Annotated in this window: 64 protein-coding genes, 2 tRNA genes and 1 pseudogene (1 of these 67 running past the window's edge); 40 read left to right on the plus strand and 27 right to left on the minus strand. The window is 65.5% G+C overall.

Translation table 11 applies throughout. From position 1 onward, the window contains the following. On the plus strand, positions 1-127 hold a 127-nt coding region (locus tag AC5P5R_RS11120; RefSeq protein ID WP_146257439.1), incomplete at its 5' end, for an integrase core domain-containing protein. Positions 128-210: 83 nt separating this feature from the next. Here AC5P5R_RS11120 and AC5P5R_RS11125 read toward each other — a convergent pair. The 7 genes from AC5P5R_RS11125 to amaB all read right to left on the minus strand — a co-directional run bounded on the left by AC5P5R_RS11125 (position 211) and on the right by amaB (position 6,915). After that, a complete protein-coding gene (locus AC5P5R_RS11125) occupies positions 211-1,098 on the minus strand; it encodes a DMT family transporter (RefSeq protein ID WP_032966688.1) in 888 nt (295 codons plus the stop codon). A gap of 32 nt (positions 1,099-1,130) precedes the next feature. Beyond that, positions 1,131-2,192: a UDP-N-acetylmuramate dehydrogenase gene (murB, locus tag AC5P5R_RS11130; RefSeq protein ID WP_100438495.1), complete on the minus strand. Its 1,062-nt coding sequence runs from the start codon at positions 2,190-2,192 to the stop codon at positions 1,131-1,133. 8 nt (positions 2,193-2,200) lie between these two features. After that, a complete protein-coding gene (locus AC5P5R_RS11135) occupies positions 2,201-3,256 on the minus strand; it encodes a quinone-dependent dihydroorotate dehydrogenase (RefSeq protein ID WP_005409365.1) in 1,056 nt (351 codons plus the stop codon). 8 nt (positions 3,257-3,264) lie between these two features. After that, entirely contained in the window at positions 3,265-4,035 is a 771-nt protein-coding gene (locus AC5P5R_RS11140; protein WP_005413143.1) for a class I SAM-dependent methyltransferase, read from the minus strand. A gap of 4 nt (positions 4,036-4,039) precedes the next feature. Beyond that, positions 4,040-4,324 (minus strand): DUF4190 domain-containing protein, encoded by a 285-nt coding sequence (locus AC5P5R_RS11145; RefSeq protein ID WP_005413144.1) that lies wholly within the window; start codon positions 4,322-4,324, stop codon positions 4,040-4,042. 219 nt (positions 4,325-4,543) lie between these two features. Beyond that, entirely contained in the window at positions 4,544-5,383 is an 840-nt protein-coding gene (locus AC5P5R_RS11150) for an SDR family NAD(P)-dependent oxidoreductase (RefSeq protein WP_012480006.1), read from the minus strand. Further along, the gene (gene amaB / locus AC5P5R_RS11155; RefSeq protein ID WP_012480007.1) at positions 5,383-6,915 is read right to left on the minus strand and encodes an L-piperidine-6-carboxylate dehydrogenase; all 1,533 of its coding nucleotides are present in this window, start codon (positions 6,913-6,915) and stop codon (positions 5,383-5,385) included. Before amaB ends, AC5P5R_RS11150 begins: the two co-directional genes overlap by 1 nt. 183 nt (positions 6,916-7,098) lie before the next feature. Between amaB and AC5P5R_RS11160 the strand changes: the two genes are divergently transcribed. Beyond that, positions 7,099-7,175: transfer RNA gene (locus AC5P5R_RS11160), tRNA-Arg, on the plus strand. Positions 7,176-7,268: 93 nt separating this feature from the next. On the opposite strand, the gene AC5P5R_RS11165 is transcribed toward AC5P5R_RS11160, so the two are convergent. The 4 genes from AC5P5R_RS11165 to AC5P5R_RS11180 form a co-directional block, all read right to left on the minus strand. After that, positions 7,269-8,258 (minus strand): tyrosine-type recombinase/integrase, encoded by a 990-nt coding sequence (locus AC5P5R_RS11165; protein WP_099497627.1) that lies wholly within the window; start codon positions 8,256-8,258, stop codon positions 7,269-7,271. 249 nt (positions 8,259-8,507) lie between these two features. Then, on the minus strand, positions 8,508-8,819 hold the full coding sequence (locus tag AC5P5R_RS11170; protein ID WP_005409371.1) for a hypothetical protein: 312 nt from the start codon (positions 8,817-8,819) through the stop codon (positions 8,508-8,510). Beyond that, positions 8,816-9,043 (minus strand): hypothetical protein, encoded by a 228-nt coding sequence (locus tag AC5P5R_RS11175; protein ID WP_005409372.1) that lies wholly within the window; start codon positions 9,041-9,043, stop codon positions 8,816-8,818. Before AC5P5R_RS11175 ends, AC5P5R_RS11170 begins: the two co-directional genes overlap by 4 nt. Before the next feature lie 9 nt (positions 9,044-9,052). Further along, a complete protein-coding gene (locus AC5P5R_RS11180) occupies positions 9,053-9,355 on the minus strand; it encodes a hypothetical protein (protein WP_049449894.1) in 303 nt (100 codons plus the stop codon). A 64-nt stretch (positions 9,356-9,419) separates the two neighbouring features. Here AC5P5R_RS11180 and AC5P5R_RS11185 point away from each other — a divergent pair, with 64 nt between their 5' ends. Further along, complete coding sequence (locus AC5P5R_RS11185) at positions 9,420-10,040, plus strand: hypothetical protein (RefSeq protein ID WP_133050649.1); 621 nt, start codon at positions 9,420-9,422, stop codon at positions 10,038-10,040. On the opposite strand, the gene AC5P5R_RS11190 is transcribed toward AC5P5R_RS11185, so the two are convergent. Beyond that, on the minus strand, positions 10,016-10,282 hold the full coding sequence (locus tag AC5P5R_RS11190) for a hypothetical protein (protein ID WP_005409375.1): 267 nt from the start codon (positions 10,280-10,282) through the stop codon (positions 10,016-10,018). The genes AC5P5R_RS11185 and AC5P5R_RS11190 overlap by 25 nt on opposite strands. Before the next feature lie 32 nt (positions 10,283-10,314). On the opposite strand from AC5P5R_RS11190, the gene AC5P5R_RS11195 reads away from it, so the two are divergent. Then, positions 10,315-10,989: a hypothetical protein gene (locus tag AC5P5R_RS11195; protein ID WP_005409376.1), complete on the plus strand. Its 675-nt coding sequence runs from the start codon at positions 10,315-10,317 to the stop codon at positions 10,987-10,989. A 41-nt stretch (positions 10,990-11,030) separates the two neighbouring features. Here the strand turns inward: AC5P5R_RS11195 and AC5P5R_RS11200 are convergent, their stop codons facing one another. Genes AC5P5R_RS11200 through AC5P5R_RS11215 form a run of 4 tightly spaced genes read right to left on the minus strand, consistent with a single transcriptional unit; the run spans position 11,031 to position 12,293 of the window. Continuing rightward, the gene (locus tag AC5P5R_RS11200) at positions 11,031-11,288 is read right to left on the minus strand and encodes a hypothetical protein (RefSeq protein ID WP_005409377.1); all 258 of its coding nucleotides are present in this window, start codon (positions 11,286-11,288) and stop codon (positions 11,031-11,033) included. After that, a complete protein-coding gene (locus tag AC5P5R_RS11205) occupies positions 11,285-11,506 on the minus strand; it encodes a hypothetical protein (protein ID WP_005409378.1) in 222 nt (73 codons plus the stop codon). Before AC5P5R_RS11205 ends, AC5P5R_RS11200 begins: the two co-directional genes overlap by 4 nt. Beyond that, entirely contained in the window at positions 11,503-11,793 is a 291-nt protein-coding gene (locus AC5P5R_RS11210; RefSeq protein ID WP_005409379.1) for a hypothetical protein, read from the minus strand. Before AC5P5R_RS11210 ends, AC5P5R_RS11205 begins: the two co-directional genes overlap by 4 nt. After that, a complete protein-coding gene (locus AC5P5R_RS11215; RefSeq protein WP_145983838.1) occupies positions 11,793-12,293 on the minus strand; it encodes a hypothetical protein in 501 nt (166 codons plus the stop codon). The genes AC5P5R_RS11210 and AC5P5R_RS11215 overlap by 1 nt, the downstream gene beginning before the upstream one ends. On the opposite strand from AC5P5R_RS11215, the gene AC5P5R_RS11220 reads away from it, so the two are divergent. The 10 genes from AC5P5R_RS11220 to AC5P5R_RS11265 all read left to right on the plus strand — a co-directional run bounded on the left by AC5P5R_RS11220 (position 12,286) and on the right by AC5P5R_RS11265 (position 17,582). After that, a complete protein-coding gene (locus tag AC5P5R_RS11220; protein WP_049449892.1) occupies positions 12,286-12,711 on the plus strand; it encodes a hypothetical protein in 426 nt (141 codons plus the stop codon). The genes AC5P5R_RS11215 and AC5P5R_RS11220 overlap by 8 nt on opposite strands. After that, positions 12,708-13,115 (plus strand): phage tail terminator-like protein, encoded by a 408-nt coding sequence (locus AC5P5R_RS11225; RefSeq protein ID WP_099497630.1) that lies wholly within the window; start codon positions 12,708-12,710, stop codon positions 13,113-13,115. Before AC5P5R_RS11220 ends, AC5P5R_RS11225 begins: the two co-directional genes overlap by 4 nt. Positions 13,116-13,157: 42 nt before the next feature. Further along, positions 13,158-13,523, plus strand: coding sequence for a hypothetical protein (locus tag AC5P5R_RS11230; protein WP_005409384.1), 366 nt, complete (start codon positions 13,158-13,160; stop codon positions 13,521-13,523). Between the two features lie 53 nt (positions 13,524-13,576). Then, positions 13,577-13,789, plus strand: a complete 213-nt coding sequence (locus tag AC5P5R_RS11235) for a hypothetical protein (protein WP_032965820.1) — start codon at positions 13,577-13,579, stop codon at positions 13,787-13,789. A 60-nt stretch (positions 13,790-13,849) separates the two neighbouring features. After that, complete coding sequence (locus tag AC5P5R_RS11240; RefSeq protein ID WP_005409386.1) at positions 13,850-14,197, plus strand: hypothetical protein; 348 nt, start codon at positions 13,850-13,852, stop codon at positions 14,195-14,197. A 95-nt stretch (positions 14,198-14,292) separates the two neighbouring features. Further along, a complete protein-coding gene (locus AC5P5R_RS11245) occupies positions 14,293-14,763 on the plus strand; it encodes a hypothetical protein (protein ID WP_164281660.1) in 471 nt (156 codons plus the stop codon). A gap of 67 nt (positions 14,764-14,830) precedes the next feature. Then, on the plus strand, positions 14,831-15,163 hold the full coding sequence (locus AC5P5R_RS11250) for a hypothetical protein (protein ID WP_005409388.1): 333 nt from the start codon (positions 14,831-14,833) through the stop codon (positions 15,161-15,163). A gap of 94 nt (positions 15,164-15,257) precedes the next feature. Continuing rightward, complete coding sequence (locus AC5P5R_RS11255; RefSeq protein WP_224119413.1) at positions 15,258-16,874, plus strand: phage tail tip fiber protein; 1,617 nt, start codon at positions 15,258-15,260, stop codon at positions 16,872-16,874. Positions 16,875-16,912: 38 nt separating this feature from the next. Continuing rightward, positions 16,913-17,200 (plus strand): hypothetical protein, encoded by a 288-nt coding sequence (locus AC5P5R_RS11260; protein WP_099497670.1) that lies wholly within the window; start codon positions 16,913-16,915, stop codon positions 17,198-17,200. A 226-nt stretch (positions 17,201-17,426) separates the two neighbouring features. Next, the gene (locus tag AC5P5R_RS11265) at positions 17,427-17,582 is read left to right on the plus strand and encodes a hypothetical protein (protein ID WP_158230117.1); all 156 of its coding nucleotides are present in this window, start codon (positions 17,427-17,429) and stop codon (positions 17,580-17,582) included. 777 nt (positions 17,583-18,359) lie between these two features. Here the strand turns inward: AC5P5R_RS11265 and AC5P5R_RS11270 are convergent. After that, positions 18,360-18,884, minus strand: a complete 525-nt coding sequence (locus AC5P5R_RS11270; RefSeq protein ID WP_005409392.1) for a DUF1993 domain-containing protein — start codon at positions 18,882-18,884, stop codon at positions 18,360-18,362. A 295-nt stretch (positions 18,885-19,179) separates the two neighbouring features. Further along, positions 19,180-20,532, minus strand: a complete 1,353-nt coding sequence (locus tag AC5P5R_RS11275; protein ID WP_005409393.1) for an aspartyl protease family protein — start codon at positions 20,530-20,532, stop codon at positions 19,180-19,182. A gap of 234 nt (positions 20,533-20,766) precedes the next feature. Here AC5P5R_RS11275 and AC5P5R_RS11280 point away from each other — a divergent pair, with 234 nt between their 5' ends. The 3 genes from AC5P5R_RS11280 to AC5P5R_RS11290 all read left to right on the plus strand — a co-directional run bounded on the left by AC5P5R_RS11280 (position 20,767) and on the right by AC5P5R_RS11290 (position 21,972). Continuing rightward, positions 20,767-21,129, plus strand: a complete 363-nt coding sequence (locus AC5P5R_RS11280; RefSeq protein WP_005409394.1) for a hypothetical protein — start codon at positions 20,767-20,769, stop codon at positions 21,127-21,129. Next, positions 21,126-21,383: a hypothetical protein gene (locus AC5P5R_RS11285; protein ID WP_005409395.1), complete on the plus strand. Its 258-nt coding sequence runs from the start codon at positions 21,126-21,128 to the stop codon at positions 21,381-21,383. Before AC5P5R_RS11280 ends, AC5P5R_RS11285 begins: the two co-directional genes overlap by 4 nt. 397 nt (positions 21,384-21,780) lie before the next feature. Further along, positions 21,781-21,972, plus strand: coding sequence for a hypothetical protein (locus AC5P5R_RS11290; protein WP_005409397.1), 192 nt, complete (start codon positions 21,781-21,783; stop codon positions 21,970-21,972). Between the two features lie 317 nt (positions 21,973-22,289). Here the strand turns inward: AC5P5R_RS11290 and AC5P5R_RS11295 are convergent, their stop codons facing one another. After that, positions 22,290-22,745, minus strand: coding sequence for a hypothetical protein (locus AC5P5R_RS11295; protein WP_005409398.1), 456 nt, complete (start codon positions 22,743-22,745; stop codon positions 22,290-22,292). A gap of 232 nt (positions 22,746-22,977) precedes the next feature. Between AC5P5R_RS11295 and AC5P5R_RS11300 the strand changes: the two genes are divergently transcribed. The 3 genes from AC5P5R_RS11300 (at position 22,978) to AC5P5R_RS11310 (ending at position 24,427) form a co-directional block, all read left to right on the plus strand. Continuing rightward, positions 22,978-23,053: transfer RNA gene (locus AC5P5R_RS11300), tRNA-Arg, on the plus strand. Positions 23,054-23,306: 253 nt separating this feature from the next. Then, positions 23,307-23,789: a hypothetical protein gene (locus AC5P5R_RS11305; protein WP_005409399.1), complete on the plus strand. Its 483-nt coding sequence runs from the start codon at positions 23,307-23,309 to the stop codon at positions 23,787-23,789. 173 nt (positions 23,790-23,962) lie between these two features. Then, on the plus strand, positions 23,963-24,427 hold the full coding sequence (locus AC5P5R_RS11310; protein WP_099497631.1) for a GNAT family N-acetyltransferase: 465 nt from the start codon (positions 23,963-23,965) through the stop codon (positions 24,425-24,427). A 7-nt stretch (positions 24,428-24,434) separates the two neighbouring features. On the opposite strand, the gene AC5P5R_RS11315 is transcribed toward AC5P5R_RS11310, so the two are convergent. Beyond that, positions 24,435-24,995, minus strand: a complete 561-nt coding sequence (locus AC5P5R_RS11315; RefSeq protein WP_005409401.1) for a GNAT family N-acetyltransferase — start codon at positions 24,993-24,995, stop codon at positions 24,435-24,437. A 146-nt stretch (positions 24,996-25,141) separates the two neighbouring features. On the opposite strand from AC5P5R_RS11315, the gene AC5P5R_RS11320 reads away from it, so the two are divergent. Next, entirely contained in the window at positions 25,142-26,035 is an 894-nt protein-coding gene (locus AC5P5R_RS11320; protein WP_005409402.1) for an AraC family transcriptional regulator, read from the plus strand. Here AC5P5R_RS11320 and AC5P5R_RS11325 read toward each other — a convergent pair. Further along, the gene (locus tag AC5P5R_RS11325; RefSeq protein ID WP_005409403.1) at positions 25,983-26,813 is read right to left on the minus strand and encodes a universal stress protein; all 831 of its coding nucleotides are present in this window, start codon (positions 26,811-26,813) and stop codon (positions 25,983-25,985) included. The genes AC5P5R_RS11320 and AC5P5R_RS11325 overlap by 53 nt on opposite strands. Before the next feature lie 172 nt (positions 26,814-26,985). Here AC5P5R_RS11325 and AC5P5R_RS11330 point away from each other — a divergent pair, with 172 nt between their 5' ends. Next, positions 26,986-27,552 (plus strand): TetR/AcrR family transcriptional regulator, encoded by a 567-nt coding sequence (locus AC5P5R_RS11330; protein ID WP_005409404.1) that lies wholly within the window; start codon positions 26,986-26,988, stop codon positions 27,550-27,552. A gap of 31 nt (positions 27,553-27,583) precedes the next feature. On the opposite strand, the gene AC5P5R_RS11335 is transcribed toward AC5P5R_RS11330, so the two are convergent. Then, entirely contained in the window at positions 27,584-27,943 is a 360-nt protein-coding gene (locus AC5P5R_RS11335) for a response regulator (RefSeq protein ID WP_012480014.1), read from the minus strand. Further along, entirely contained in the window at positions 27,933-29,096 is a 1,164-nt protein-coding gene (locus AC5P5R_RS11340) for a two-component system sensor histidine kinase NtrB (protein ID WP_394253808.1), read from the minus strand. The genes AC5P5R_RS11335 and AC5P5R_RS11340 overlap by 11 nt, the downstream gene beginning before the upstream one ends. A gap of 151 nt (positions 29,097-29,247) precedes the next feature. On the opposite strand from AC5P5R_RS11340, the gene AC5P5R_RS11345 reads away from it, so the two are divergent. The 4 genes from AC5P5R_RS11345 to AC5P5R_RS11360 are packed head-to-tail and all read left to right on the plus strand — an operon-like array spanning position 29,248 to position 34,875. Next, entirely contained in the window at positions 29,248-32,349 is a 3,102-nt protein-coding gene (locus AC5P5R_RS11345; RefSeq protein ID WP_012480016.1) for a hybrid sensor histidine kinase/response regulator, read from the plus strand. Beyond that, positions 32,346-33,170, plus strand: a complete 825-nt coding sequence (locus AC5P5R_RS11350; protein ID WP_005409408.1) for a CheR family methyltransferase — start codon at positions 32,346-32,348, stop codon at positions 33,168-33,170. The genes AC5P5R_RS11345 and AC5P5R_RS11350 overlap by 4 nt, the downstream gene beginning before the upstream one ends. Continuing rightward, positions 33,170-33,745: a chemotaxis protein CheB gene (locus AC5P5R_RS11355; RefSeq protein ID WP_005409409.1), complete on the plus strand. Its 576-nt coding sequence runs from the start codon at positions 33,170-33,172 to the stop codon at positions 33,743-33,745. Before AC5P5R_RS11350 ends, AC5P5R_RS11355 begins: the two co-directional genes overlap by 1 nt. Beyond that, on the plus strand, positions 33,742-34,875 hold the full coding sequence (locus AC5P5R_RS11360) for a hybrid sensor histidine kinase/response regulator (RefSeq protein WP_043035068.1): 1,134 nt from the start codon (positions 33,742-33,744) through the stop codon (positions 34,873-34,875). Before AC5P5R_RS11355 ends, AC5P5R_RS11360 begins: the two co-directional genes overlap by 4 nt. Before the next feature lie 204 nt (positions 34,876-35,079). Here AC5P5R_RS11360 and AC5P5R_RS11365 read toward each other — a convergent pair whose 3' ends face one another. Beyond that, positions 35,080-35,400, minus strand: a complete 321-nt coding sequence (locus AC5P5R_RS11365; RefSeq protein ID WP_043035069.1) for an ArsR/SmtB family transcription factor — start codon at positions 35,398-35,400, stop codon at positions 35,080-35,082. Between the two features lie 86 nt (positions 35,401-35,486). On the opposite strand from AC5P5R_RS11365, the gene AC5P5R_RS11370 reads away from it, so the two are divergent. The 3 genes from AC5P5R_RS11370 (at position 35,487) to AC5P5R_RS11380 (ending at position 37,456) form a co-directional block, all read left to right on the plus strand. Next, positions 35,487-35,924 (plus strand): YeeE/YedE family protein, encoded by a 438-nt coding sequence (locus AC5P5R_RS11370; protein ID WP_043035070.1) that lies wholly within the window; start codon positions 35,487-35,489, stop codon positions 35,922-35,924. After that, positions 35,921-36,334: a DUF6691 family protein gene (locus AC5P5R_RS11375; RefSeq protein ID WP_005409414.1), complete on the plus strand. Its 414-nt coding sequence runs from the start codon at positions 35,921-35,923 to the stop codon at positions 36,332-36,334. The genes AC5P5R_RS11370 and AC5P5R_RS11375 overlap by 4 nt, the downstream gene beginning before the upstream one ends. A gap of 69 nt (positions 36,335-36,403) precedes the next feature. Next, a complete protein-coding gene (locus tag AC5P5R_RS11380) occupies positions 36,404-37,456 on the plus strand; it encodes a linear amide C-N hydrolase (protein ID WP_012480021.1) in 1,053 nt (350 codons plus the stop codon). Here AC5P5R_RS11380 and AC5P5R_RS11385 read toward each other — a convergent pair. Beyond that, positions 37,453-38,232: a DUF6491 family protein gene (locus AC5P5R_RS11385; protein ID WP_043035071.1), complete on the minus strand. Its 780-nt coding sequence runs from the start codon at positions 38,230-38,232 to the stop codon at positions 37,453-37,455. The two genes, AC5P5R_RS11380 and AC5P5R_RS11385, sit on opposite strands and share 4 nt — an antisense overlap. An 81-nt stretch (positions 38,233-38,313) precedes the next feature. Here AC5P5R_RS11385 and AC5P5R_RS11390 point away from each other — a divergent pair, with 81 nt between their 5' ends. Further along, positions 38,314-39,012 carry a helix-turn-helix transcriptional regulator gene (locus AC5P5R_RS11390; protein ID WP_005409417.1) on the plus strand — a complete coding sequence of 233 codons (699 nt, stop codon included), beginning with the start codon at positions 38,314-38,316 and terminating at the stop codon, positions 39,010-39,012. A 119-nt stretch (positions 39,013-39,131) separates the two neighbouring features. Then, a complete protein-coding gene (locus tag AC5P5R_RS11395; RefSeq protein ID WP_043035072.1) occupies positions 39,132-40,082 on the plus strand; it encodes a DMT family transporter in 951 nt (316 codons plus the stop codon). Between the two features lie 9 nt (positions 40,083-40,091). Here the strand turns inward: AC5P5R_RS11395 and AC5P5R_RS11400 are convergent, their stop codons facing one another. Continuing rightward, on the minus strand, positions 40,092-40,412 hold the full coding sequence (locus tag AC5P5R_RS11400) for a hypothetical protein (RefSeq protein ID WP_162292024.1): 321 nt from the start codon (positions 40,410-40,412) through the stop codon (positions 40,092-40,094). Positions 40,413-40,439: 27 nt separating this feature from the next. Between AC5P5R_RS11400 and thrA the strand changes: the two genes are divergently transcribed. Genes thrA through thrC form a run of 3 tightly spaced genes read left to right on the plus strand, consistent with a single transcriptional unit; the run spans position 40,440 to position 45,171 of the window. Then, on the plus strand, positions 40,440-42,944 hold the full coding sequence (gene thrA, locus AC5P5R_RS11405) for a bifunctional aspartate kinase/homoserine dehydrogenase I (RefSeq protein WP_043035073.1): 2,505 nt from the start codon (positions 40,440-40,442) through the stop codon (positions 42,942-42,944). Then, positions 42,941-43,855, plus strand: coding sequence for a homoserine kinase (locus AC5P5R_RS11410; protein ID WP_076738983.1), 915 nt, complete (start codon positions 42,941-42,943; stop codon positions 43,853-43,855). The genes thrA and AC5P5R_RS11410 overlap by 4 nt, the downstream gene beginning before the upstream one ends. 29 nt (positions 43,856-43,884) lie before the next feature. Next, positions 43,885-45,171 carry a threonine synthase gene (gene thrC, locus AC5P5R_RS11415; protein ID WP_049461202.1) on the plus strand — a complete coding sequence of 429 codons (1,287 nt, stop codon included), beginning with the start codon at positions 43,885-43,887 and terminating at the stop codon, positions 45,169-45,171. A gap of 15 nt (positions 45,172-45,186) precedes the next feature. Here the strand turns inward: thrC and AC5P5R_RS11420 are convergent. Further along, a pseudogene (locus tag AC5P5R_RS11420) lies at positions 45,187-45,927 on the minus strand (Crp/Fnr family transcriptional regulator); the annotation flags it as partial. A gap of 126 nt (positions 45,928-46,053) precedes the next feature. On the opposite strand from AC5P5R_RS11420, the gene hisS reads away from it, so the two are divergent. The 6 genes from hisS to hisC form a co-directional block, all read left to right on the plus strand. Beyond that, positions 46,054-47,451, plus strand: coding sequence for a histidine--tRNA ligase (hisS, locus tag AC5P5R_RS11425; RefSeq protein ID WP_100438477.1), 1,398 nt, complete (start codon positions 46,054-46,056; stop codon positions 47,449-47,451). Further along, positions 47,451-47,744 (plus strand): hypothetical protein, encoded by a 294-nt coding sequence (locus AC5P5R_RS11430; protein ID WP_087803392.1) that lies wholly within the window; start codon positions 47,451-47,453, stop codon positions 47,742-47,744. The genes hisS and AC5P5R_RS11430 overlap by 1 nt, the downstream gene beginning before the upstream one ends. Positions 47,745-48,231: 487 nt before the next feature. After that, entirely contained in the window at positions 48,232-48,540 is a 309-nt protein-coding gene (locus AC5P5R_RS11435; RefSeq protein WP_087803390.1) for a YerC/YecD family TrpR-related protein, read from the plus strand. A gap of 34 nt (positions 48,541-48,574) precedes the next feature. Further along, entirely contained in the window at positions 48,575-49,486 is a 912-nt protein-coding gene (gene hisG, locus AC5P5R_RS11440) for an ATP phosphoribosyltransferase (protein ID WP_019338500.1), read from the plus strand. Next, positions 49,483-50,778: a histidinol dehydrogenase gene (hisD, locus tag AC5P5R_RS11445; protein ID WP_099527180.1), complete on the plus strand. Its 1,296-nt coding sequence runs from the start codon at positions 49,483-49,485 to the stop codon at positions 50,776-50,778. The genes hisG and hisD overlap by 4 nt, the downstream gene beginning before the upstream one ends. After that, positions 50,775-51,560 carry the 5' portion of a histidinol-phosphate transaminase gene (gene hisC / locus AC5P5R_RS11450; protein WP_005409427.1) on the plus strand. It continues 309 nt past the right edge of the window, so 786 of the gene's 1,095 nt are visible here — the first part of the coding sequence; its start codon is at positions 50,775-50,777; the stop codon falls past the right edge of the window. The genes hisD and hisC overlap by 4 nt, the downstream gene beginning before the upstream one ends.

Genomic DNA, 51,560 nt, shown 5'->3' on the forward strand with positions numbered 1-51,560 from the left:
CCAGCGCAATTCCGTGCTGACCCAATGGCTGCACCACTACAACTGGCACCGCCCTCACATGGGGATCGGTGGCCAGCCACCTATTTCCAGAGTCCTGCTGAACAACGTGGTGGGTTTACACAACTAACAGTCGACTCTACCCATGGCCTGTCCATGCACGACCCTGGGCTTGCCTGTGCAGGCCCCATGGCTTGTCCATGCAGATGGTTTTCATTCGGCGGGCTTGGCCGCTGCCGAGGCCGCCGCGCTTGCGGCGCGGCGCGACAACACCGCTTCGCGGTGGGCGATGTAGGCGTTGGCGGCGAGGATGATGCCGGCACCGATGAGCGTCCAGCGATCCACGCTTTCGTTGAACAGCAGCCAGCCGAGCAGCGTTACCAGCGGCAGCTGCAGGAAGCTGATCGGGGTCAGCGCCGAGACTTCACCGAGGCGCAACGCCCGCGTCCACAGCAGCTGACCGACGGTGCCCAGCACGCCGGTGGCCAGCAGCCACAGCCACGCCATGCCGGAGGGCCAGACCCAGACGAACAGTGCCGGGACCAGCGACAGCGGCACCCAGAACACGTAGGTGTAGAGCACCACGGTGTCAGCGCTGTCGACACGGGTCAGCTGCTTGATCTGGATCGCCACCAATGAGCTGAGCACGGCGGCTGCCACCGCTACCAGGCTGCCCGCGGTGAAGCCGGCGGTACCGGGGCGCACGATCACCAGCACACCGATGAATCCAACCACCACCGCGGCCCAGCGCCGTATACGCACGGTCTCGCCCAGCCACAGCACGGCGGCGATGGTGACGAACAACGGCGTGGAGTACGAGAGGGAAACCGCCTGCGCCAGTGGCAGATGGCCCAGTGCCCAGAACGCGCACAGCATCGAACCCAAGCCAATCGCACTGCGCACGAAATAACGCGGCAGCTGCTGCGTTTTCAGTGGTGCATGGCCGGGGCGCAGCAGCATCGGCAGCAACGCGAGCAGGCCAAAGGCATTGCGAAAGAACGCCACTTCCTGGGTTGGTACGTACCGGGTGGCGTAGCGGATGGCGACGGCCATCAGGCCGAATGCCATCGTGCTGCCGAGCATCAGCAGCGCCGCCCGCATCGGGGTGGCGCTGGGGGAGAGGGCGGGGGTGTTCACCACTGTGCGCCGAGCAGGCGGGGCTCCGGTTCGATCGGCACGCCGAACTTCTCCAGCACTGAAGCGGAGATGCGTCGCGCCAGCGCCAGCAGTTCAGCACCGCTGGCATTGCCATGGTTGACCAGTACCAGCGCGTGGCTGGGGGCCACGCCGGCATCGCCTTCGCGGAAGCCCTTCCAGCCGCAGGACTCGATCATCCATGCCGCCGAGACCTTGCGCTTGTCGTCCTGCTCGGCCGGGAACACGGGCAGGTCGGGGAAGTGCTGCAGCAGCACGTCGACCTGTTCCAGCGGCAGCACCGGGTTCTTGAAGAAACTGCCGGCGTTGCCCAGCACATCCGGGTCGGGCAGCTTGCGGCGGCGGATCGCGATCACCGCGTTGGCCACGTCCACTGCGCTCGGCAGCTCCACGCCCTGTGCCTGCAGTTCCTCGCGGATGCCGGCATAGTCCATGCGCAGGTCGTGCAGCAGCGGCAACTTCAGTTCGATGGCGGTGATCAGGTAGCGGTCGATCTGCTGCTTGAACACGCTGTCGCGGTAGGTGAAGCGACACTGCTCGTTGTCCAGCCGTACCCAGGTTTGTTCCTGGCAGTCCCAGGCCTCGACCGCCTGGATGAACTCGCCGACCTGCGCACCGTAGGCGCCGATGTTCTGGATCGGCGCGGCACCGGCGGTGCCGGGAATCAGGGCCAGGTTCTCCAGCCCGGACAAGCCTTCCTGCAGCGACCACATCACCAGGCCATGCCAGGCGACGCCGGCCCCGGCGCGGATCACTGCGTGGTCAGCGCGGTGTTCCAGGAAACTGATGTCACGGTTGCCGAACACCAGCACGGTGCCCGGCAGGTCTTCGGCGATCAGTACGTTGCTGCCGGCACCCAGTACCAACAGGGGACCGCTGGCCACTTCGGGCAATGCCAGCACTTCCGGCAGCAGTGCGGCATCGTGCAGTTCCAGCAGCTGCGCGGCGCTGGCCTGCACGTGGAAGGTGTTCAGCGCCTGCAGTGGCGCATTGCGGGTGAGCGTCCAGCGCAGCGGGGCGTTGCCGTCGACGGTATCCATGGGCGCGCTCACAGTGGGGCCACCGCGCCGCGGCTCGGCGCTTCGCGGCGGCGACGGATCGCCTCCACGCATTCAGAGACCAACGCCGGGCCACGGAAGATCAAGCCGCTGTAGCACTGCACCAGCGCCGCGCCCGCGGCCATCTTGGCCACCGCATCGGCACCGGACAGGATGCCTCCGACACCCACCAGCGGTACCGATTCGGGCAGGCGCGAGCGCAGGCGGCGCAGCACCAGGGTGGACTGCTCCAGCACCGGCGCACCGGACAGGCCGCCGGCCTCGTTGGCCAGCGGATCGCCGGCCACCTTGCTGTGGTCGATGGTGGTGTTGGTGGCGATCACGCCGTCCACCTGCAGTTCGCCCAGCACGCGCGCGGCGGCATCGATGTCGCGGTCACTCAGGTCCGGTGCCACCTTGACCAGCATCGGCACGCGGCGGCCGTGGCGCGCCGCGAGGTCTTCCTGGCGGTCACGCAACTGGCTGACCAGCTGGCGCAGCGCGGTCTCTTCCTGCAATTCACGCAGGCCGGCGGTGTTGGGCGAGGAGATGTTGACGGTGATGTAGTCCGCCAGCGGATACACCTTGTCCAGGCAGGCGATGTAATCGTCCACCGCCTGTTCGTTCGGGGTGTCCTTGTTCTTGCCGATGTTGATGCCGAGCAGGCCGCGGCGGTTGCGCGCGCGCTCGACATTGCGCACCAGCGCGTCCACGCCCGCATTGTTGAAGCCCATGCGGTTGATGATCGCGTTGTGTTCCGGCAGGCGGAACAGGCGCGGCTGCGGGTTGCCGGCCTGCGGGCGCGGGGTGATGGTGCCGATCTCGACGAAGCCGAAGCCGAGCGCGAACAGCGCATCGATGTGCTCGCCATTCTTGTCCAGGCCGGCGGCCAGGCCGACCGGATTGGGGAAGGTCAGCCCGAACACCGTGCTGGGCATCGGCGCGATGCGTGCGGCCAGCAGCGGCGTGGTGCCGGTGCGGTAGGCCAGGTCCAGTGCGGACAGGCCGAGGCCGTGGGCGCGCTCGGCGTCGAGCGAGAACAGGAAGGGGCGGGCAAGCGAATACATGCGTCGGTTCAGTCCAGCGTGCCGAGGAAGGCTCGGGTTCGATATTCAAAAGCGACCTGGCCGTCGACCGCGTGGGCGGCGAACAGGTCCTGCAGAGCGTCGATCATCGGCGCGTGGCGAGGATGACCGGATTGGGGTGCGTAGGAGGAGGACAGCAGGCGCCCGCGCAGGGCGTCGAAGTCCAGGTGCTGTACGTTCGGCAACTCCACCATGCCGCGCAGGCCGCGGCCGAACCAGGCCTGCATGGTGGCATCGTCCTGGTAGCGCTCGGCCACGGCGGTGTAGTCGGTGCCGTAGTCCAGCAGCAGCTGTTCATAGCCGACCAGGAATGGACTGGCATCGAGCAGGCGCGAATTCCAGTAGATCAGTGCCAGGCCACCGGGGCAGAGGATGCGCTGCCACTCGGCGCGCACCGCCACGGTGTCGAACCAGTGGAACGCCTGCGCGACGCTGACCAGATCAATGCTGGCATCGTCCAGGCCGGTGGCCTCGGCGCGGCCATCGACGGCGGAAAAGCCCGGATACTGCGGCGCCAGCCACTCTTCGGCGGCGGCGCGCATGGCGGCGTTCGGCTCGACCGCCACCAGCGGATGACCGCTGGCCAGAAACTGACGGCTGGAAATGCCGGTGCCAGCACCGATGTCGGCGACACGGGCCTGGTGACTGACATCCATCGGGCCGTGCAGCCATTCCAGCAGCGCGGGCGGGTAATCGGGCCGGTAGCGGACGTAGTCGGCGACGCGGCTGCTGAAGCGTTCAGTGCTGTCGGAGGTGGTCATGGCGTCAGTTCGACACCGCGGCCAGCCACGCCAGGCCACCGAAGAACAGGATGAAGACCAGGATGGCGGCAAGTACCGCGCCGACCATCACCCAGCCCAGCACCAGGCCGGTAACGGCCAGGCCATCACCTTCCAGTTCGTGCGGGCGGCGGCGGATCTCGGCGCGGGCCATGTGGCCGGTGATGATGGCCACGATGCTGGCCACGAAGGGCAGGACGGTCCAGCTGGCGATGCCCATGACCAGGCTGACCACGGCCAGGGCGCTTGTCTGTCGGGGTGCCACGCTCATCGGGGTCCTCCTTGGCAGTGTGCACATGATAGTGCCTCTGCCCGGGCAATCCCATGCCCGGCGGATGCGATGGCAGGCGTGGACCCTGGTGGGCGAACGAGGTGCAAGCCCTGGTAGGCGTCGACCTCGGTCGACGAAAGGCATTTCAGCAGGGTAGGCGTCGACCTTGGTCGGCGAAAGGCATGCCAACCAAGGTTGGCAGCGACCGGAGTGCCGGTATCAGCCCATCAACACCTGGCCGCCATCCACGTTGAGCACGCTGCCTGTGACCCAGCGCGCCAGCGGCGAGCACAGGAACAGGGCGGCGTCGGCAATTTCGCGCGGATGGCCGAAGCGGCCGAACGGGATCTTCGCCAGGGTGCCGTGGTACAGCGCCGGATCTTCGGTGCGGCGGCGATCCCACAGGCCGTCATCGAACTCGATCGAGCCCGGCGCGATCGCATTGACCCGGATCCGGTCCCTGGCCAGCGCCAATGCCTGCGACGTGGTGTAGTGCGACAGCGCGGCCTTTGCGGCGGCGTAGGGCGCGCCACCGGGGCGCGGCTGCTGTGCGGCGATCGAGGACAGGTTGAGGATGCAGGCATCGCTGGATGCGCGCAGCCACGGCAGTGCCAGGCGCGAGGCCCGTACCGCCGCCATCAGGTCGATCTGCAGGCTGGCGGCCCAGCCATCCTCGTCGTCGGCCATGCCGTAGCCGGTAGCGTTGTTGATCAGTACATCGATGCCGCCGAGTGCATCGGCAGCGGCCTGCAGCCAGGCCTGGATCTGGCCGGCGTCGGCCAGATCGGCGGAGACGGTATGCAGCGGGGTGCCCTGTGCCTGCGCATCGGCACGCAGGGCATCCAGGCCGGCCTGGCCACGTGCGCAGACCGAGACCTGCGCACCGGCGCCGGCAAATGCCAGCGCCATTTCACGACCGATGCCCTTGCTGCCGCCGGCGATCAGCACGCGGCGACCGGTGAAGTCGAGGGTCGGAGCCCCATTGGGGATCCGGCCCTGGGCAGGGGTCAGATCCCCGGAGGGGCTCTGACCCGCAGCCATGGCAGAAACGTCTGCCATCACAGATCGAACTTGATGCCCTGGGCCAGCGGCAGCGAGTCCGAATAGTTGATGGTGTTGGTCTGGCGGCGCATGTAGACCTTCCACGCATCCGAACCGGACTCGCGGCCACCGCCGGTGTCCTTCTCGCCACCGAAGGCGCCGCCGATCTCCGCACCGGACGTGCCGATGTTGATGTTGGCGATGCCGCAGTCGCTGCCAGCGGCCGACAGGAACTTCTCGGCAGTCTTCAGGTTCTGGGTGAAGATCGAGGACGACAGGCCCTGCGGCACGCCATTCTGCATGTCGATGGCTTCATCGAGGGTGTCGTACGGCATCACGTACAGGATCGGCGCGAAGGTCTCGTGCTGGACCACGGCATCGCTGTTCTTCAGGCCGGAGACAATCGCCGGCAGCACGAAGTTGCCGGCGCGGTCGATGCGGGTGCCGCCGGTTTCGATGGTGCCGCCGGCAGCCTTGGCCTGGGCGATGGCATCGAGGAACTGCTGCACGGCGCCGTCGCTGTTCAGTGGGCCCATCAGGTTGGCCGCATCGGTCGGGTCGCCGATCTTGCCTTCGACCTGCTTGTAGGCCTTGACCAGGGTGGCCAGCACGTCGGCGTAGATCGAGCGGTGCACGATCAGGCGGCGGGTGGTGGTGCAGCGCTGGCCGGCGGTGCCGACGGCGCCGAACACGATGCCCGGCACGGCCAGCTTCAGGTCGGCGGTTTCGTCCAGGATGATGGCGTTGTTGCCACCCAGTTCCAGCAGGCAGCGGCCGAGGCGACGCGCGACCTTCTCGTTGACGGTGCGGCCGACCTGGGTCGAGCCGGTGAAGCTGATCAGCGGCACGCGACGGTCATCGACCATCTTTTCCGACAGCGCGGTGCCCGCATCGTTGATCAGGAAGAAGATGTCCGGGAAACCGGCTTCGCGCAGGGCGTCGTTGCAGATCTTCAGCGAGGCGATGGCGGTCAGCGGCGTCTTGTTGGACGGCTTCCAGATGCACACGTCGCCACAGATGGCGGCCAGGAACGAGTTCCAGCTCCACACCGCGACCGGGAAGTTGAAGGCGGAGATGATGCCGACCAGGCCCAGCGGGTGGTACTGCTCGTACATGCGGTGGCCGGGGCGCTCGGAATGCATGGTGTAGCCGTACAGCATGCGGCTCTGGCCCACGGCGAAATCCGCGATGTCGATCATCTCCTGCACTTCGCCGTCGCCTTCCGGCTTGCTCTTGCCCATTTCCAGCGCCACCAGCGAACCCAGGGCGTCCTTGTGCTTGCGCAGTGCTTCGCCGCACAGGCGCACGGCTTCGCCGCGACGCGGGGCTGGCGTGGTACGCCAGATCTTGAAGGCTTCCTGGGCGCGGGCGACGACGGTCTCGTACTCGGCCTCGGTGGTCGCGCGGACCTGCGCGATCGGCTCGCCGGTGGTCGGGTTGACCGGGGTGATCAGCTCACCGCTGGTCGCGCTCGACCACTCCCCGTTGCCCAGGTACGTGCCAGCGTTGATCGCGTCCAGGCCAAGGGACTTGAGCAGCTCGGAAGACATGCGGACTCCTGTGTTTCGTTACGTTGTTTGGTGCCATCGCGGGCAGGTGGGGGGCGCGATGAACTGAATCGCCGATGGTAGCAGAGCGGCCTGTCCGGCCATGGTGCAACGCGCCAGCGCCGCCGTGTGGAGCACGAATGCTTGGAGGGTAGGGTGTGTTGCCTGTAAACTTCCCGGCTGCATGGCCCCGTAGCTCAGCTGGATAGAGCGTCCCCCTCCTAAGGGGAAGGTCGCCCGTTCGAATCGGGCCGGGGTCACCAGAATCAATAACTTAGGAAGACTCAGTGGCGAGCATTTCCCACTGTTCCCTGCATATCCACAGGATTTGGTCCCAGTGGTCCCAACGCCGCGGATCAGTATTTGAGCTTCGCTACGGCGCCATCGTCGCCCTCAGGAGTTAGGTGAGCGTAGAACTTCTCGGTCGTGGCGTAATCAGCGTGTCCGGCCAGAATCTGCACCCGTCGCAATGGCACTCCGGCCATGACCATGTGGGCGCAGAAGGTGTGCCGTAGTCGGTGGAGGCTGCCGCCGATCCCAGCCCGCTTGGCATTGGACGCGAACCAGTCGGATACGGTGTCTTTGTGCACGGCCACCAGCGGATCGGGTAGGCGGCGCAGCGCCCAGCGCGCATACCGGTTAAGCGGCACCTCGCGCCACTTGCCTGACTTCGTGCGCCCCTGGCCATCTTCGTCTGGCTCGCTCTCGACCCTGAGTCTGCTCCCTGCCACCGAATCCTTGCCCAGTCCAACCAGCTCACCACGGCGCAGACCCGTGTGGGCAATGAAAAGCCACAGAGGCGCCCGACCGGGGTTCGCACGGTACAGCTTGCGCATCGCGGCCCGGTCGTAGAACCGCACCGCTACGCTGCGGACGCCGCGCGGTGCCTGGGTTTCCTCCAGCGGGTTGAAGTCCAGTTCCTTCCACTTCACGCCACGCCGGAACGCGGCCTGCAGCCTACGCACTTCCTTGCCCACGGTCTCTGGTGCCACCTTGTCCTTGGTCAGGCGATCTGTCTTGTATGACTCCATTTCCATCGGGCGCAGGGTGTCGATCGGTCGATGGCCGAAGCGAGCAATGAACAGTCGGACCTCGCTCTTTGCCTTCCCGTGCGTGGTCGGGTGTTCCGCCTTGTACCAGTCCAGGTACGCCTCCAAGAAATCCTTGACAGTGGGCAGCCGGGGGAGGATGCGCACACCATGGGTCAGTTCCGCTTCTTTCGCTGCTCGTACGCCCTCAGCCTCGCGTGGGCTGACGCGACCAATGGCGACACGGCTTCGCTTGCCGCCTTCCCGCCAGTTGAGGTACGCGGCGCCATCGTGCCAGAAGATTGTGACCTTGACCATTGCTTGGAGCCGTAGATTGCAGAGTAGAGGACAGCCTTCTCGTATAGCTTCTTGCCCATGAAATTTCGTGGTTCGATGCCGTAGTCGGCGATGTTCGAATCGAACTGGCTTCGTGAAACCCCGCAGTAGTGCGCGGCCTCGTCCACGGTCAGCCAGTCCTTTCCGACGATGTCTAGCTTTTCAGCAGCTCCCATCGGGTCCTCCTTCAGTTCGTGGCCAGCGCAGCGCGCAGCTGCTCGGTGGCGGTGCTCATGCAAACAGGTCCAGTTGGGCCGGCAGTGCCGGTAGTGGCGCGATAGAGGCGGCTCCGGATCCACCCATCCCGAGTTGCTGCATTCGCACCAGAAGTCGCGCGGCATAGTTCTCGCTGTTCCTGATGAACCGTGAGTGCTGGGCGGACCTGTATCGGTCACCGGCGTGGCTACGCAGTAGCAATGCGTCCCGCTCTTTGCGCAGCTCCCGGATGTGGTGGAGCGTTTGGGAGTACGCACCCGGCAGGCGCCGGCGGTCGTACTCGTCCTCATCGGGGTCAGGCACGTGCGTTGTGTCCTGGGCGATCATCGGAACATCTCCAGTTGCTGCGGCACGGTCGGACGACGAATGGCGTAGGGGCTGGGATCTCGCTCGTTGAGCAGGTCCTGGGCGACATGGAAGTGGTAGCCGCGGCCGTTCATGTCGGTGATGAAAACCATCGGGAAGTAGCAGACCGCGATGGCTCCGGAGCAGAGCAGGTAGTAGCCGCGACCACACGGCGCGCGGCCGGCCTCGGTGCTGCTGTCCAGCATGTCGCGCGTCTAGCCGGCAGCAATGCGGACGGCTACCGCGTTCGATGCGATCTCCCATGCTTCGTCTCGGTCCATGATCCGCGAGGACACCATGCCCATGGTTCGCAGCGCGGCGTCCATGTCGCCGGCAGCGAGCGCCTGAAGTGCGTGGCCGCGGGCCTCCCACAGACGAGCGTCCTGGGGGGCGATCGAGTCGAGCTCGACCCCGGACATGCTGGCCAGCTGCCGGCCGACCTCGCGGTGGTCGATTGCCTCAGCCATGAGCGCACCTCCGCCAGCACCAGCGCAAGCGGTGAGCAGCTGGTCAGCCATTCTCATTCTCCTGCGCATGGCAGCCGCGTGGCAGAATTCGCTCCGACATCAAGGAGGTGTGGCCATGGGTATTTGTCCGCTGGCAGCAGATTGGGGCAACGTTGCGGATTGGATTGCGGCCGGAGTAGCTGCTGCTGGAGCTGTCGCGGTTTGGCTCGTTACGAAAGCTGCGAATCGAACGGCGAGCGCATCGCACGAACTCGCTCGGCAGATGAAGGAGCGTGACGATGAGGTCCGACGTCGTGATCAGGCGGTTTTGATCGCGCTCATTTACGCAGAGGTGCTTTCTGCAGCGATATCCTATGCAGATCTTCTCGAACATCTTGTCACGGGGAATTCGCTCGAATGGGCAGTAGAAAGCGAAGTTAACTTGGACAAGTTGGAGCGTTTGGCTGCCGGTCCAGGTCTGGTAAGGTCGAAAAAAGAGATTGGGCGACTCAATCTCCTTCCAACGGAAATTTGTGAGCAGCTGGCGATGGGGCTTGCCCTTACTGACCTGTGTGCTGAGAACGTGCGCTTGCTTCGACAAGCTAACGATCGAGACGGACAGGAGGAGCAGTTCGAGGTTCTTTGCAATAGCGTGCAAGGTGCTGCCAAAGCATTCGCTGCGGCGAGTGCACGCATGAAGCTGCTGATGGTCTCGAATGAGCGAGTTGAAGCTCATGTCGACACTCCCCACGCCTGATGGTCGATCTTCTTCACTCGGCCGAACAACTGGCGGCGGGAGTTCAACAGCTGCAGCGCGATGTGCCGGCGGTGGTCGGTGAGCTGGAACGTCCGCGTCTCGATGTGCAGCTTTCCGGCCAGGTCGCGGCGGAACAGGCGGTAGGTGAGGACGTGGCCGCCCAGCACCTTGTCGATGGACCGGCCCCGAGCGAAGCCCTCGGTGCGCTTCGGTAGCCTGCGGTCGCAGCGGTGGTGGGTCATGGCAGAATGCCCTCCAACATCAGGGAGGGTCTATGGCGATTGAGTTTTGTCCGTTGGCGGACGACGTAGGAAACTTGGCCGATTGGGCTGCGGTTTTTGTCGGTGCGATAGCAGCGATTGCCACTACAGTGGTGGCAGTGCTCGCATACAAAACGTCGGATCGAGCTACGGACATTGCCGAGAAGGCGAAGGACATTGCTGAGAAGGCGAAGGACATTGCTCAGCAGCAGCACCAAGAGGCAGCTGATCTGCGAGACGCCCAGGCTCGTATTCTCGGCAAGAGGCTGCGCCATGAAGTGACCCATCTGGCGCTGCGTGTCGGAGGTCTTCTCAGACAGCTCGACTCCGCCGTGAGCTTCGTTGGGCTGCCACATATTGAGAATGGCGACAAGCTGGTTGGTATGCTGGATGAAGCGTCGATGCCACTCTTGCCCGGCGGCCGTGCGGTAGAGGATCGAATTCACAACCTCCCAGATGCTTTGGGTGCTGATCTTGCGACGTTGATTGGCGCTGACCAGACATTGGAAGAGCGAGTTAGGAACATGCGAGCTCGACTGCATGCCGTTGGCCCGGATTCGCCGTGGGCGTATGGAGGAGAGACTACGGACTTCCTGATCCTCAAGAATCACCTTGATTGGATACGGGGGCTTGCCACGAACGTCGCTTTGCAGTTCATATCCTTCGAACTTGAGGGCCGAACCGAGTAGGAGCCGTAAGTTGATTGAAGACGGATTGGTCACCTGATAGGTCACGCGTGTACCCCCATCGCCTGCAGGTCGATTTCGTCAACCTTGTCGCGCAGGTAGCGGCGCGCGCGCCGCAGGTGGCCGGCGATCACAACTCGATCGTCATGGGCGAAGAAGGTCAGCACGTGCATATGCAGTGCACGGCGGTGGTCGCGGCGGTACAGGCGCCACGTGATTGCGCTGCCGCCGAAGGTTGGGAACCGGCCCCAGGCGAAGCCCAGCGTCTCCTTGGGCGCGCGGCGTTCGATGTGGCGGCTCATGCCTGTGCTGCCTTTTTGCCACCGCGGCGATAGTGTCCACCCTCAACCACCTGGCGGCGGCCGATCGTGCTCTTGTCGATGCCGCTGTTGCCCAGGATCTGGACCTTACCGCCGCCGGCCTCGAAGCGCGCCATGTCGCCGGCCAGCTTCTGCCGGGCCTGGTCCTTTTCGCGATCGGTCGCGCCACTGAAGACGGGCTTCACGTGGATGCTGGTCATGCTGCTGCTCCTTCGTAGACCCAGCGACGCACGGTCCCAAACGCGACGCGCAGCGCGGCGCTGATCTGGTTGACGGTGTTGCCGCTGGCCCGGAGCTGCCGGGCGCGGCGCTTAGTGGTGGCCGGCCAGTACAGGGCGTGAGGCTGGCGTGGTACCGGCATCCCCTGGCAGCGGGCCATGTCCTGGACCGCGCGGGGCGAGCGCCCGAGGGCGGCCGCAACGGTCATCGCGTCGCGGCCCTCCATCTGGCGCAGGGCCCGCAGTTCGCTGGTGCGCCAGAACTCCATCACGCTGCCAGCGGGTACTGGTCGGCCGCATCCTGCAGGCCGTGGATCATGGCCCGGCACATGTCCGGGAACTGCGCCTGGTCGTACAGCTTCGCCGCGCCGGTGGCGTTGATCGGCTTGAACCCCAGCAGGGCCAGACCGTCGGCGCTGATCGAGAGCGGGGCGACCCTATCGCTGCGGCAGCAGGTGCGCGGGCGGTACAACCCAGCCAACGACACGCCGCTGCTTCGGTTCGGGTTCGACATGCGCAACCGTGGCGTGGAGAGCTGGCTGCAGTCGAATTCCTCGCGCCTGATCAGCGGCGTGGTGGAGGACGCCACAGCCACCAGGCGATGAATGGTCAGGTACGCCGGTTCGGAGAGCCGTTCCAAACCCCCAGCGGTGCGTTGATGCGGTTCCCCGGCGACACGTCGCTCGGTGCCGGTCCGGAGGAAACCATCGGCTGCCGCTGCATGAAGCAATACCGGGTTGACATGGCGGCGGAGGTGAAGCGTGGCCAATAAGTTCGGGAGCCAGGTCCGCGCTTTCACGGAGAAGGCCAAGGCCATGCAGGGCGTGATCTTCCGCGAGTCGGCCACGAAGCTGATGGAGGAAGCCGGCACGCCAGAGGGACAGGGCGGGAAGATGCCGGTCGTCACGGGCACCCTGCGCAACTCCGTTGCGGCCTCGGTCGAGGGTATGCCTACGGATGGGGCACAGCCGCCGGAGGTGGTATTCGCCACCATTGAGCTGGGGCAGACCGTGTGGGCTGGCTGGACAGCGAAGTACGCCATGCGCATGGAGCACGGCTTTCAGGGCGAGGACAGCCTGGGCAGAACTTATGCCCAGACCGGTAAGGGCTTCGCGCGCGCGGCGGCACAGCGCTGGGATTTCATCGTGGCCGAGGTCACCGCCGACGTGAAAGGACGGATGGGATGAGCGATACCGCGATCTATGACGCATTCGCCACGCTGGCGGGGCAGTTCGCTGCGGCGCAGGGCCTGGCCTGCTCCTACCCGGGGCAGGGATTCACGCCGCCCACCGGCAAAGGTGCCCGCTGGCTGGAGCTGCAGTGGTTCCCGAATCGGACCGAGAACTACGGCATCGAGGACGATGGCCCGTTCCTGATGCAGGGGTTCGGCCAGCTGTCGGCCTGCTACCGGCCCGGGCAGGGGATCATGGTCGGTACCGCGATGACGGACCAGATCATCGCTGCCTTCGCCAAGGGCACGACCTTCGCCGGCATGCGGGTGGAGAGGAAGCCCTGGACGTCCAGCATCATTCAGGATCCGGAGCGGGTGATGCATCCGGTGACCATACCTTGGCGGGGCGTCACTGATTGAAACCCTGCTAACATCGTCCATGACAGTCATGGGAAGCGAATAATGGACGATATTGCTGCGCTCAAAAGCGAGCTGTCTGGTATCAATTTGGACGACGTCTCCGAGGACGATTCCGCGTATCTCTCTCAATGTCTTGACACAGTTCGACACGACATTGGGTTACTCCAGAAAGGCGAACTGGACGCAGGCGCGAAAGGACGTGTGCTGGCTGCTCTGGATGCTCTGAAGATTGCAATAGATGCGTCGAAGAGGAAGCGGGCTTTCAAGCGTGCGGAAGACGAGGCTAAGTTGAAATTGGCCGAAGCCCAGCGCAACCACGATCAGGCAGAGAAGGAAGCTAGGAAGGCTGTGCTTCACTTGCATGGGCTGCTCACCGCTCTCTCGCAAGGCTCCGATCTTAGAATTTGACGGTTCGATCAGTTCAATTGGAGCACATGCGACCTACGCCACCCAATCTCCATTTGGTCAGCAGCAACGAGATCCCGAACGAGGGTGAGCTGCAGGCCATGCGCGATGCCATCACCCGCATGAAGCGGAACCGGCAGCTGCTGGACGAGTTCTGCGCTGAGCAGGCGAGATTCGTCCGGGCCGAGTACTTGGCTTACGTGGAGGCGGGATTCACCCGGCCGCAGGCCATGCAACTGGTGTCTGCAAAACTGTCACCGAAAAAGTAACGCTTGCGTTAGATCTGGGCGTCCCCATGTCTACTTGACTTTAAAAAATAGGAGACGTCCATGCCGTACCAACTCAGTTTCGCTCCTGCGTCCAGCAATGATAATGATTGTGGCCCGACCTATGGGTTCATCCTTAACGCCGACAGCCTCCCTGGGGCTCTTTCCAAATGGATTGGGGCGCAAGGAACGATGATCGATGGTCAAGGGAGGCTGGTTCCAATACAGCTCGGCGCCGGGTCCAAAGAATCATCGCTTCGGATCTTGCCAGCAGATGGCAGCGACAAGCGAGAGCATGTGATTGTCAGTGTCAGTGGCGATCTGGGGGTTGGAACGTCGGTTGCGCTGGCTTGGCCGTCTAACCCTTACAACCCGCTGGCCTACAAGATCAGCTACTACGGCGAAATTTGATTGCCACAAGAAGCCCGCTGCCCAGCGGGCTTTTTCTTTTCAACGACCCCGCCCCGTGGCGGGTTTTTTTACGCCCATCGCGAGGAGATACGGCTATGGCCGCTGAAGCAAAGACCAACGCAGGTTCCAAGCTCTTCATCTGCGTCACCCCCAAGAATGCCGACCTGACCGAAACCGAGTTCGCGGCCCTGACCTTCGTCCAGGTGAAGAAGGTCGGCAGCATCGGCGAGCGCGGCATCAACACCAACATCGTGCAGTACGACACGCTGGACACGTTGGTTGCCCTGAAGGGCAAGGGCATCACCAACGCCGGCGACCCGCAGGTGAAGGTGGCCGAGGATCTGACCGACCCGGGGCAGGTGGCCCTGCGCGCCGCGGGCGCCCCCAACGTCCCGGACGCCTATGCGTTCAAGGTGGAACGCGCCGACGGCTCCATCGAGTGTCTGCGGGGTCTGGTGACCGGTCCCAACGTGCCCGGTGGCCGCAATGAGGATTTCATCCTCAACACCTTCACCCTGGCGCTGAATCAGGCGCCGATCACGGTGGCCGCACCGGGCGGCCCTTAACCCTGCGAGATTGCATGTTCCTACGAATGAACCACAGAATTGACGGCCAATCTGAAAGGAGTCGCTCATGAGGCTTGATCGCAAGGGCAACCACGCTCTTGAACTGACCGTATCCAGCGTGGATCCGGATTACGACAATCAACGGCGACTCATGGTCTGCCTAGGTCGCGTGTCGGGAGTGAAGCCGATTGAGGTCCAGTACACGCACAAGCGCCAGTCAAAGAAGGAGACGTGGGTTTGGGTCACCTGTACCTGGGAAAGCCAAGAACTTGCGTCACTTGGCGAAGCGATGGCGTTCGTTCGAAGTGTGACTATTGGCGACTTAACCGACCTGCAGATCAAGCCTGACTCTGTGGCGCGTTTGAAGCGAATTGCGGGAATTGACTGGAAATCGATCTAGAACGATGCGCTGTTCATAAGTTAGCTGATATTCCCTGACTTACCCAATAAGGAGCCCGCCATGTGCGGGCTCTTTCTTTTTCGGAGACCCGACCATGACCGAACTGTCCAACATCGTGGCGGCCGAGCGCCGTCTGGAACTCCTCCACCCGGCAACCCAGGAGCCGGTGGGCCTGGTGCTGGTTCTGCTGCCCGACAGCCATCTGCAGGTGAAGGCCGCAGCCCGCAAGTCGATCAACGACCGCATCAGCCACCGCGGCAAGGTGAGTGCTGAGCAGCTCGAAGCCAGCCGCATCGGCATGCTGGCTGCCTCGGTGGGTGGCTGGGAGTGGCAGGGTGAGCTGACCTTCCACGGTAGCAAGCCCGAGTTCAACCCGCAGACGCTGCAGCAGCTGCTGAAGGAACTGCCTTGGGTGACGTCGCTGACGGCCGCGTCGATGGTGTTCGGTATCCAGTTGGCCTGGGCGTTCCCGCCCGGGGCAACCGACACCGAACGCACCGAGATCTGGCGCAGCCCGGGACCGAGTCTGGAAAGCGCGACGAAGCTGGGCGATTTCGCCTATCCCCAGAACCGGCACCGGCTCGATGGCTTGGCCGCCGGCGCGAAGTTCTACTTCTGGGGCCGGCTGGTGGATCGCAGCGGCAACATTGGGCCGTGGTATCCGGCCGGTGCAGGCGTGGTGGGCGAGTCGAGCACCGACGTGGCCGAGTACGACGCGTATTTCTCCGGCCTCATCAACAAGAGCGCGCTGAGGCAGGAACTGCTGTCGGAAATCGAGAGCATCAGCAGCATCGTCCCGTTGATCTGGGACGCAGATGCCACGTATGAGGCGGGCCAGACGGTGGTGCGCAACGGCAAGATCTGGTTGTGGACCGACGCCCCCCCCGGCAATGAGGAACCGCCGGGCACGAAGTGGAAGAGTGTGGGCGATGCTGTGGCCGAGGCCGGTGCGTTGGTTGGGCGAATCGACCAGCTGGAGCTGGACGTTACGGAGATCGACGGCAAGGTCACCGCGGTGGGGAACCGTGTGGACGGCTTGGTCGCGCAGTACAGCGCCGAGCATGCGGGCGATGAGGACTGGAACGCAGGTGATGAGGACTCGTTTGCAGGCACGGTCACCACGCTGACGGTCATTGCCAGTGGCGACTATGCGCTGAGCCGGCACGTGGATACCACCGAGGCGGCGGTGGGCGAAACCCGGGCGATGGTGCAGGCCACCTCGCAGGCTCTGGTCGACTTGGACGGGCAGATCAGCGCCTCGTACAGCCTGAAGCTGCAGATCGCCGCCAACGGGCAGTACTACGCGGCCGGCATGGGCATCGGCATCGAGAACCAGCCGGACGGCAGCTACCAGAGCCAGGTGCTGTTCACCGCCGATCGCTTTGCGTTCGTCAACCTGGTCAACGGGCAGCTGACCTCACCGTTCGTGATCCAGGGCGGCCAGACCTTCATCAACCAGGCGCTGATCGGAACGGCGTGGATCAACACGGCCAACATCGCGGATGCGGCGATCACCAACGCAATGATTGGTGGCGTCATCCAGTCAGACAACTATGTTCCAGGGCAAACCGGTTGGCGAATCAGCAAGGACGGTGGTTTCGAACTGAACGGGAACACGCCAGATGGCTACAAGTTGCGCGTAGTCAATCAAGGCGTCTACGTCTATCACCCGAACGGAGTTCCAGCTGTTGAAGTGGGGGTCTTGCTGTGACCCTAGTCGGGCTCCGCATACGACGAGCTGATGGCTACGTGGAGACCACGGTCACCACCAAGCTGTCCAAGATGATCGGGTCGTACAGATTCCCGCTCTACAACCCGGTGAACTCCAACAACAAATGGGTGGCGCCGCCTGAGGCGAATGGCGGGCTCGTCGTCAATGATTTCTCCGGCGGCGAGCCCTTCTACTACTTCACCTGCGAGGGGCAGCGATCGGTGTACGGAATGCTGGTCCCCTCCGTTACCGTGACAGGCAACAGCATCAACTGGTCCTGGGGTCCTGACGTGGTGAACTATCACGTCAGGATGGAGATGTTCTAGAGCCAGTCGATCACCAACACCGTGGGCGGCATCACCCTTCACTACGGGATCTACAGCTGATGGCCGTCGGACTTCGTGTGCGGAACCAAGGGACCGGGCAGATCCAGTCGTTGAGGTCGGCCAGTTCTTCCCTGGCACCAAGATTGGCATCGCCATCCCGTCTCCCAGGTTCTATTACGCATCGGTATCCCAGGACCGGTGTACTGGCTACGCCGATGCATTCCACATGACCAGCGACAATAGAATTTTCATGTCAAAGCATGAGACGTTCTCGCAAAATCTCATCACCAACACCTTCCCGGTCGGCGGCGTGACTATGGGCCCTCAGAGGGCCACGATCTTCATCGTGGACCTGACAGAGGTGCCGCTGGGGTTCGGCTGACACAGTGACGTTTTTGGCTGTGGGAACTAGGTCATGTCGCGGACTTGCAAGCCCCGCTAGGATGGTCCGGCGAGCAAGAGGCTCGCGATTAAAGAAATGGAGATGTCCGTGAAAGCATGTCTTTTGGGAATTTCGTTGCTTCTGGCAGCCGGTAGCGCAGCGTCCGCTCCTGCCAGCCAGTCCGATCTGTCTGGTGTGGCAAACGCAGCAGTTCAGATGAACCCGACGCTGGCTGTGCCGCCTGGCGTTACCTTGAGCGAGGTCGTCCGCATCTACAGACCTAACCTTGGCTCACACGTGAGCGTGAACTGGGACTACGGTCTCTACTTGCGGGATGGGTGGCACATTGAGGGAACTTTGGGATTCATCTCCTTGACTCCCTTTGAGAACAGCTTGCCGATCCGCGAATGTGTCTCGCATACTCCCTGGGACACCTTCAGTAGCACCGACGTGAACTGTGAGGGGCAGCCGATGCTCCCATACTCGCATCTACGGGGCTACATCTCGCAAGCCCAGTTGCCAGGTACTGTTCCCCTGTACCGCTGCCGCCATCTCTGGGAGGGGAAGTCGCGGCATTTTGATACCCTTCGCGCGGATTGCGACGGGGCGCCTGGCGCTATCCTTGACGGTCCTTTGGGTTACGTCTTCATGTGATCCCCTGCTGCCCAGCCATGGCTGGGCAGTTCAAGGTACGGGCAATCGCAGATTCTCGCCGTTTTCCGCGGCGACGTGTTGACAGTGCGACTGACGCGGGAGGCCTCCATCACCGGCGGCTAGCTAGCCGTCCTTTCGTATCCACGCGAACATGTGGGGCACATAGTCTGCCTTCCCCAGAGGGATGCCGTTATGGCGTAGGATGCAGTACGCGGTTATCAGGTGGAAGTAGAACTGAGGTGTTGCCCAGTTCGTTGCGTACTCATCGCCCTTCATTTCGAATGCAAGGCCACCAGTCAGTTCGATCACGACATGACGCGAGGCGCCGGCATCGATCTCTTCCGCTTCGCTGGTGGTCAAGTACTCCAGCGTTTGGTCTATGAGCGCACGTGCTTCGTCCATGTCGCTCGGCGGCTGGAGTGTCGGCAGGGGCTTGCCACCGAGACGGCTGATCACTTCACGGGCTTGGGTGCATACGAACTGAATCTGCTTGGCAAGGGAGTGCATATCTGGCGCCAATCGCGCTAACAGCAAGTTGCCCGGATCATATCCGAGGGTCTTGGCGTGGGCCTCGGCCTTTTCCAGTTGACCTCGGAGGGCGCGGAGCATCTGTGCTGAGCCACAAACGTTCAGTTGATGAATGGACATCGGGCTACCTTGTTCGCTGGAAACCTAGGCGGAATCGCTGGACCTTAGCAATTCGACGATCTTCTTGGCTCGGATGCATCGGGTTCACTGGACAGAACGGGCATAGAACATACATTTTTGGCTGACTTGAGGGGTGGCCAGACATCCCTGTATGGGTCTAGCGTTTTTGGTTCGGCGCGGCGCTTGGGGCCGCAGGCCGCTCAACCGGGGCGCGTGAGGAGCGGCTCGCCGACAAAGAGTCGAGCCAGGCTCGACCCTGCGATTTTGGCAAATTGACGATTTCGTCCAGCGCCGATCAGTCGCCGGTGGGCGGCGCGGTAACTGGCTTCGGTGGCAACAGCGGCGGTGCTTCGGGAACGGCAACTGGGCAACCGTAGGTGCCAGCAACATCCATGTACAGGCTGTAACGCTGGGTTGAAGCAAAACCCAAGCGCCACTCGGGATTGAACAACGGCCTAGGCCCAGGTGAAAGGCCTATGTCCATCGGGAGATTCAGAACTTCGTCGCCAATCATCACCGGCGTGGTTGCTTCCACGTACTGGATATCTTCGCTGCCTTCGGTGGTGATCACGTTCTTGCGCCGTATAGCAGCTGCCGGTGGGCGGGCGGGCAGCGTTCCGCGCGCCTGGAAGCCACCGTTGAATCCGGTATCCACCTTGACCAGCACATTCTGCTTGCCGGCACGGATCGGATAGCGGACGTCATACGCATCGCCCCACAGCGAGGATAGTGTCGCCATCCGTCGCGCGCATGGCACCGGGCTGGCAGCGGCCTGGATCACAAGGGCGTTTTGGTTGATACGCACCCGTCCAAGCGCGCGCAACACGTCCAGGCCGATGCGCGGTAGATCGTCCTTGCCCAGCACTGCAAAGGAGATATCGCGCACCAGAACACTTCCGATGTCCAGAGTCACCGGCGACGCCAGCGCATACACCGCCCCAGCCTTTCCATCGGCAACCATGAAACCTTCGGTGAGTTCCAGCCCGAGTTCGGCTGCCAGCGTGCGCCCGATGCGCGAATGCGCTGCGCCACTGTCCACGTGTACGCGCAGCTCGCGCTCACCGGCCTTAGTGCGCATCTTCAGGCTGAGTGTCGGCAGTTCGTTTTGCAATTGGATGGGAACATGGATATCGCTTGGAGGTGTTTGTGCCGCCAAGGCAGTGCGTGGCCAAGCTGTGAAGCGCTCGAAATGCGGCTCGCTGATGCCCGCTAGGTGGATGTCGCCCGCTTGCTGTTTGAGCATTGGGCGGATATCGCGGTCCAGCAGCGTTCGAACTTGGATCATCTGCGTCGCCCATCCGGCAATATCGCCCCGGATGAGCAAGTTGCCTGCCAAGGAGGCTGCACATAGGTACTCGATGCCTTTTACCTGTTCGCGGGGCTCGTTGGCCACCGCCTGAAGACATTGCTCGGCGGCCTTGCTGGAGCGGTCGATTTCGCCGCGGACACGGTAGAAGCCTGTCTGGCCAAGCAGCCCCTTAGCGCCCTGCGTCTTGCCCATCGCCTGCAGCGCGCCCAGTTCAGCACGGCGTACGCTGCGGGTATAGCCGTAGGGATCGCTCAGTTCACCCTCGGGTGTGTCGGCTGTCGCAGCTGAAGCCACTGCCGTAACGAATAATGCACTCACGCCCCACCAGCGTCGATTCATTGAGGTTGCTCCCTTCTACCCGGTTGGAACCTAGCATGGCGGCCATCACGACTTCCATCGCCGCCGCTCGACCCCTGAACGACGGTATATGGGTTGCCTCGTGGATCAGCAGGGACATGGTCCGGGCGGGCCGTTCCGCTGGTGCAGCAGCTACGCAGCGCCGCGCCGGTTCAGATCCAGTGGACACTGGGCAGTGCTCCAGCCATAGTCTCGGCTTGCCAATGGACGCGCCCCATGAGCATCCTCAATGTTCTGATCAGCCGTGACCAGCTTGTCATTGCAGTAGATACGCTTGCGGAGGATGCGCTTACCGGCGCCCACTCTGCTGGTGCCAAGATGCTCCTGATACCGCAGCACAACGTGCTGCTGGCGGCGAGAGGTGCGGCCCAGTTTTTCCTGAAGACCTACGAGCTGGTCCTGCAGGCCAGCTTCCGTGCGGATTTCTCCATTGAGAAGCTGTCCGCCGAGATGGGATCTGTAATGGACCAGCTATGGCTGAACTACGAGAAGGCCGCGGCGGAGGCTGACCTGCCAATCGAACAGCTGGGGGGACCGAGATCATCCTGGGCGGTTGGTCGTCGGGAAGTGGCAGGATGATGGCCACTGCCTATACCAAGAGCGACAGTCGGCGCGCGACCACGGTCCAGCCGATCGGTGGCCAGTTCGCGTCACCAGGTGACCCACTCAAGGGCATCGCGCCCAGCATGCTGCAGGACGATCTGATGACAGCAGGGCGGCTGCAGGCCCACTACCTCAATGAGCAGATTGGTCGGCAAGTGGCCGGCGGCCGTCTGCTGATCGGCTTCTTGCAGCAGGGCCAAGCTGTGGTGAAGGACCTAGGACCGATCTGACGCTTGAGGCTAGGTAGCTGGACGAATCGGCTGCACATGGCCAGACAGTAGCGCCAGTGGCGTGACGGAAGCGGCAGGAATATGCTCTGGTTCAAAAACCGGAGGGCGTATGGGCATCATCGACTCGACTCACTATCGATTGACCTGCAAGGCCTGCGGAACCGTCGACACCCCATCGGCGCATCAAAAGGGTTCTGGTTACTCCGGGGGGAGCTGGAGTGGCCCGGACTCCAAAGTCTTCTCCCTGCGGACCGAACCATCGTACGGCGAGGACGTCATTAAGTCCGCGTCATGCCCCTGCGGTGGCGAGGTAGAAGTGGTCATCACCCGGACTGGTCCCTGACCGGATCCTGTCCCCGTCGCAGGCTTTGCGACGGCCGGCCGTATCCTCCCGGCCATGCGCTCTTCCCACGGCTTCCGCACCACCCCGATCCCCTCTGGCTGGGTCCAGACCGGTGAGCGCTGGGCGCTCTGGTACAACGGCCGCGAGACGGCCAGCGTCACGCCGGATGGCGGTTCTGGGGTCCGGCTATGGATGGAAGGCCAGAAAATGTGGCAGGTGAAGAAAGTGCGCGCCGCCAACGTCTGACAGGCAAAGCGCTACGCCGAGCGCTGGTGTGCCGCCAGGCTGTATCCCGACCTGCCTCTGCGCCAGGCCGTTGCCCGGCTGACCGATAGCAGGCCCATCATGCCGACGGAACCGCTACGGGCATTACCTTCGACCCGCGAGCAACAGCAGCAGGCCCAGCGATTGGACGAGGCGGCAGCGGCTGCGTCCGCCCGAGTGATGGCGGCACTCCAGCCGGTCCGCCCGCAGGCGGAGGCCAATCCCAGGGCGACGGATCCGAGAAAGGGGCGACGGAGTCCGCGCTGGGATCATTACCCAAAGGTGTGAGGGATGTGAGCCTATGGGGCCCGCACTTGGAAATTCATCTCTCTCGCGTAATCAAGTCCCTTGCCCTGGAGGGTGTAGGCGGGTCTAAAGGTCTCTTCGCTGATCTGCCAATGCACCCACCCCTGTTCGTCCAGTTGCTCTAAGGCCTGCTGGACGTCTGAAACGGGGTACTTGTTCTGCATGACCTGGCTTAGCTGCTCGACCGTCAGGTGCCTGTGGTCATGGAATCGCAAGCCCTGAACGCAGTTGCGTTGAATCCCATTCGGCTTGAACTTACGCTCAGTTGCGCGCTTCAAAAGCTTGGCAACTGCGCCTGGCTGCCGAGGGGCGGGTTGTTTCTCTGATGTTAGCTTTCGCCACAGTGCGGACGCTGCCCATCCAGCCGACAACCCGATAACGAAAACCCACAGGAAGTCCCATGGATGCTGCTCGATAACGGGCCAGTGGCCCCTCAATTCGTCGATCATTCATCCCCCTGATGACGCCAGAATCTGAGCGCTTGTCGCTCCGCAATCCTTGGCGTACCCCCAATTCTATAGGCATTTTATGCCCATGGAAATTGCAATTTGCGGAGCGATTTGCATGGTTAAGTTGCTGTATTTAAAGGGGTAGTGCTGGAGCATCCCAAGCTACTGTTTGGAGTGGCTGCAGCCGTCAGGCCCGCCCCGTTTGGCACAGCTTTGGCACAAATTGCCCTTTGACCGTTGGTACGTATAGGTAGATCGCCCCCCTCCTAAGGGGAAGTTCGCCCGTTCGAATCGGGCCGGGGTCACCAGAATCAGTCACTTGCGACGATTGGTGATCGAGTGGCGCTCCTTGTTCCACGGCACCTTCCAGTGCTTTGGTCGCAGTGGTCACAATGGCCAGTCAACAGGCGGCGCTCGCCACGAAGCCGTCTTCCCCTTCAGGCATCGGGTGCGCAGAAGGGCCCAGACTGTCGAGCCTGTCATATTTGCCCGTATACCTGCGGGGTAGACTCGGTTGGCACGCATGAGGCGTGCACTACGCCAATACCGAGGACGATAGTCATGTTGAAGGGATTGAAACCTCTCACCGCTGCTGCCGTGTGCCTGCTCGGCCTGTCCGCCTTTGCCCAGAGCGCTGCTGCGGCACAATGGGTAGACAGCGGCCGCACCGCGTACGTAAAGACCAGTTTCTTCGGCAGTTTCGCCTACCACACCTGCGACTCCAGCGGTGCGCAGATCCAGGGGTACCCGGGTAGCTGCGGCAGCGATGCCGGCAGTGGCTGGACGTCCAACTACACGGCTTCCAGTGACCTTGCCAACAGTCAGCTCATGGCCTGCAACCACAATCCGTTCCAGCTCGGCTCGGCCTGCTACGGCCTGGCGTATGCGATCAATGGCCAAGCGTACGCTGGCGGGCTGCCTGCCGCCTGCAATCTTGGCGCGCGCGCGGTGGTCACCGCGTCCAGCATGGAAACCGTCGAGATCCAATACGAAGAGCTCGACGTGGACACCATCGAGTCGGCACGCGAGTACGTCTGCCGGTAAAGCGCCGACAGGTCGCCGCCGTCGAGTGCGGCGGCTTCCTGCAGGGGACATCCGTCTTACGCACTGTTACCGCAGCCCAGTTCGCGCAAGCACGTCCGCTGCAAGCGCCTGATCATCAGCCTCCAACCCAGGCAGCGGCCGCGGCAGGTTGACGGGACCACACAGGCTTCCATATGCCCGCACAGTTGCAACCGGTTCAACCTCGGCATTATCCGCGTATCGCTGGCTGGCTCGATTCGGTTGCAGCGACGCAACGCTGGGCTGGCCCGGGCGTTGCGTTTCCTCTGCTGCCTGAGGCATTCGCACAGGCTCTTGAACTGGCCGAGCGCCCGGGTTGGGTGCTGTTGGACGGGGAGGGTGCGTGCATGGGGTTCGGCCAGTACTGGTTGACCGCGCCCGGCACTGCCCACCTGGGCCGCATCATTGTCTCGCCGCAGGCGCGTGGGCGCGGCCTGGGCCGGGTGCTGATGCAGTTGTTGTGTGCCGAGGCCCTGCGGTCGCCGGATGTGCAGCGCCTGAGCCTGCGTGTCTATCGTGACAACGTCGCGGCGGTCGCGCTCTACCGCGATTTCGGCTTCCAGCCGGTGGAAGATGCCTCGACGCCGGAACTGTTCTTCATGCAGCGCAGCGACGGCTGAGCCGTGATCATGTGGGTAGTGGTACGGTCTGCTGTGCCTGCCATTCCCTGGCGGTGATGCGGCTGATGTGTTCGGTGCGGTAGTCGGCGAGAAAGCGGTTGAACTGGTTGACCTCGGTGTGGTGATGGCGGAAACCGCATTTGGCCTGCGCGCTCATCGATTGCAGGTTGTCGTCGAAGTAGCCGCACCACAACGCGTCCAGCTGCAGATCCAGGAAGGCATGCCGCATCACCTCACGTACAGCTTCGGGTACCAGGCCACGACCCCAGTACGGTACGCCGATCCAGTAGGCGATCTCTCCCTCGCGCTCGCCCAAGCTGAAGTTGCTGTCTGCACCGATCAGGATGCCGACGCATCCGATGGCACGCCCGTTCTCGCGGCTCTGCAGGGCGTAGACCTCCGGTCGGTTGAACACGGTGCGGATGATGTCGGCACTCTCCTCTACGCTGGCATGCGGTGGCCAACCGGCAATGGGCCCCACACGCGGGTCGCGGGCGTACTCGTACAGATCGGCGGCGTCACTGTCGCGCCAGGGGCGCAGGATCAAGCGTTGGGTGGCCAGTTGCATGGCGGGTCCGTCGGTGGAGAGAGAGTGCACAGGCTAGGTTTCGACGGGCGGGGAGCACAGGGCGGGACCTTGATGGTTTCGGTACTTTTCACAACTTCTTCGTTCGGGCGGATATGCTCTGCCGCGATATCCCAGTGGATCGGCCCATGGATCGCATTCCCCAGCTTCTGGAACAGGACGAATCCATGCGCCTGGAAGTCAGTACGCTGGCTGAAGGCTTGGGTGTTCCGCTGTCGTTCGGGCACGCCTATCTGACGGTGCTGGTGTGCGTGTCCGGGCGTGCGCGGTTCGCACTGAACTTCCGCGAAGTGGCGGTGCAGCGGCACGACGTACTGGTGCTGGCGGAGGATACGCTGGCGCTGCTGCGGCAGCGTTCGCGCGGCTTCCTTGCGGTGGCCTGCCTGGTGCCGAAAGCGCTGGCCTCGGAGGTGGCCTATGTGCTGCCCAATGCACTGTTCAAGTTCCTGCACGAGCACCCTCATTGTGTACCGTCACCGCTGGAGGTGCCGCTGCTGCAGGGTTGGCTGCAGCAGTTGATGGATGCCCAGCACAACGGTGGCCGCCATCGGCACGTGATGCTGCGCAACCTGCTGCAGACCTTTTTCCTGAAGTTCGCCACACTGCTCCCGGCATACTACGAGGCGGCGCCGCAGGTCGGCCGACGCGAGCGCCTGGCCTGGAGCTTCTGGGAACTGGTCGGCCAGCGCAGCACGCGCCAACGCGACGTGCAGTCCTACGCCGAGGCGCTGTGCATTACCCCGTTCTATCTCTCGCAGGTGACCCGGGAATGCTTCGGCGAAACGCCGAAGGCGTTGATCGACCGCCAGGTGGTGCTGGAGATCAAGGCGCTGCTGAGCTACAGCGAACTGCCGATCGGACGCATCGCCGAACGCCTGTGTTTCGAGGACGCGTCCTACCTGTGCCGCTATTTCCGGCGGCACACCGGCCAATCGCTGACCGGCTACCGCCGGGCGGGGCAGGGCGGTATCAGTGCGATACGAACAAGGGCGCCGGTACTTCGGCGAGCAGATCCTCGGTGACCCCGCCGAGCACGCGCTCGACCACGCGACTGCGGCTGTAGGGCCCCAGCACCAGCAGATCGGCTTCGGCATCAAGTACATGCTGGCGAATGGTGGCAGCTACGCCCCCTTGGCTGGAGCTGATCGCCTGGATCTCCACTTCAACGCCGTGCCGCGCCAGATGCTGGGCCATTTCAGCGCCGGGTGCCGCTTCAGCCTTGGGCGTGTCGACCATCAGCAGGTGCACGGCCTGCGCCCGGGCCAGAAGAGGCAGGGCATCTGCCACCGCACGACGTGCCTGCTTGCTGGCATTCCAGGCCACCACGATACGCCGGCCGACCTGCTCGCCCTTCCAGTGCGGCGGCACCAGCAGCATCGGTACCCCGGTCTGGCGAAGCGTGCCCAGTGGATGCCAGCCGGAGGGCGCGCCTGGTGTGTGCGGATAGCCGGCGATGATCAGGTCGCAGTACAGCGACTGCAGCGCCAGGTCGGCGCCACCCAGGTAGTCCGAGACGATGCGCAGTTCGGTGCTGATCTGCAGCGGCTCGGACACGGCACGCAGGTTCTGCATCAGCTGTGCGGTGCAGGCGGCATCCGCGCGGGCCTCGTGGTCCAGCGCGGCGGCGATGCCGGCACCGCGCGCGAAGCCGTTGGCGATGTCGGTGGGATGCAGGGCCGTGGAGACTGCGACCAGATGCGCCTGCTGGGCCTGCGCCAGGTCGGCGGCGATGTTGAGAACGCGGTGCCCGGTGTCGCTGGCGTCGAACAGCACGGCGATATCGCGTAGTGGGTGCAGCATGGCGTTGTCTCCCTCGATGCCTGTGACGCGTTCCCTGCCGTGCACCGACCCGGGTGCACCGGACGCACCCCCGTTGTAGCGCATTCGTGATTCGTGTGAATCATATTTGATTCAATTTATTAATTGATGATTCATGCTAGCGTGAGGGCCAGCCCACACCCCATCGCTTTTCATGCGACCTGCCGCAGCACGTACACGACGCGACCTGCCCCATGCGCTGGCGGCCACCCTGGTCAGCCATCCACGCTGCACCCTCAGCGAACTCGCGCGCGGGGCGGGCATCAGCCGCGCGACCCTGTACCGGTTTGCGCCTACCCGGGAGGCGATCGACGAGGCCCTGTTCGCGGCCGGTTTCGAGCGCGTGGAAGCGGCGGCGGCCTGGTTCGACCAGGGCGGTGATGCACGCCACGTGCTGGAGCAGGTCACCGCCACGCTGCTGGCGGACTGGGAGCTGGTGACGCTGCTGTTCGCACGGATGATGGAAGAACAGCAGCGCCTGGGCGACCTGCACCTGCTGCCGGAGCGCTGGGCGCCGATCGGCGAGCGCTTCGAGGCCTTCTTCCTGCGGGGTCAGGCGGCCGGAGAGTTCAACGTCGGTTTCACCGCGGTGTGGCTCGCGGACTTCTACTGGAGCTGTTTCTACGGCATCACCTGGTCACTGGCACGCGGTCGGCTGGCGCCGGCAGCGGCAGCCTCTACGCTGCTGGCGTCGTTCCAGCGGGGGGCGATGATGGGTTGACCGCAGGGGTTTCCTGCGGGGGCGCCGTGGCTTACGCCTGCCTGAGCAACTGCACCAGCTGGCGCAGGCGATAGGGCTTGGGCAGGAACTCCACCTGCTCGGGCAGCGGCGGCAGCTGCGAACGGGCATAGCCGGACGAGAGGATCATCCGTGCCTGCGGCTGTTCGCGTGCCACATGCTCGCTCAGCTCGATGCCGGACATGCCGTTGGGCATGCTGACGTCGCTGAACACCACGTCGAAACGTGCTTCGCCCTTGAGCAGTTCCGCCGCCTCGTGGCCATCGGCGGTCGTGGCCACATCGATGCCGAGTTCGCGCAGGGCCAGGCCGATCATTTCACGCAGATCGGTCTGGTCTTCCACCATCAGTACGCGGATCGGGTCATCGGTCATCGGCAGGGTCCTCCATTGCGGGTAGCAGCAGGCTGACCGTGGTGCCGACACCGGGCGTGGTGGACACGTCGACGAAGCCGCCGCTCTGGGTAGTGAATCCGAACACCTGGCTCAGGCCCAGGCCGCTGCCTTTGCCGATGTCCTTGGTGGTGAAGAAGGGCTCGGTGGCCCGTTCGGCGATGTCGGCCGCCATCCCGTGGCCTTCATCGCAGACGCTGAGGGTGACATAGCCACGTTGCAGCGTGGAGTCCGCGTCCGGGTCGAGGCGATGCTCCAGCGCGGTGCCGATCAGGATGCGACCGCCTTCAAGGGTAGCATCGGCGGCATTGGCGACCAGATTGGCCAGCGCCGTCTGCAGCTGCGCCGCATCGGTGTTGACCGCAGGCAGGCCGGGTGCCAGCTGGGCATCCAGCATCACCGTGGACGGGCAGGCGCGTTGCAGGTCCGGCAGCCACTGCTGTATCAACACGTTGATATCCAGTGGTTCGCGGATCAGGGTCTGGCCAGTGCTGAACGCCAGCAGCTGGCGGGTCAGCAGCGCACCACGATCGGTCGCGCTCTGCGCAGCATCGAGCAGCTCGGCGGCGCGCGCATCGTCACCGCCAACGCGCAGGGACAGCAGGTCAAGTGCGTTGCCGATGGTGGTCAGCAGGTTGTTGAACTCATGCGACAGGCCGCGGCTGAGTCGGCCGACGGCCTCGAACTGTTGGGTATTGCGCAGCGCTCGTTGGGCATCACGCAGCAGGCGCTGTGCCTGCCACTGCTCGGTGATGTCGCGGGTGATCTTGACGTAGCCGAGCAGCTCACCCGCTTCAATCACCGGCTCGATGACAACACTGGCACGGAACGACGAGCCATCGCGGCGTACCCGCCAGCCCTCATTGGCAACGTGGCCATGCTGCGCTGCATGGCGGAGCAGGCGTTGCGGTTCTCCTGCCTCGCGGTCGGCGGCCAGGTAGAAGCGACCAAAGTGGGTGCCCACCACTTCATCGGCTGAATAGCCCTTGATGCGCTCCGCACCCGGGTTCCAGCTGCAGACGATGCCATCCGGATCAAGCAGGTACAGCGCATGGTCGCGCACGCTGTCGATCAGCAGTCGCAGTTGGCGGGAAGGGTCCGTCAGCACGGACGTCGTAGAGGCGGCAGCGTCCACGTAAAAATAAGTGTTACCCCTGTGAGGGACGTGAAGCTAGGCATTCAAGTGTGAAGGAGGCGTGGAGGCGGGACACGTGCCATTTGTCCTGTGCGGCTGAATACGACACGGAGTACCATCACCCACCCTTTTTGTTCTGGAACCGACCTGCATGCGTCCTGGTGCGACTACGCGTGACCGCTGGATCTGGATGACGTCCGCCGTGCTGCTGGCTGCGACCATCGCATTGGAGCTGGTGGTACCGCTCGGTTATGCGGTATGGCTGGCGTATTTCCTGGCCGTGGGCGTCACGGTGTTCCAGCGCAGTGCGCGCGCGCCGTTCATCGTGGCTGTGCTCGCCTGCGTCCTGCTGGTCATCGGTTTCAACATCGCCCCGGCCAGCTCGAACTCGGCGTTCTCGCTGGTCAACCGAAGCATCGGTGGTTGTGCGTTCCTGATGATCGCGCTGATCGTCTCCCGCGCGATCCAGGCACGCCGGGACGCAATGCGGGCGTTGTGGCTGCAGGAGGCCGAGAACGCGGTAGCGATGAGCCTGCGCGGCGACCTCGGCCCGGAGCAGATTGCCGAGGCGGCAGCCACCAGCCTGGGCGCGCAACTGGAGGCCGACGTCGGCGCCGTGTACCGGCTGGAAGGCGGACGACTGCAGCTGACCGGCGGCCTGGCGTTGCCGTCCGGCATGCCGGCGTCGCTGGCATTGCAGGAGGGCGTGGCCGGGCAGGTGGCGCGGGATGAGTGCATCCGTCACCTGGAGGGCAGCGACGACGCCGTACTTGAACTGCAGACCAGCCTGGGGCGGTTGCCGGTGCGCGAGCGCATCTTGGCGCCGATCAGCAGTGACGGCACCGTGGTAGGCATCGTCGAGCTGGGACGCGCCCGGGCGGGTGCGCAGCGCGACCTGGATCGCGAGCTGCTGGAGCGCTGCGCCGAGACCATCGGCATGGCGCTGCGTGCATCGCTGCTGCGCGCACAACTGGTGGTGCTGCTGGAGGAATCGCAGCGCCAGGGCGAGGAGCTGCAGGCCCAGCAGGAAGAGCTGCGCGTGGCCAATGAGGAACTGGAAGAGCAGAGCCGCAGCCTGCTGCAGTCGCAGAGCCATCTGGAAGAACAGCAGGCCGAGCTGGAACAGAGCAACGTCCAGCTGGAAGAGCGGACCCACGAGCTGGAGGCGCAGAAGCAGGCACTGCTGGTCGCGCAGAGCCAGCTGGTGCGCAACAGCAACGAACTGGCCGCGACATCGCGCTACAAGTCCGAGTTCCTGGCCAACATGTCGCACGAACTGCGCACGCCGCTGAACAGCTCGCTGATCCTGGCCAAGCTGCTGGCCGACAACAAGGACGGCACGCTCACCGAAGAACAGGTGAAGTATGCGCGTGCGATCCTGTCGTCCAACAACGATCTGCTGGCGCTGATCAACGACATCCTGGACCTGTCGCGCATCGAGGCCGGCCACGTCGAGCTGGCTGATGAAGTGGTGGTGACCGACAGCGTGCTGCAGCGCCTGCGCGAGACTTTCGAGCCGATGGCGCGGCAGAAGGGCCTGGCCCTGCAGATCGAGGCCGATGCGCTGGCGCCGAGCCAGCTGGTGGTCGACAGCCAGCGCCTGCAGCAGATCCTGAAGAACCTGCTGGCCAATGCGGTGAAGTTCACCGAGCATGGAAAGGTCAGCCTGCACGTGCGCGCGGCCGGCCAGGGGCGCATCCGTTTCGAGGTCTGCGACAGCGGTATCGGCATTGCCCGCGAGCAGCTGCAGGTCATCTTCGAAGCCTTCCGCCAGGCCGATGGCAGCACCCGTCGCCGCTACGGTGGCACCGGCCTGGGGCTGTCGATCTCGCGCGATCTGGCCGAGCGCATGGGCGGCAGCATCCAGGTTGACAGCGAACCGGGCCGTGGCAGCTGCTTCATTCTGGAACTGCCGTTGCAGGGCGCGCCCGCGTCGAGCGCCGCGGACATCGCCGCAGCCCCCGTGGCCTCGCCGGTCGCGGCCGCTGTGCCGGCGATGCAGGTGCCAGCAAGGGCTCCGGTGGCGCCGACGACGACGGTGCCCAGCGTGGCCGACGACCGCGGTCGTCGCCAGCACCCGGGCCGCCTGATCCTGGCCGTCGAGGACGACGCTACGTTCGCCGAAGCGCTGGTGGCCCTGGCCCATGAACTGGATTTCGACTGCGTGGTGGCCGGGACGGCCGAAGAGGCGCTGGCCCTGGCCGGCGAACTGCGACCGAACGGCATCCTGCTCGATATCGGCCTGCCGGACGTGTCCGGCCTGAGCGTGCTGGAGCGCCTGAAGCGCAACCCCGATACCCGCCATATCCCTGTGCACGTGGTCTCGGCAACGGACCGCAGCCAGGTGGCGCGCGAGCTCGGCGCGATCGGGTTCGCGATCAAGCCGACCACGCGCGAGCGCCTGGTGAGCGCCATCGAGCAGCTGGAACAGACCAGCCAGCGCGACGTGCGGCGCCTGCTGATCGTCGAGGACGACAGCGAGCTGCGCCACAACCTGGAACTGCTGCTGGGCCGTGATCAGCTGCAGATCGTCGCCGTGGGAACGCTTGCTGGCGCGCTGGAGCAGCTCAGCACGGTCACCTTTGATTGCATGGTGATGGACCTGTCACTGCCTGACGGCAGCGGCTACGACCTGCTCGAACACATGGCCGGCAACGATGACGTCGGCTTCCCGCCGGTGATCGTCTATACCGGCCGCGCGCTCGGTCGCGAGGAAGAACAGCGCCTGCGCCGCTATTCCAAGAGCATCATCATCAAGGGCGCGCGTTCGCCCGAGCGCCTGCTGGATGAAGTCACCCTGTTCCTGCACAGCGTGGAAGCCAGCCTGCCCACCGACCAGCAGCGCCTGCTGCGCGAGGCGCGCCGTCGCGACACCGTGCTCGATGGACGCACCGTACTGCTGGCCGAGGACGACGTGCGCAACATCTTTGCGCTGTCCAGCGTGCTCGAGCCGCTGGGTGTGACGCTGGAGATCGCGCGCAATGGGCAGGAGGCAGTGGACCGCCTGGCCGAGCGCGAAGTCGACCTGGTGCTGATGGACATCATGATGCCGGAGAAGGATGGCCTGGCCGCGATGCGCGAGATCCGCGCGCAGCGTCACCTGCAGGACCTGCCGATCATCGCGCTGACTGCCAAGGCCATGCCGGACGACCGTGAGCGTTGCCTGCAGGCGGGCGCCAACGATTACATCGCCAAGCCCATCGACGTCGACAAGCTGGTCTCGCTGTGCCGGGTCTGGTGCTCGCGGCAATGAACGAACAGGCGCTGTTCGACCTCGAACTGAAGGTCCTGCTGGAGGCGCTGTACCAGCGCTACCACTACGATTTCCGCAGCTATGCGGTGTCGTCGCTGCGCCGACGCATGCGCCAGGCGATGCAGCGCTATGAGTGCGAGCGGCTGGTCGACCTGCAGTACCGGCTGCTGCACGAGCCGGACCTGTTCGCCCAGGCCATGCAGTTCTTCACTGTGCAGGTCTCGGAGATGTTCCGTGACCCTGCGTATTTCCGTGAGCTGCGCGAGCAGGTGGTGCCAGTGCTGCGTACCTATCCCTCGGTGAAGCTGTGGGTGGCCGGCTGCAGCACGGGCGAGGAAGTGTGGTCGCTGGCGATCCTGCTGCATGAGGAAGGCCTGCTCGAGCGCAGCATCGTCTATGCCACCGACATCAATCCGGCCGCGCTGGCCACCGCCGAGGCGGGCGCCTATGGCATCGACCGGATGGCCCAGTTCAGCCGCAACTACCTGGCCGCCGGTGGCACCGCGTCGCTGTCGGACTACTACGCCACCGCCTACGATGGTGCGGTGTTCGACCGCCAACTGCGCCGCAACGTGGTGTTCGCCGACCACAGCCTGGCCACCGATACCGTGTTCTCCGAAGTGCACCTGGTGTCGTGCCGCAACGTGCTGATCTATTTCAACCGCGACCTGCAGGATCGTGCCGTCGGCCTGTTCCGCGAAGCGCTGGTGCACCGGGGCTTCCTTGGCCTGGGCAGCAAGGAGTCGCTGCAGTTCGGGTGCCACCACGATGCCTTCGAGGTCTGTTCGCGAGAGCACCGCCTGTACCGGAAGGTGGCCTGATGACGCTGCCGGTGCGTCCGGCCGTGCTGGTGATCGGCGCGTCCGCCGGTGGCGTGGCGGCCCTGCAGGCGGTGCTCGGTGCACTGCCGGCGAAGCTGCCGGTACCGGTACTGGCCGTGCTGCACCTGCCGCGTGACCGTACCAGCCGCATCGCCGAGGTGCTGGCGCCGTACTGCGCGTTGCCGGTGCGCGAAGCCGAAGACAAGCAGCCGTTGCAGCCGGGCACGGTGACGTTCGCGCCGCCGGATTACCACCTGCTGGTGGAGGACGAGGGGGCGGTGGCGTTGTCGGTGGATGCACCGGTGCTGTTTTCCCGTCCGGCCATCGATCCGCTGTTCGACTCCGCTGCGGCGGTGTTCGGCGCGCAGGTATTGGCCCTGCTGCTGACCGGTGCCAGCAGTGATGGCAGCGAGGGCGTTGCCGCCGTGCGCCGTGCCGGTGGCCATGCCTGGCTGCAATGTCCCGAGGAAGCCGAGGCGTCGATGATGCCCGCTTCCGCCCTGCAGTACGCCGGCGCCGATGCCGTGCTGCCCCTTGAACTGATGTGTCGCCGCCTGAAGGAGTTGTTTGCATGAACCTGTTGCCACCGGAACCTGCGCAGTCGCGGACCCCGGTCAACCTGCTGATCGTCGATGACGTGCCGCAGAACCTGGTAGCCATGCAGGCCCTGCTGCAGCGCGAAGGGGTCAACCTGCTGCTGGCCGGCTCGGGCGCGCAGGCGTTGGAGCTGCTGCTCGAGCACGAGGTGGCATTGGCCCTGCTTGACGTGCACATGCCGGAGATCGATGGCTTCACCCTGGCCGAACTGATGCGCGGTTCGCATCGCAGCCGCGACGTGCCGATCATCTTCCTGACCGCCTCTCCGGATGATCCCCTGCGCGTGTTCAAGGGCTACGAAAGCGGTGCGGTCGATTTCCTGCACAAGCCGGTGGCGCCGCAGGTGATCCTGAGCAAGGTCAACGTCTTCATCGAGCTGTACCAGCAGCGGCAGCTGCTGAAGGCGCGCAACGAGGCACTGGAGCGCGCGCTGAAGCTCAACGAGACGATGGCTGCCGTTTTGACCCACGACCTGCGCACGCCGTTGTCGGCGATCCTGCTGTGTGCCGACAAGCTGGCGCTGGAGCTTCCGGAAGACAACGCAGGCGCGCAGCAGACCCTGCAGTACCTGGAAGCCAGCACCCTGCGGATGGCGCGGATGGTCGAGCAGCTGCTGGATTTTTCGCGGATCCGCAGCGGTGGCCTGAGGCTGGAGGCAAGTGCCTGCGATCTGGCCGACGTGACGCGCGCGGTAGTCGCCGAGGCGGGCAGCGCGCATGGGGCGGACCGGATCCACCTGGACCTGCAGGGAGACACGCGGCTGCAGGGCGATCTGGATCGCCTTGGCCAGGTCGCCGCCAACCTGGTCGGCAATGCGCTGACCCATGGCAGCGAGGCGAGGGTGGAGGTGGATGGGCGCGACCCGCGCGGCGTACTGCTGCGGGTCAGCAACGCCGGCCGGATCGATGACGCGCTGTTGCCGCGACTGTTCGAACCGTTCAAGGCCAGCTTCCACCAGAGCAAGGGCCTGGGCCTGGGCCTGTACATCGTCGATCAGTTCGTCCGCGCGCACGGCGGGCGCATTGCGGCCCGCAACGAAGCGGGCCAGGTGGTGTTCGAGGCAATGCTGCCACGACGCTGCGACGGCACGGTCTTGGCGGCAACCTGAACGCTTCGGCCAGCGTTTCGGCGGACTGAGGCGGACTGGTCCGCAACTGCTAGCGTGGGTGCCTATTCTCGCCAGCTTTCCTGCAGTGACCGGTCCGGATTCTCACGGAGCCTGCAGGGCGATCGGTCGGCACCGACGCCAGTGGACCTGCTCGATCAGGTGGTGCAGCCGGCGCTGCACGCAGGCTGATGGTCTGCGCCGGATTCAGCGCGAAGCAGCACCGCAGTACGCCGCATGCAGCGCCTGCAGCACGCCCAGTGCGGGCCCTTCAAGAACCCGGTAGTGGATCGCCTGCGCTTCGCGCCGGGTCGCCACGATATCCAGTCCGCGCAGCACCGCCAGATGCTGTGACAACGCCGATGCGCTCAGGCCGGTCAGTGCCTGCAGTTCCGGTACCGACGCTTCACCTTCCACCAGGCGGCACAGCACCCGCAGCCGGGCCGGGTGGGCCAGGCTTTTGAGCAGCGTGGCTGCCTGCGACGCGTGTTCGGCCATCGCGGCGCTGTCGAGCTGGGTCCGGGCCATGGTTGACCATTTTGTTTAGAATGATCTAATTTAGAATAATCTAAACAAATGGGCAATCCCATGTACGGCAGCGAAGAGGGCAGGGCATGAACCTGCCATGGAGTGCGGCGGCAGGTGGTGCGTTGATCGGCGCCGCCGCGGTGCTGTTGCTCGCCACCATCGGACGCGTGGCGGGCATCAGCGGCATCACCGCAGGCAGCCTGCGCGCAGGCAAGGGCGAGCGTGCCTGGCGCTGGGCCTTCCTGGCCGGCCTGACCGCATCGGCGGGGCTGGTGCTGTGGTGGCAATCGGTGCCCGAGGCATCGCCGCGTGCGCTGCTGCGTGATGCGCTGCCGGCATGGCAGTTGATGGGAGCCGGCCTGCTGGTCGGCTTCGGTACGCGGCTGGGCAACGGCTGCACCAGCGGTCACGGTGTGTGCGGCATGGCCCGCGCTTCGAAGCGATCGCTGGCGGCCGTGCTGGTGTTCATGGCCTGCGCGATGCTGACCACCTTCCTGGTCCGTCATGGCGGAGGCCCAACATGAGCCGCGCAGTCTGGGCCGCCGGCGCGGCGGGCGCATTGTTTGGCATGGGGTTGGCACTTTCGGGAATGACCGACGCGCGTCGTGTCCTCGGCTTCCTCGACATCACCGGTGACTTCGATCCCACGCTGCTGTGGGTGCTGGGCTCGGCGCTGCTGGTCAGCGCGATCGGGCAGCGGTGGGTGTTGCGGCGACAGCAGCCGCTGTACGCAGACCGCTTCCGGCTGCCTGTTACCCGGCGTGTGGATGCTCGCCTGCTGCTGGGTGCCGCGCTGTTCGGGATCGGCTGGGGCTGGGCGGGCTATTGCCCAGGCCCGGCCATCGCCGGGGTGGCCGTGGCGTCGCGCGAAGCCCTGTGGTTCGTGCCTTCGATGCTTGCAGGATTCTGGCTGCACGACCGCTTCGTCCGTTGAGGCTTTCACCCCTGTCTCACCCTGCCTGGGGTCCTATCTTCGGATCACGGGGAAAAGGAGTGCAACGACATGGCACGGATGAAGTGGATGGGAAGGGGAATGCTGGCGGTCGCGCTGGCCGCAGCCGTGGCACCGGCACTGGCCTGCACGCGCGCGGTGTACTTGGGTGACAACGGCGATGTGATCACCGCGCGCTCGATGGACTGGAAGGTCGATGTGGCGACCAACCTCTACATACTGCCGCGCGGCATTGCGCGCACCGGCCAGGCCGGCCCGAAGTCGCTGGCGTGGACCGCGCGCTACGGCTCGGTGGTGGCCACCGGCTACGACGTGTCGACCACCGATGGCATGAACGAAAAGGGCCTGGTAGCCAACCTGCTGTGGCTGGTCGAATCGGAGTATCCGCAGCAGCGTGGCAACAAGCCGGGCCTGGCGATTTCGCTGTGGGCGCAGTATGTGCTGGACAACTTCGCTACCGTGGAAGAGGCGGTCGCCGCGTTGAAGCGCGAGCCGTACTCGATCGTCACCGACAAGGTGCCCGGTGAAGATCGGCAGGCGACGCTGCACCTTTCGCTGTCCGATGCCAGCGGCGACAGTGCCATCGTCGAGTACATCGGCGGCCGCCAGGTGATCCACCATGACCGGCGCTACCAGGTGATGACCAATTCGCCGATCTTCGAGCAGCAGCTGGCGCTCAACAGCTACTGGCAGCAGATCGGCGGCACGGTGATGCTGCCGGGCACCAACCGCTCTGCTGACCGTTTCGCGCGCGCCTCGTTCTACATCAACGCCATTCCCAAGGCCGAGGATCCGGTGGAGGCCCTGGCCAGCGTGTTCAGCGTGATCCGCAACGCGTCGGTGCCGTATGGCATCACCACGCCGGGTGAGCCGAACATCTCATCCACGCGCTGGCGCACCGTGGCCGACCACAAGCGGCGGCTGTACTTCTTCGAATCGGCATTGACCCCGAACACCTTCTGGGTCGATCTGAACAAGGTCGATTTCGCCGGCAAGGTACTCAAGCTCGACCTCGGCAAGGACCAGCGCAATACCTTCGCCGGTGATGCACTGGGCCAGTTCGTGCCCAGCGCACCGTTCGCCTTCCTCGGCGTCGACGGTTAGTTCGACGCCTGGCTGGAGGCCGGGTAGACCGCCTGGATCGTGCAGCTGCCGCGCGTGTACTGCGGCAGCGGGGCGATGCTTTCACCGCGCAGATCGTCTGTCTCGAATTCGGCAGTCATGATCCGATCGCCGGGATTGCCACAGATCAGGCCGTTCTGCAGGCCCGAGTGGAAGCTCAGCTGCGGCGTGCGGTCGAGCTGGCGGCAGTGGCTGCCGAGTTCTACCCGGTAGTAGCGATGGCCGCCATTGCGGCGCGGGTTGGTCTCCACCAGCATGCCCTGCGGGTCGGATGACCAGGCACGCACGTTGCGCGTGGCAAAGCAGTAGGACGGTGAGCCGCCGAAGCTGCGACGCACCTCCTTGCGTTCGCGGATGGTCACGGCAGGCAGGGTAGCGGTGCGCAGGCGCTCGCTGTCGCGGGCGACGCTGGCATAGTCGCGATTCTGCAGCGGGGTGACTGCGCTGATGGTGCATTGGCGGCCGTCGACCACGACGCGTTCGCTGGGGCGGCCGCAGGCCCAGCCGGCGGGGGCTTCCAGTTTCAGCGAGGTGGCACTGCGGACGCCGGGACAATCTTCGTTGAAGTCGATCCGAAAGGGCTGGCCGGAGGCGGCGCGCAGTGCGATCGAGCGCGGTGATGCCTGCTCCACTTCCTGTACGCCGACAGCGTTCATGCAGTGCGGAGCCGGTGGCGTACGCGCCTGTGCGGAGACCGAAGCTGCGAGCGCCAGGCCGAGGCCGGTGGCGAGCGCCAGGGACACCTGCTGATGGGTCATGTCCTGCACTCCCTGCGTTGGATGACGGATCGACTATAGCAACGGTTTGCACGGCCGTTGTTACACGCGCACACTGCCCGCATGGGCGCCATCTTCCATCTGCGGCACTACGGCCAGGCCACCGGCCTGGACCGCCATGACTACGCGCAGTGGGTGCTGCCAGTGCAGGGTGAACTGCAGTTCGAAATGGAAGGCCGCGGAGGTCGGCTGGACGTGCTGCAGGGGGCATTCGTGGCCGCCGGTGAGGCGCATGACCAGATGGCTGATGGTCCCAATGGTTTCGTGATCGTTGACTGTCCTCCGGGCGTACTTGATGACGGCACGCAGGAGCATCTGTGCCGGCAGCGCTGGCTGCATCTGCCGCTGGCATTGCGCCGACGCCTGGCTGAGGTGCAGGCAGGGCAGTCAATGCCGGCGCTGCTGCCGCAGTTGCTGCAGGTATTTGCACCTGCCGGCAGTGGCGCGCGCATGCAGGGTCTGTGTGCGGCGGTCCAGGCCGACCCCGGGCAGGCGTGGCCGGTGGCGCGCATGGCGGGGTTCGTCGGGGTCAGCGAGAGCCGTTTGCATGCGCTGTTCCGGCAGGAGTTCGGGCTCAGCCCGCAGGCCTGGCTCAGTGCAAGCCGGTTGCGTTGGGCCAAGCACCAGCTGCGCACCAGCGTGGCGCCGATCAGCGATATCGCGCTGGCCGCGGGCTATTCCGAGCAGAGCGCACTGACCCGCGCGCTGCGCCGCGAGTGCGGCCAGACTCCCGCAGCGTGGCGCCGGGGCGCCGGACTGTAGGGTCGAGCCACGCTCGGCTTTGCACACGCGCGGCCGGTCAGGGCAATAGCCTCGGTCAAGAGCGCCCGCTGGCCAGCGCTTACACTGCGCGGCCTGTTCTCTCCCCCCGAAGAACCCGAATGCGCAACAACCCGATGGCCCTGGGCATCGCCAATGGCGTTGCCGCTGGCGCGCTGTGGGGCGTGGTCTTCCTCGCGCCCGCCGTGCTGCAGTCGTTCAACGCCCTGCAATTGTCGGCCGGTCGCTATCTGGTCTACGGCCTGATCGCCGTAGTACTGCTGCTCCCGCGCTGGAAGCGGCTGGCACCCCAGCTGGGTCGCACCGAATGGATCGGGCTGCTGTGGCTGAGCCTGGCCGGGAACCTGGTGTACTTCCTGCTGCTGGCCACGGCGGTGCAGTGGGCTGGCGGTGCGGCGGCGTCGCTGATTGTCGGCCTGATTCCGGTGGTGGTCACCCTGGTCGGCGTGCGCGAACAGGGTGCAGTGCCTTTGAAACAGCTGCTGCCGGCACTGGGCCTGTGCGTGCTGGGCGTGGCCCTGGTTGGTTGGGAAGCACTGATGTCCGAGCACCTGGCAACCCCGTGGCGGCAGCGCCTGATCGGCCTGCTGTGCGCGTTCGGCGCGCTGTTCTCGTGGGCGTTGTACTCGATCGGCAACAGCCGCTGGCTGGCGCGTCGACCGGACTTGTCCAGCCACGACTGGTCGCTGCTGACCGGCGTCACCACCGGCGGCCTGGCCCTGCTGCTGGTGCCGATGGCCTTCATCGGGCACACCAGCGGGCACACGGCGGCGCAGTGGAGTGGTTTCTGGGCAATCAGTGCCGGTGTGGCGGTGGTGGCCTCGATCCTCGGCAATGCGTTCTGGAACCGCGCCAGCCGCCTGCTGCCGCTGACCCTGACCGGACAGATGATCGTGTTCGAGACGCTGTTCGCGCTGGCGTATGCCTTCGCCTGGCAGCAGCGCTGGCCTTCACTGCTGGAAGCGCTGGCGATCGTGTTCCTGGTGGCCGGCGTGATGCTGTGCGCGCATGCCCATCGTAGTCCACGGGCGATCGCCGAACATGCCGACTGAATGCGTGCGTCAAGCGTGCTGATGCTGCCTTGGTCTCAGATGCAACCAAATGCCTGCACGTTGAGCGATGATCGCGGCACTGGTTTTTTGCATCGCAGCACTTGACAGCAGGCCGGCGCACAGTGTTTTCTGTGCGTCATGGTTCTTGATGCCGCCCACGCCAGCCTGATCGCTCCCGCTACCGCGGGCCGTTCGACTGCGCCGGTCGCCACCACCACCATTACCACCACCACCGTCACCACTGCCCTGGTGCGGCCCGTCGTCTTCGTGTAACTCCCGAAAACCACGGCCCCGCACCATACAGGTGGCGGGGAAACTCGACACCTGCATGCGACGGGGCCTCCTGCCGAGGTCTGCATGTCTTCCCACGCCCCCGCTCATCCCGTTGCCCCGGCCGATCTGGCTGCACCGTCCATCGTCGTGCACAAGTTCGGCGGCACCTCGGTGGCCGATGCCGAACGCTACCGCCATGTCGCGGGCCTGCTGCTGGCCCGTCCCGAATCGCTGCAGGTCACTGTCGTTTCGGCAATGAAGGGCGTCACTGACGCGCTGATCGAGCTGGCGCAGCTGGCGGCCAAGGGCGACGAAGCCTGGCGCGAGGCCTGGCATGCGCTGCGCGCGCGTCACCGTGGCGCCGCCGTGGCCCTGCTGGGCGAGCAGGTGGGCGAGACCGTCGAATGGATCGACGCCCGCTTCGATCAACTGGCCGAAGTGCTGGCGGCGCTGGCGGTGATCGGCGAGCTGCCGCGCGAAGTGCTCGACCGCGTGCAGGGCCTGGGCGAAGTATTCTCCGCGCAACTGCTTGGCACCCACCTGCGTGCCTTGGGCGAAGACTGTGCGGTACTCGATGCACGCGACGTGCTGGTGGTCGGGCATGGCGAACTGGGTGTGGATGTCGACTGGGAGTCCAGCGCGGACCGCCTGGCCAAGTGGCGCCTGCGGCATCCGCAGATGCGCCTGGTCGCCACCGGTTTCGTTGCCCGTGACCGCCATGACCGCATCACCACGCTCGGCCGCAATGGCAGCGACTATTCCGGCGCGATCTTCGCCGCGTTGTTCAATGCCGATGAACTGCACATCTGGACCGACGTCGACGGTGTGCTGTCGGCCGACCCGCGACTGGTGCCCGAAGCGGTGCAGCTGGAATCACTGAGCTACGACGAGGCCTGCGAGCTGGCTTATTTCGGCGCCAAGGTGGTGCACCCGCAGACGATGTCGCCGGCCATCCGCCTCGGCCTGCCGATCTTCATCCGCAATACCTTCCAGCCGGCGCATCCGGGGACGCGCATCAGCGCCGAGCGCTCGCCGCGCGGGCCGGTGAAGGGCCTGACCCTGAGCCCCGGGCTGTCCCTGTTGAACCTGGAAGGCACCGGCCTGATCGGTGTGCCCGGTACCGCCGAGCGCGTGTTCGCGGCGCTGCGCCAGGCGCAGGTGTCGGTGGTGATGATCTCGCAGGGTTCGTCAGAGCATTCGATCTGCTGCGTGGTGCGCGCTGCCGAAGCGGCGCGTGGCCGTGAGGCACTGCTGCACGCGTTCGCGCATGAACTGTCGGTAGGGCAGGTGCAGCGCGTGCAGGTCAGTGAGGGCGTCAGCGTGCTGGCGGCAGTGGGTGACGGCATGGCCGGCCAGCCCGGTGTGGCGGCGCGCCTGTTCGAGGCGCTGGGACGCGCGCAGGTGAACATCCTGGCGATCGCGCAGGGCTCGTCGGAGCGCAATATTTCTGTGGCGGTGGACAGTGCCGATGCCACCCGCGCATTGCGGGCCGCACATGCGGGCTTCTGGCTGTCGCCGCAGACGTTCGCGGTCGGTGTGATCGGGCCGGGCAACGTCGGCGCGGCACTGCTGGACCAGCTGCTGGCGGCCCGCCCGCAGCTGCTGGCCAAGGCCAATGTGGATCTTCGCCTGCGCGCGCTGGCCTCGCGTTCGCGCATGCGGATGGAAGTGGATGGCCTGCACGCCGATTGGCGGGAGGCATTGCAGGACGCGGGCGAGCCCAGCGACCTGGATCGCTTCACCGAACATCTGCTGGCCGCGCACCTGCCGCATGCGGTGGTGATCGACTGCAGTGGCAGCGCCGACGTGGCCGAGCGCTATGAGGGCTGGCTGGCTGCCGGCATCCACGTGGTGACCCCGAACAAGCAGGCCGGTGCTGGCCCGCTGCCGCGCTACCAGCGCATCCGTGCTGCTGCGGCGGCCAGTGGTGCGCGCTTCCGCTACGAAGCCACGGTGGGCGCGGGCCTGCCGGTGATCACCACGCTGCGTGATCTGGTCGATACGGGCGACGAGGTGCTGGCGATCGAAGGCATCTTCTCCGGCACGCTGGCGTGGCTGTTCAACCGCTTCGACGGCAGTCAGCCGTTCTCGCAGCTGGTCGCGCAGGCGCGGTCGATGGGCTACACCGAGCCGGACCCGCGCGATGATCTTTCGGGCGTGGACGTGGCGCGCAAGCTGGTGATCCTCGCCCGCGAGGCCGGCCACGCGCTCAGCCTGGAACAGGTACAGGTGGAAAGCCTGGTGCCGGCGCTGCTGCGCGACGGCAGCGTGGATGACTTCATGGCGCGGCTGGGCGAGTCCGATGCCAGCCTGTTGCAGCGGTTGCAGGACGCGCGGGCGCGTGGCGCGGTGCTGCGCTACGTGGCACGGCTGGGCGCTGACGGTGCCTCGGTGGGCCTGCAGGAACTGCCCACCGACCACGCCTTCGCCAACCTTCGGTTGACCGATAACGTGGTGCAGTTCCGTACCCGTCGCTACTGCGACAACCCGTTGGTGGTGCAGGGTCCGGGGGCCGGCCCGGAAGTCACCGCCGCCGGTGTGTTTGCCGACCTGCTGCGGGTCGCGGCCGGTGAAGGAGCGCGCCTGTGATCGCACGTGCGTTCGCGCCGGCCTCGGTGGCCAACGTGGCGGTGGGCTTCGACATTCTTGGTCATGCCATCGCCGGTGTTGGCGATACCGTGAGCGTGCGCCGCATCGATGAACCGCTGGTGCGCATCGAGGCGATCCGTGGCAGTGCGGTCGAGCTGCCGCTGGAGGCAGCCGGGAACACCGCCGGCGCTGCGCTGACGTCACTGCGCGAAGGCCTGGGCCTGGATTTCGGATTCGCGGTGGAGATCGACAAGGGCATTCCGTTCGGTTCCGGCATGGGCGGTTCGGCAGCGTCATGCGTTGCGGCGTTGGTTGCCGGCAACGCGCTGCTGGATGCACCGCTGTCGCGTGAGGCGCTGTATCCGTTTGCGCTCGATGGCGAGGCAGTGGCCAGCGGTGGCCGCCACGGCGACAACGTGGGGCCGCTGCTGCTGGGTGGTCTTGCGCTGTGTACGGCCGACCGCCTGCTGCCAATTCCTGTGCCGGCGGCCTGGCACAGCCTGCTGGTGCATCCGCACGCGGTGCTGGAAACACGCCGTGCGCGCCAGGTGCTGCAGGGCAGCTACGCGCTGGGTGAATTCGTGGCACAGAGTGCGAACCTCGCGCTGGTACTCAGTGGTTGCCATCGTAGTGATGCGGCGCTGGTGCGGGCTGGATTGCGCGATGTGCTGGTCGAACCACGGCGGGCCGGCCTGATTGCAGGTTTCGAAGCAGCCCGCGATGCGGCGCTGTCGGCCCATGCAATGGGTGCGGGCATCTCCGGTGCCGGACCCAGCGTGTTCGCCTGGTTCGAGGACGCCGACCAGGCCCGCGCCGCTGCCGCACCGGTGCAGGCGGCATTTGCCGCCGCCGGTTTCGACAGCGATGCCTGGGTGTCGCCGCTGGATGCAGCGGGAGCCCGCTTGTGCTGAATCCTTCCCCTTTACTGGATACCGAACCCATGCAATTTGTTTCGACCCGGGGTCAGTCCCCGGCCGTTGGCCTCAGTGCGGCGATCGCTGCAGGATTGGCGCCCGATGGAGGGCTGTATGTTCCGCAGGTGCTGCCGGCGCCACGTGAGCTGCGGGCCGGCGCAACGCTGGCCGATACCGCCGCCGATCTGCTGGCACCGTTCTTCGCAGGTGATGCTCTGGAGGCGGCGCTGCCATCGATCTGCCGCGAGGCGTTCGACTTTCCGGTGCCGCTGCGTGCACTGGGCGGCGGTGACCATGTGCTGGAGCTGTTCCATGGGCCGACGGCGGCGTTCAAGGATATCGGTGCGCGCTTCCTGGCCGGAACACTGTCGCGGCTGCAGGCCGGCAAGGACCGCGACCTGACGATCGTTGTCGCCACCTCTGGCGATACCGGTGCCGCCGTGGCGGCAGCCTTCCACCGCCAGCCGGGCGTGCGTGTGGTGGTGCTGTACCCGGATGGCCGCGTGTCACCGCGCCAGGCGCATCAGCTTGGCTGCTTCGGCGACAACATCCAGGCGCTGCGTGTGGCCGGGGCGTTTGACGATTGCCAGGCCATGGTCAAGCAGGCGCTGGCCGACCGTGACCTGCAGGCGCAGGTGCCGCTCAGCTCGGCCAACAGCATCAGCCTGGGCCGGCTGCTGCCGCAGATGAGTTACTACGCACATGCGGCGTTGACCCATTACGCAGCGCATCGTCGTCGGCTCAACCTGGTGGTGCCGACCGGCAATCTGGGCAATGCGATGGCCGCAGTGCTGGCGCGCGCGCTGGGCGTTCCGATCGGGCAGATCGTGCTGGCGACCAATGCCAATGCGGTGCTGCCGGCGTACTTCAACGGTGGCGACTATCAGCCGCAGGCCAGTGTGGCCACGGTTGCCAACGCAATGGATGTGGGGGCGCCCAGCAACTTTGAACGCCTGCGCTGGCTTTACCTCGGAGATGACGCCGAGCTGCGCGCTGCGTTCCGCGCGTTCGCGGTGGATGACGTGACCATCCGCGCGACGATTGCGGCGGCGCATGCCAGCAACGGCGAACTGTTCTGCCCGCATACGGCCACAGCGGTGAAGGTGCTGCAGGACCTGCGTGCGCGCGGCGCCAAGGGCGACTGGGCGGTGGTGGCCACGGCGCACCCGGCCAAGTTCGAGGCCGTGGTCGAGCCGCTGATCGGCGAAACGGTGGCGGTGCCGCCTGCGCTGGATGCGTTGCTGCAGCGGCCCGCGCACGCGGAACCGTTGGCCGCGGAGTATGCGGCGTTGCGCGAGGTGTTGCTGCGTTGACCGGAGATGGACGTGGTTGCCGGCCAGCGTGCGCAACCCGTCCTCGTCGAGGATCTCCACCACGTTCAGGTGGGGCAGGGCGATCAACCCCTGCTGGCGCAGCTTGGTGAAAGTACGGCTGACCGTTTCCATGGTCAGGCCCAGATGGTCGGCGATGTCGCCACGCCCCATCGGTAGCGAGACGCGCAGGCCATCGCCACCCAGCTTGGCCTCGCGCGCGGCCAGGCGCAGCAGGAAGTCGGCCACTTTCTCGGCCGGCTGCAGCCGCGCCAGTGCCAGCGCGGCATCCTGGGCGGCGTCCAGCTCCTGGCAGGCACGCTGCAGCAGCTTGCGTTCCAGGTGCGGGAAACGGCTGCGAAGCGCCTTCATCTGCGGCAGCGCGACACGGCATACGCGGCTGTCTGCGATGGCCTCGATATCGTAGCGGTGGTGGTCACTGCCGCTCAGGCCCAGGTAGTCGCCAGGAAGCACGAAGCCATTGATCTGGCGGCGGCCATCGGCCAGGGTGCGCACCAGGCGCAGGGCACCGCCGGTCAATGTATAGACATGGTCGCGCTCTTCGCCGGTGCGGGCCAGGGTACTGCCCATGCTGACCTGCTGGGAAACGGTGACCTGTTCCAGTGCCTGCACTTCATCGGGCGACAGCGCCGAGCACACCGCAAGGTGGCGAACCGAGCAGTGCAGGCAGTCCAGCGTGTTGCAGGACGGCGAGGCGGGATCGTTGGTGGCGGGCGGAGCGCCGGAAGGCCGTGACATGTTGCGGGGGCGTATCGCGGGCGGGGAGGGCCTTATGATACTTCAAGCGGCCGTTCGACCCTGCCCGAGGCGGGGGCGCTAGAATGTCGCCCCCTCCCACGTCCCGTTCCAGCAGGAGTTCCGCCCGTGATCAAGCCCCGTACCCCGCCCGGCACCCTTGAACTGTTGCCGCGCGAGCAGATTGCGTTCCAGCGCATGCTGGACGTGATCCGTCGCAACTACGAGCGCTTCGGGTTCCTGCCGGTGGAGACGCCGGTGTTCGAGCTGTCCGACGTGCTGCTGACCAAGTCCGGTGGCGAGACCGAGCGCCAGGTGTATTTCGTGCAGTCCACCGGTGCGCTGGCCAACGCCGCCGAATCGGGTGACCGTTCGCTGCCGGAAATGGCGCTGCGCTTCGACCTGACCGTGCCGCTGGCGCGCTACGTGGCCGAGCACGAGCATGAACTGACCTTCCCGTTCCGTCGCTACCAGATGCAGCGGGTGTACCGCGGCGAGCGCGCCCAACGCGGCCGCTTCCGTGAGTTCTACCAGTGCGACATCGACGTGATCGGCAAGGACAGCCTGAGCGTGCGATACGACGCCGAAGTGCTGGCGGTCATCCACGCGGTGTTCTCGGAACTGCGCATCGGTGACTTCAGCATCCAGCTGAACAACCGCAAGCTGATGCGTGGCTTCTTCGAGAGCCTGGGCGTGGCCGAGGGCGAGCGCCAGCTGGCAGTGCTGCGCGAAGTGGACAAGCTGGACAAGCGCGGCGCCGATTACGTGCGCGAGACGCTGGTGGGCGAGGGCTTCGAGATTCCGGCCGAGCAGGTCGAGAAGATCCTGGCGTTCGTGGCCGTGCGTTCGCAGGGCCATGCCGATGCACTGGCGCAGCTGGCCACGCTTGAAGCCGACGCCGGTTCTTCGGAGATCCTGCGTACCGGCGTCGCCGAACTGCGCGAAGTGCTGCAGCTGGTGCAGGCGCTGGGCGTGCCGGAAACCGCGTACTGCCTGAATTTCTCCATTGCGCGCGGCCTGGACTACTACACCGGCACCGTCTACGAGACCACGCTGACCGACCACCCGCAGATCGGTTCGATCTGCTCGGGCGGCCGCTACGAAGACCTGGCCAGCCACTACAGCAAGTCGAAGCTGCCGGGCGTGGGCATCTCCATCGGCCTGTCGCGCCTGTTCTGGCAGCTGCGCGAAGCCGGCCTGATCGATGGCATCGAGGGCAGCAGCGTGCAGGCGCTGGTGGCGCTGATGGACGAGCAGGGCATGCCGCAGTCGCTGGACATCGCCCGTCGCCTGCGCGCCGGCGGCATCAACACCGAAGTGCAGATGGAGCCTAAGAAGATCGGCAAGCAGTTCCAGTACGCCGCCAAGGCCGGCATCCGCTTCGTGGTGCTGGCCGGTGAGGACGAGCTGGCGCGGGGCGTGGTGGCGGTGAAGGACCTGTTGCGCGAGCAGCAGTTCGAAGTCTCCCGCGACGAGCTGGCCAGCACCCTGCAGGTGGAGCTGGAGCAGTCCAGGGCGATGGCGTGATGCGGGCCGCCGCAGGGGCGCTGAGCGTGCTCCTGCTGGCGGGCTGCCAGAGCGATCCGGCGCTGCACAGTGCGCGGATCGGTCCGGCACAGTACCGGTTGCAGGTCGATCGCTGCCACGTGATCGACCGCGCGCAGCTGGAGGATGACCTACGAGCCTTGGCCGCTCGGACGTGCGCGGCGAGCGCAGGCGTGTTGGAGAACATCCAGCCACTGCCGAGCCGGCAGGGCAGCCTGTTCGGCGAATGCCTGCGGCGCGGGGCGCTGCAGGCCGAGGTGCGCTGCCTGCCTTGAGTCTATTTTAGGTTGTTGATTTATAAGAAGAACGCCCGCCTATGGTGGGCGTTCTGCGTTTAGGGGCGAAGCCCAGTCGAGCATGGCTCGACTCTACAAAAGCCGGTTCCGATCCGATCCATGCTGTTCTGACAGATCGCGGCCAACTGTCGAAGGCGGGGAGGGTTCGGTGGCAGGGGTGTGAGCGGCATGGGCCCGAGGCATGCCTCGGGCGAGTTGGGCAGGATGCCCAGCCCCGGTCTTGCCGTGTGCGCAGGACAGCGCACACGAGCAAGCGGCGACCAAGCCCCCATGGATCGGTTTACGGCGTCCCCTGCCACCGGACCCTCCCCGCCAACGCTCAGGAAATCAGCATTTGCTTTTGCTCTGGCTCTTGGCGGGTGCAGGGCAGCAGCCCTGCCGCACCCCAACCCTCGATTTGACGCACTGCGCAAGAATGCGCTAATGTACTAACGCGCTATTACATTGATGCAAAGAGATCCGCCCCGTGAAAGCCCGCCCCGAAATTGCCGCCAAAGACCCGAAGGCCGACCTGGAAGCCCTGGCCCGGGCCTTTGCCGGCCTGCGCGAGCCGGAGCAGGTGGAAGCGTTCCTGCGCGATCTGTGCACCCCCGCCGAACTGGAAGCCATGGCCGACCGCTGGAAGGTGGTGCCGCTGCTGCAGCAGGGCGTGCCGTATCGCGAGATCCACGAGCGCACCGGGGTCAGCGTGACCACCACTGGACGGGTGGCACGCACGCTCGAGCATGGCCATCGAGGCTATGCCACCGCCATCGACCGCCTTGCTTCGCGCTGATCCGCGCCCCGTTCCGAACTTCGAGACCTCCCCCATGAGTGCAACCCAGGCAGCGCCGGCACGCGACCGGCTGCGTATCGCCATCCAGAAGAGTGGCCGGCTGGCCGAGCCCGCCCGCAACCTGCTCAGTGCCTGTGGCCTGAGCTGGCGCGAGAGCCGCGACAAGCTGTTCTGCTACGGCGAATCGCTGCCGGTGGACCTGTTGCTGGTGCGCGACGACGACATCCCGGGCCTGATCGCCGACGGCGTCTGCGACCTCGGCATCGTCGGCCGCAACGAGCTGGATGAGCAGGCTGCGGCCCGCCGTCAGATCGGCCTGCCCGATGCCTACCAGGCGCTGCGCGGGCTGGGCTTCGGCCAGTGCCGGCTGATGCTGGCGGTGCCCGAGGAATGGCAGTGGCAGGGCCCGGCGCAGCTGGCCGGCACCCGCATCGCCACCAGCTACCCGGCCATCCTCAAGCAGTGGCTGGATGAGCAGGGCGTGGATGCGCAGGTGGTCGAGCTGTCCGGTTCGGTGGAGATCGCGCCACGCCTCGGTACCGCCGACCTGATCTGCGACCTGGTCTCCAGCGGCGCCACGCTGCGCGCCAACCAGTTGACCCCGGTGCACAACCTGCTCGACAGCGAGGCGGTGCTGGCGGGCGCGGTGCGCGTGCCGGATGACGCACGCGCGTCGCTGCGGGCGATGCTGCTGCGCCGTCTCGACGGCGTGGTGCAGCGCCAGGACCGCAAGCTGCTGATGTTCCGTGCCAGCGAGGATCGCGTCGATGCGCTGGCACAGTTGCTGGCCGATGCCGAGCCGCTGGTGCGGCTGCCGGCCGATGGCGGCGCACTGCGCCTGCAGACCATGTGCCCTGGCCCTTTGAGCTGGCAGCGCATGGAAGAACTGGAGCGCGCGGGCGCGCAGGGCCTGATGGTGTTGAGCGTGGAGCGGTCGCTGGCATGAACCGTCTGATCTGGTCCCGACTTGATGAGGCCGCGCGCAGCGCGGCACTGACCCGCCCGGTGCAGACCGTGGCGCAGCAGACCCGCGATGCCGTGGCGGCGCTGATCGCGCAGGTGCGTGAACAGGGCGACGATGCGCTGCGTGCGATTACCGCACGTTTCGATGGCGTGGAGCTGGTGTCCTTCGAGGTGTCCGATGACGAGTTCGCGGCCGCCGAAGCGGCGGTACCCGCGGAACTGCGCCAGGCCATGGTGGAAGCTGCCGGGCGCATCACGCGCTTCCACGAGGCTGGCATGGGCAAGGGCTATGCCGTGGAGACCGCGCCAGGCGTGGTCTGTGAACGCATGCTGCGGCCGATCGGCCGGGTCGGCCTGTACGTACCGGCAGGCAGTGCGCCGCTGCCGTCCACCGCGTTGATGCTGGGCGTGCCGGCGCAACTGGCCGGTTGCCCGCAGGTGGTGCTGTGCACGCCGCCGCGCGCCGACGGCACGGCTGATCCGGCGGTGCTGGTGGCCGCGCGGCTGACCGGCGTGCGGCGCGTGTTCAAGCTGGGCGGCGCGCAGGCGATCGCCGCGATGGCCTATGGCACCGCCAGCGTTCCGGCCTGCGACAAGCTGTTCGGGCCCGGCAACAGCTTCGTCACCGAAGCCAAGCAGCAGGTCGCGCAGGATGGCGCCGCCGCCATCGATATGCCGGCCGGTCCCTCCGAAGTGCTGGTGATTGCCGATGCAGGTGCAAACCCGGCGTTCGTTGCAGCCGACCTGCTGTCGCAGGCCGAGCACGGCCCGGATTCGCAGGTGCTGCTGCTGACCGACGATACCGCGATGCTGGCGGCGGTCGAGGCCGAAGTCGAGCGCCAGGTGGCCTTGCTGTCGCGCCAGCAGATCGCACGCCAGGCGCTGTCGGCCTCGCGGCTGATCCAGGTCGACTCGTTGGACGAAGCCTTCGCGATCAGCAACCGCTATGCACCGGAGCACCTGATCCTGGCATTGCGTGATCCGCGTGCGTGGCTGGACAAGGTGCAGGCGGCCGGCTCGGTGTTCCTGGGTGATTACACCCCCGAGGCACTGGGCGACTACTGCAGCGGCACCAACCACGTGCTGCCCACCGCGGGTGCCGCACGTGCCTACAGTGGTGTCAGTGTGGCCAGCTTCCAGAACCTGATCAGCGTGCAGAGCGCCAGCGCCGCCGGCCTGGCAGCGATTGGCGGCTGCGCGCGCATCATCGCCAGTGCCGAAGGCCTGGATGCACATGAACGTGCGGTCGCAGTGCGCATGGAGGTGGCAGCATGAACGCGGCTATCGATGATGTGCTGGCACTGGTTCGCCCGGATCTGCAGGCCTTCGCCGGCTACAGCTCGGCGCGCAGCGCGGCGGTGCAGGGCGAGGTCTGGTTGAACGCCAATGAATCGGCCTGGGCCAATCCCGCTGATGCCGCGGGCAGCAGCCGGCGCTATCCCGAACCGCAGCCGTTGGCATTGCGCGAGGGACTTGCGGCGCTGTACGGCGTGACGCCACAGCAGCTGCTGATCGGTCGCGGCAGCGACGAAGCCATTGATCTGCTGGTGCGTGCCCTGTGCGTGCCGGGCCGCGATGGCGTACTGGTCACGCCGCCGGTGTTCGGCATGTACGCCGTTTGCGCACGCCTGCAGGGCGCCGCATTGATTGAAGTGCCGCTGGTGGACAGCGAGGATGGCCTGCGCGCCGATCTGGATGCGGTGATCGATACCGCCAGGGCGCGCAATGCCAAGCTGGTGTTCCTGTGCGCACCGTCGAACCCGGCCGGCAGTGATATCGCCCTGGACGAGGTCGAACGGGTGGCGGTTGCGTTGCGCGGGCAGGCACTGGTGGTGGTGGACGAGGCCTATGTCGAGTACGCGCAGCGTCCGTCGGCGACCACGTTGCTGGCCGTGCACGCCAACCTGGCGGTGCTGCGCACGCTGTCGAAAGCACACGCACTCGCGGCCGCGCGCATTGGAACGCTGATCGCCGCGCCGGAACTGATTGCCGTGCTGCGCCGCTGCCAGGCGCCGTATCCGGTGCCGACCCCGTGCGCGGAACTGGCCGTGCAGGCC

The sequence above is a fragment of the Stenotrophomonas sp. YJH_SMC_19 genome (genome assembly GCF_059367915.1).

Excerpts from the sequence above, each read along its gene's own strand:
- murB (WP_100438495.1), bottom strand. The coding sequence starts at position 2,192 with ATGGATACCGTCGACGGCAACGCCCCGCTGCGCTGGACGCTCACCCGC.
- AC5P5R_RS11195 (WP_005409376.1), top strand. The coding sequence starts at position 10,315 with ATGGCGATTGAGTTTTGTCCGTTGGCGGACGACGTAGGAAACTTGGCC.
- AC5P5R_RS11330 (WP_005409404.1), top strand. The coding sequence starts at position 26,986 with ATGCGACCTGCCGCAGCACGTACACGACGCGACCTGCCCCATGCGCTG.
- AC5P5R_RS11225 (WP_099497630.1), top strand. The coding sequence starts at position 12,708 with ATGAGCGATACCGCGATCTATGACGCATTCGCCACGCTGGCGGGGCAG.
- AC5P5R_RS11165 (WP_099497627.1), bottom strand. The coding sequence starts at position 8,258 with ATGGTCAAGGTCACAATCTTCTGGCACGATGGCGCCGCGTACCTCAAC.
- hisG (WP_019338500.1), top strand. The coding sequence starts at position 48,575 with ATGAGTGCAACCCAGGCAGCGCCGGCACGCGACCGGCTGCGTATCGCC.
- AC5P5R_RS11365 (WP_043035069.1), bottom strand. The coding sequence starts at position 35,400 with ATGGCCCGGACCCAGCTCGACAGCGCCGCGATGGCCGAACACGCGTCG.
- AC5P5R_RS11230 (WP_005409384.1), top strand. The coding sequence starts at position 13,158 with ATGGACGATATTGCTGCGCTCAAAAGCGAGCTGTCTGGTATCAATTTG.
- AC5P5R_RS11275 (WP_005409393.1), bottom strand. The coding sequence starts at position 20,532 with ATGAATCGACGCTGGTGGGGCGTGAGTGCATTATTCGTTACGGCAGTG.
- AC5P5R_RS11175 (WP_005409372.1), bottom strand. The coding sequence starts at position 9,043 with ATGCTGGACAGCAGCACCGAGGCCGGCCGCGCGCCGTGTGGTCGCGGC.
- AC5P5R_RS11430 (WP_087803392.1), top strand. The coding sequence starts at position 47,451 with ATGCGGGCCGCCGCAGGGGCGCTGAGCGTGCTCCTGCTGGCGGGCTGC.
- hisD (WP_099527180.1), top strand. The coding sequence starts at position 49,483 with ATGAACCGTCTGATCTGGTCCCGACTTGATGAGGCCGCGCGCAGCGCG.
- AC5P5R_RS11370 (WP_043035070.1), top strand. The coding sequence starts at position 35,487 with ATGAACCTGCCATGGAGTGCGGCGGCAGGTGGTGCGTTGATCGGCGCC.
- AC5P5R_RS11135 (WP_005409365.1), bottom strand. The coding sequence starts at position 3,256 with ATGTATTCGCTTGCCCGCCCCTTCCTGTTCTCGCTCGACGCCGAGCGC.
- AC5P5R_RS11240 (WP_005409386.1), top strand. The coding sequence starts at position 13,850 with ATGCCGTACCAACTCAGTTTCGCTCCTGCGTCCAGCAATGATAATGAT.
- AC5P5R_RS11185 (WP_133050649.1), top strand. The coding sequence starts at position 9,420 with ATGGGTATTTGTCCGCTGGCAGCAGATTGGGGCAACGTTGCGGATTGG.
- AC5P5R_RS11395 (WP_043035072.1), top strand. The coding sequence starts at position 39,132 with ATGCGCAACAACCCGATGGCCCTGGGCATCGCCAATGGCGTTGCCGCT.
- AC5P5R_RS11125 (WP_032966688.1), bottom strand. The coding sequence starts at position 1,098 with ATGCGGGCGGCGCTGCTGATGCTCGGCAGCACGATGGCATTCGGCCTG.
- AC5P5R_RS11150 (WP_012480006.1), bottom strand. The coding sequence starts at position 5,383 with ATGGCAGACGTTTCTGCCATGGCTGCGGGTCAGAGCCCCTCCGGGGAT.
- AC5P5R_RS11390 (WP_005409417.1), top strand. The coding sequence starts at position 38,314 with ATGGGCGCCATCTTCCATCTGCGGCACTACGGCCAGGCCACCGGCCTG.
- AC5P5R_RS11255 (WP_224119413.1), top strand. The coding sequence starts at position 15,258 with ATGACCGAACTGTCCAACATCGTGGCGGCCGAGCGCCGTCTGGAACTC.
- AC5P5R_RS11245 (WP_164281660.1), top strand. The coding sequence starts at position 14,293 with ATGGCCGCTGAAGCAAAGACCAACGCAGGTTCCAAGCTCTTCATCTGC.
- AC5P5R_RS11290 (WP_005409397.1), top strand. The coding sequence starts at position 21,781 with ATGCGCTCTTCCCACGGCTTCCGCACCACCCCGATCCCCTCTGGCTGG.
- AC5P5R_RS11345 (WP_012480016.1), top strand. The coding sequence starts at position 29,248 with ATGCGTCCTGGTGCGACTACGCGTGACCGCTGGATCTGGATGACGTCC.
- AC5P5R_RS11305 (WP_005409399.1), top strand. The coding sequence starts at position 23,307 with ATGTTGAAGGGATTGAAACCTCTCACCGCTGCTGCCGTGTGCCTGCTC.
- AC5P5R_RS11250 (WP_005409388.1), top strand. The coding sequence starts at position 14,831 with ATGAGGCTTGATCGCAAGGGCAACCACGCTCTTGAACTGACCGTATCC.
- AC5P5R_RS11200 (WP_005409377.1), bottom strand. The coding sequence starts at position 11,288 with ATGAGCCGCCACATCGAACGCCGCGCGCCCAAGGAGACGCTGGGCTTC.
- AC5P5R_RS11335 (WP_012480014.1), bottom strand. The coding sequence starts at position 27,943 with ATGACCGATGACCCGATCCGCGTACTGATGGTGGAAGACCAGACCGAT.
- AC5P5R_RS11380 (WP_012480021.1), top strand. The coding sequence starts at position 36,404 with ATGGCACGGATGAAGTGGATGGGAAGGGGAATGCTGGCGGTCGCGCTG.
- AC5P5R_RS11295 (WP_005409398.1), bottom strand. The coding sequence starts at position 22,745 with ATGATCGACGAATTGAGGGGCCACTGGCCCGTTATCGAGCAGCATCCA.
- AC5P5R_RS11310 (WP_099497631.1), top strand. The coding sequence starts at position 23,963 with ATGCCCGCACAGTTGCAACCGGTTCAACCTCGGCATTATCCGCGTATC.
- AC5P5R_RS11170 (WP_005409371.1), bottom strand. The coding sequence starts at position 8,819 with ATGATCGCCCAGGACACAACGCACGTGCCTGACCCCGATGAGGACGAG.
- AC5P5R_RS11190 (WP_005409375.1), bottom strand. The coding sequence starts at position 10,282 with ATGACCCACCACCGCTGCGACCGCAGGCTACCGAAGCGCACCGAGGGC.
- AC5P5R_RS11205 (WP_005409378.1), bottom strand. The coding sequence starts at position 11,506 with ATGACCAGCATCCACGTGAAGCCCGTCTTCAGTGGCGCGACCGATCGC.
- thrA (WP_043035073.1), top strand. The coding sequence starts at position 40,440 with ATGTCTTCCCACGCCCCCGCTCATCCCGTTGCCCCGGCCGATCTGGCT.
- AC5P5R_RS11210 (WP_005409379.1), bottom strand. The coding sequence starts at position 11,793 with ATGGAGTTCTGGCGCACCAGCGAACTGCGGGCCCTGCGCCAGATGGAG.
- AC5P5R_RS11350 (WP_005409408.1), top strand. The coding sequence starts at position 32,346 with ATGAACGAACAGGCGCTGTTCGACCTCGAACTGAAGGTCCTGCTGGAG.
- AC5P5R_RS11145 (WP_005413144.1), bottom strand. The coding sequence starts at position 4,324 with ATGAGCGTGGCACCCCGACAGACAAGCGCCCTGGCCGTGGTCAGCCTG.
- AC5P5R_RS11385 (WP_043035071.1), bottom strand. The coding sequence starts at position 38,232 with ATGACCCATCAGCAGGTGTCCCTGGCGCTCGCCACCGGCCTCGGCCTG.
- AC5P5R_RS11325 (WP_005409403.1), bottom strand. The coding sequence starts at position 26,813 with ATGCTGCACCCACTACGCGATATCGCCGTGCTGTTCGACGCCAGCGAC.
- AC5P5R_RS11280 (WP_005409394.1), top strand. The coding sequence starts at position 20,767 with ATGAGCATCCTCAATGTTCTGATCAGCCGTGACCAGCTTGTCATTGCA.
- AC5P5R_RS11320 (WP_005409402.1), top strand. The coding sequence starts at position 25,142 with ATGGATCGCATTCCCCAGCTTCTGGAACAGGACGAATCCATGCGCCTG.
- AC5P5R_RS11375 (WP_005409414.1), top strand. The coding sequence starts at position 35,921 with ATGAGCCGCGCAGTCTGGGCCGCCGGCGCGGCGGGCGCATTGTTTGGC.
- AC5P5R_RS11180 (WP_049449894.1), bottom strand. The coding sequence starts at position 9,355 with ATGGCTGACCAGCTGCTCACCGCTTGCGCTGGTGCTGGCGGAGGTGCG.
- AC5P5R_RS11400 (WP_162292024.1), bottom strand. The coding sequence starts at position 40,412 with ATGCAGGTGTCGAGTTTCCCCGCCACCTGTATGGTGCGGGGCCGTGGT.
- AC5P5R_RS11265 (WP_158230117.1), top strand. The coding sequence starts at position 17,427 with ATGACCAGCGACAATAGAATTTTCATGTCAAAGCATGAGACGTTCTCG.
- AC5P5R_RS11315 (WP_005409401.1), bottom strand. The coding sequence starts at position 24,995 with ATGCAACTGGCCACCCAACGCTTGATCCTGCGCCCCTGGCGCGACAGT.
- AC5P5R_RS11360 (WP_043035068.1), top strand. The coding sequence starts at position 33,742 with ATGAACCTGTTGCCACCGGAACCTGCGCAGTCGCGGACCCCGGTCAAC.
- AC5P5R_RS11355 (WP_005409409.1), top strand. The coding sequence starts at position 33,170 with ATGACGCTGCCGGTGCGTCCGGCCGTGCTGGTGATCGGCGCGTCCGCC.
- amaB (WP_012480007.1), bottom strand. The coding sequence starts at position 6,915 with ATGTCTTCCGAGCTGCTCAAGTCCCTTGGCCTGGACGCGATCAACGCT.
- thrC (WP_049461202.1), top strand. The coding sequence starts at position 43,885 with ATGCAATTTGTTTCGACCCGGGGTCAGTCCCCGGCCGTTGGCCTCAGT.
- AC5P5R_RS11285 (WP_005409395.1), top strand. The coding sequence starts at position 21,126 with ATGATGGCCACTGCCTATACCAAGAGCGACAGTCGGCGCGCGACCACG.
- AC5P5R_RS11270 (WP_005409392.1), bottom strand. The coding sequence starts at position 18,884 with ATGTCCATTCATCAACTGAACGTTTGTGGCTCAGCACAGATGCTCCGC.
- AC5P5R_RS11140 (WP_005413143.1), bottom strand. The coding sequence starts at position 4,035 with ATGACCACCTCCGACAGCACTGAACGCTTCAGCAGCCGCGTCGCCGAC.